41 protein-coding genes are annotated in these 46,808 nt (G+C 71.6%); 29 read left to right on the top strand and 12 right to left on the bottom strand.

Features of this window, described 5'->3' with window-relative positions:
* The 3 genes from AB0K82_RS37030 to AB0K82_RS37020 form a co-directional block, all read right to left on the bottom strand.
* On the bottom strand, positions 1–256 hold a 256-nt coding region (locus tag AB0K82_RS37030; RefSeq protein WP_364406062.1), incomplete at its 3' end, for a zf-HC2 domain-containing protein.
* A 64-nt stretch (positions 257–320) separates the two neighbouring features.
* The gene (locus AB0K82_RS37025; RefSeq protein WP_345357853.1) at positions 321–809 is read right to left on the bottom strand and encodes a sigma-70 family RNA polymerase sigma factor; all 489 of its coding nucleotides are present in this window, start codon (positions 807–809) and stop codon (positions 321–323) included.
* Between the two features lie 335 nt (positions 810–1,144).
* Positions 1,145–1,816, bottom strand: a complete 672-nt coding sequence (locus AB0K82_RS37020) for a FadR/GntR family transcriptional regulator (RefSeq protein WP_364406060.1) — start codon at positions 1,814–1,816, stop codon at positions 1,145–1,147.
* 237 nt (positions 1,817–2,053) lie between these two features.
* On the opposite strand from AB0K82_RS37020, the gene AB0K82_RS37015 reads away from it, so the two are divergent.
* The 6 genes from AB0K82_RS37015 (at position 2,054) to AB0K82_RS36990 (ending at position 11,398) form a co-directional block, all read left to right on the top strand.
* Entirely contained in the window at positions 2,054–3,064 is a 1,011-nt protein-coding gene (locus AB0K82_RS37015) for a chitinase (RefSeq protein ID WP_364406057.1), read from the top strand.
* 238 nt (positions 3,065–3,302) lie between these two features.
* Positions 3,303–5,339, top strand: coding sequence for a PQQ-dependent sugar dehydrogenase (locus AB0K82_RS37010; RefSeq protein ID WP_364406054.1), 2,037 nt, complete (start codon positions 3,303–3,305; stop codon positions 5,337–5,339).
* A 179-nt stretch (positions 5,340–5,518) separates the two neighbouring features.
* Positions 5,519–7,279, top strand: a complete 1,761-nt coding sequence (locus AB0K82_RS37005) for an alpha-L-fucosidase (protein ID WP_364406052.1) — start codon at positions 5,519–5,521, stop codon at positions 7,277–7,279.
* Positions 7,272–8,486, top strand: a complete 1,215-nt coding sequence (locus AB0K82_RS37000) for a glycoside hydrolase family 88 protein (protein ID WP_364406049.1) — start codon at positions 7,272–7,274, stop codon at positions 8,484–8,486. Before AB0K82_RS37005 ends, AB0K82_RS37000 begins: the two co-directional genes overlap by 8 nt.
* A gap of 39 nt (positions 8,487–8,525) precedes the next feature.
* Complete coding sequence (locus AB0K82_RS36995) at positions 8,526–10,073, top strand: glycosyl hydrolase family 28 protein (RefSeq protein ID WP_364406047.1); 1,548 nt, start codon at positions 8,526–8,528, stop codon at positions 10,071–10,073.
* Positions 10,073–11,398, top strand: a complete 1,326-nt coding sequence (locus AB0K82_RS36990; protein WP_364406044.1) for a glycoside hydrolase family 27 protein — start codon at positions 10,073–10,075, stop codon at positions 11,396–11,398. The genes AB0K82_RS36995 and AB0K82_RS36990 overlap by 1 nt, the downstream gene beginning before the upstream one ends.
* A gap of 88 nt (positions 11,399–11,486) precedes the next feature.
* Here AB0K82_RS36990 and AB0K82_RS36985 read toward each other — a convergent pair whose 3' ends face one another.
* Positions 11,487–11,822 carry a helix-turn-helix domain-containing protein gene (locus tag AB0K82_RS36985; protein ID WP_364406041.1) on the bottom strand — a complete coding sequence of 112 codons (336 nt, stop codon included), beginning with the start codon at positions 11,820–11,822 and terminating at the stop codon, positions 11,487–11,489.
* Here AB0K82_RS36985 and AB0K82_RS36980 point away from each other — a divergent pair.
* From AB0K82_RS36980 to pqqE, 7 genes are all read left to right on the top strand, one after another.
* Positions 11,754–12,578 (top strand): alpha/beta hydrolase, encoded by an 825-nt coding sequence (locus tag AB0K82_RS36980; protein ID WP_364406038.1) that lies wholly within the window; start codon positions 11,754–11,756, stop codon positions 12,576–12,578. The genes AB0K82_RS36985 and AB0K82_RS36980 overlap by 69 nt on opposite strands.
* Before the next feature lie 78 nt (positions 12,579–12,656).
* A complete protein-coding gene (locus AB0K82_RS36975; protein WP_364406036.1) occupies positions 12,657–12,854 on the top strand; it encodes a hypothetical protein in 198 nt (65 codons plus the stop codon).
* Positions 12,855–13,045: 191 nt separating this feature from the next.
* Positions 13,046–13,168 carry a hypothetical protein gene (locus AB0K82_RS36970; protein ID WP_345357656.1) on the top strand — a complete coding sequence of 41 codons (123 nt, stop codon included), beginning with the start codon at positions 13,046–13,048 and terminating at the stop codon, positions 13,166–13,168.
* A 5-nt stretch (positions 13,169–13,173) separates the two neighbouring features.
* Positions 13,174–14,043 (top strand): MBL fold metallo-hydrolase, encoded by an 870-nt coding sequence (locus AB0K82_RS36965; RefSeq protein ID WP_364406033.1) that lies wholly within the window; start codon positions 13,174–13,176, stop codon positions 14,041–14,043.
* Positions 14,040–14,828 (top strand): pyrroloquinoline-quinone synthase PqqC, encoded by a 789-nt coding sequence (gene pqqC, locus AB0K82_RS36960; protein WP_364406030.1) that lies wholly within the window; start codon positions 14,040–14,042, stop codon positions 14,826–14,828. Before AB0K82_RS36965 ends, pqqC begins: the two co-directional genes overlap by 4 nt.
* Positions 14,825–15,085 carry a pyrroloquinoline quinone biosynthesis peptide chaperone PqqD gene (pqqD, locus tag AB0K82_RS36955; protein ID WP_345357647.1) on the top strand — a complete coding sequence of 87 codons (261 nt, stop codon included), beginning with the start codon at positions 14,825–14,827 and terminating at the stop codon, positions 15,083–15,085. The genes pqqC and pqqD overlap by 4 nt, the downstream gene beginning before the upstream one ends.
* Entirely contained in the window at positions 15,082–16,158 is a 1,077-nt protein-coding gene (pqqE, locus tag AB0K82_RS36950) for a pyrroloquinoline quinone biosynthesis protein PqqE (RefSeq protein ID WP_364406027.1), read from the top strand. Before pqqD ends, pqqE begins: the two co-directional genes overlap by 4 nt.
* Positions 16,159–16,265: 107 nt before the next feature.
* On the opposite strand, the gene AB0K82_RS36945 is transcribed toward pqqE, so the two are convergent.
* On the bottom strand, positions 16,266–17,777 hold the full coding sequence (locus AB0K82_RS36945; protein ID WP_364406024.1) for a UDP-N-acetylmuramoyl-L-alanyl-D-glutamate--2,6-diaminopimelate ligase: 1,512 nt from the start codon (positions 17,775–17,777) through the stop codon (positions 16,266–16,268).
* A 593-nt stretch (positions 17,778–18,370) separates the two neighbouring features.
* Here AB0K82_RS36945 and AB0K82_RS36940 point away from each other — a divergent pair.
* From AB0K82_RS36940 to AB0K82_RS36910, 7 genes are read left to right on the top strand one after another with little or no spacing between them, the layout of a single operon-like run.
* Positions 18,371–19,513: a hypothetical protein gene (locus AB0K82_RS36940; protein ID WP_364406022.1), complete on the top strand. Its 1,143-nt coding sequence runs from the start codon at positions 18,371–18,373 to the stop codon at positions 19,511–19,513.
* 59 nt (positions 19,514–19,572) lie between these two features.
* Positions 19,573–21,957, top strand: coding sequence for a tetratricopeptide repeat protein (locus tag AB0K82_RS36935; RefSeq protein ID WP_364406020.1), 2,385 nt, complete (start codon positions 19,573–19,575; stop codon positions 21,955–21,957).
* A 2-nt stretch (positions 21,958–21,959) separates the two neighbouring features.
* A complete protein-coding gene (locus AB0K82_RS36930) occupies positions 21,960–22,946 on the top strand; it encodes a protein phosphatase 2C domain-containing protein (RefSeq protein ID WP_364406017.1) in 987 nt (328 codons plus the stop codon).
* Positions 22,939–24,234, top strand: coding sequence for a VWA domain-containing protein (locus tag AB0K82_RS36925; RefSeq protein ID WP_364406014.1), 1,296 nt, complete (start codon positions 22,939–22,941; stop codon positions 24,232–24,234). The genes AB0K82_RS36930 and AB0K82_RS36925 overlap by 8 nt, the downstream gene beginning before the upstream one ends.
* A 2-nt stretch (positions 24,235–24,236) precedes the next feature.
* Entirely contained in the window at positions 24,237–24,998 is a 762-nt protein-coding gene (locus AB0K82_RS36920; protein WP_364406011.1) for an FHA domain-containing protein, read from the top strand.
* Positions 24,995–26,413 carry a hypothetical protein gene (locus AB0K82_RS36915; RefSeq protein ID WP_364406008.1) on the top strand — a complete coding sequence of 473 codons (1,419 nt, stop codon included), beginning with the start codon at positions 24,995–24,997 and terminating at the stop codon, positions 26,411–26,413. Before AB0K82_RS36920 ends, AB0K82_RS36915 begins: the two co-directional genes overlap by 4 nt.
* 12 nt (positions 26,414–26,425) lie before the next feature.
* Positions 26,426–27,241 carry a glutamate ABC transporter substrate-binding protein gene (locus AB0K82_RS36910; protein WP_364406005.1) on the top strand — a complete coding sequence of 272 codons (816 nt, stop codon included), beginning with the start codon at positions 26,426–26,428 and terminating at the stop codon, positions 27,239–27,241.
* Positions 27,242–27,370: 129 nt separating this feature from the next.
* On the opposite strand, the gene AB0K82_RS36905 is transcribed toward AB0K82_RS36910, so the two are convergent.
* Positions 27,371–27,826, bottom strand: a complete 456-nt coding sequence (locus AB0K82_RS36905; protein ID WP_364406002.1) for a hypothetical protein — start codon at positions 27,824–27,826, stop codon at positions 27,371–27,373.
* 275 nt (positions 27,827–28,101) lie between these two features.
* Here AB0K82_RS36905 and AB0K82_RS36900 point away from each other — a divergent pair, with 275 nt between their 5' ends.
* Positions 28,102–29,103: an NADP-dependent oxidoreductase gene (locus AB0K82_RS36900; RefSeq protein WP_364406000.1), complete on the top strand. Its 1,002-nt coding sequence runs from the start codon at positions 28,102–28,104 to the stop codon at positions 29,101–29,103.
* Positions 29,104–29,189: 86 nt separating this feature from the next.
* On the opposite strand, the gene AB0K82_RS36895 is transcribed toward AB0K82_RS36900, so the two are convergent.
* Complete coding sequence (locus AB0K82_RS36895) at positions 29,190–30,608, bottom strand: MFS transporter (protein WP_364405997.1); 1,419 nt, start codon at positions 30,606–30,608, stop codon at positions 29,190–29,192.
* 139 nt (positions 30,609–30,747) lie between these two features.
* Between AB0K82_RS36895 and AB0K82_RS36890 the strand changes: the two genes are divergently transcribed.
* The 6 genes from AB0K82_RS36890 (at position 30,748) to AB0K82_RS36865 (ending at position 36,353) form a co-directional block, all read left to right on the top strand.
* Positions 30,748–31,317 carry a TetR/AcrR family transcriptional regulator gene (locus AB0K82_RS36890; RefSeq protein ID WP_364405994.1) on the top strand — a complete coding sequence of 190 codons (570 nt, stop codon included), beginning with the start codon at positions 30,748–30,750 and terminating at the stop codon, positions 31,315–31,317.
* 178 nt (positions 31,318–31,495) lie between these two features.
* Positions 31,496–32,725, top strand: a complete 1,230-nt coding sequence (locus tag AB0K82_RS36885; protein WP_364405991.1) for a Bcr/CflA family multidrug efflux MFS transporter — start codon at positions 31,496–31,498, stop codon at positions 32,723–32,725.
* A 103-nt stretch (positions 32,726–32,828) separates the two neighbouring features.
* Complete coding sequence (locus tag AB0K82_RS36880; protein ID WP_364405989.1) at positions 32,829–33,734, top strand: ABC transporter ATP-binding protein; 906 nt, start codon at positions 32,829–32,831, stop codon at positions 33,732–33,734.
* Between the two features lie 22 nt (positions 33,735–33,756).
* Entirely contained in the window at positions 33,757–34,491 is a 735-nt protein-coding gene (locus AB0K82_RS36875; protein WP_364405986.1) for an ABC transporter permease, read from the top strand.
* 3 nt (positions 34,492–34,494) lie between these two features.
* Positions 34,495–35,742: a sensor histidine kinase gene (locus AB0K82_RS36870; RefSeq protein ID WP_364405983.1), complete on the top strand. Its 1,248-nt coding sequence runs from the start codon at positions 34,495–34,497 to the stop codon at positions 35,740–35,742.
* Entirely contained in the window at positions 35,739–36,353 is a 615-nt protein-coding gene (locus AB0K82_RS36865; RefSeq protein ID WP_364405980.1) for a response regulator transcription factor, read from the top strand. Before AB0K82_RS36870 ends, AB0K82_RS36865 begins: the two co-directional genes overlap by 4 nt.
* Before the next feature lie 27 nt (positions 36,354–36,380).
* Here AB0K82_RS36865 and AB0K82_RS36860 read toward each other — a convergent pair whose 3' ends face one another.
* From AB0K82_RS36860 to AB0K82_RS36850, 3 genes are all read right to left on the bottom strand, one after another.
* Entirely contained in the window at positions 36,381–38,075 is a 1,695-nt protein-coding gene (locus tag AB0K82_RS36860) for a cation acetate symporter (protein ID WP_364405977.1), read from the bottom strand.
* Entirely contained in the window at positions 38,072–38,752 is a 681-nt protein-coding gene (locus tag AB0K82_RS36855; RefSeq protein ID WP_364405974.1) for a DUF485 domain-containing protein, read from the bottom strand. Before AB0K82_RS36855 ends, AB0K82_RS36860 begins: the two co-directional genes overlap by 4 nt.
* A 149-nt stretch (positions 38,753–38,901) precedes the next feature.
* Positions 38,902–40,113 (bottom strand): MFS transporter, encoded by a 1,212-nt coding sequence (locus AB0K82_RS36850; protein WP_364405971.1) that lies wholly within the window; start codon positions 40,111–40,113, stop codon positions 38,902–38,904.
* Positions 40,114–40,634: 521 nt separating this feature from the next.
* Here AB0K82_RS36850 and AB0K82_RS36845 point away from each other — a divergent pair.
* A complete protein-coding gene (locus AB0K82_RS36845) occupies positions 40,635–42,947 on the top strand; it encodes a molybdopterin-dependent oxidoreductase (protein ID WP_364405968.1) in 2,313 nt (770 codons plus the stop codon).
* Positions 42,948–43,080: 133 nt separating this feature from the next.
* Complete coding sequence (locus tag AB0K82_RS36840) at positions 43,081–43,632, top strand: EF-hand domain-containing protein (protein WP_364405965.1); 552 nt, start codon at positions 43,081–43,083, stop codon at positions 43,630–43,632.
* 92 nt (positions 43,633–43,724) lie between these two features.
* Here the strand turns inward: AB0K82_RS36840 and hrpB are convergent, their stop codons facing one another.
* Together hrpB and AB0K82_RS36830 are read right to left on the bottom strand one after the other, a co-directional pair.
* Complete coding sequence (gene hrpB, locus AB0K82_RS36835; RefSeq protein ID WP_364405962.1) at positions 43,725–46,124, bottom strand: ATP-dependent helicase HrpB; 2,400 nt, start codon at positions 46,122–46,124, stop codon at positions 43,725–43,727.
* Positions 46,125–46,158: 34 nt separating this feature from the next.
* Positions 46,159–46,808 (bottom strand): helix-turn-helix domain-containing protein (locus AB0K82_RS36830; protein WP_364405959.1); only part of this gene is annotated, 650 nt, incomplete at its 5' end.

The raw sequence follows: 46,808 nt of genomic DNA, 5'->3' as shown, positions 1-46,808 counted from the left end.
GGCTCGCGACGTCGGCGGAGCCCGCGGCGTCCCCCGCCCCGGCCGCGCGCGGCCCCGCCGGGCCGGAATCGGCCGTGTCCGGCGCCGGCCGGAGGCCGGCCAGCAGGTCCCGGAGGCCGGACAGGTCGGCCGCCTCGGCCGAACACGCGGGGCAGTCGGCAAGATGGGTCTCGAAGGCTCGCCGGTCGTCCTCTTCGAGCAGTCCCAGGGCGTACGCGCCGACGTCGGTGTGGTGAGGAGTCCCCGGCTCGGTCATGAGTCCTCCTTCGTCGGAGGGGCGACTCGTGGGGCTGCGCCGCCGATTCCCTCGCTCCGCTCGGTCATGGCGTCACCCCCATCTCCTCGAGGACGACGCGCAGCGCCCGCAGGGCGTAGTAGACCCGTGACTTGACCGTTCCGACGGGGATGCCGAGCACCTCCGCGGCCTCGTTGACCGTGCGGTCGCGCAGGACCGTCTCGGTGAGCACCTCGCGGTGCGCGGGGCTGAGCGCCTTCAACGCCTCGGACACGACCACGCCGCGCAGCAGATCCTCCATGCCGTCCGGAGTCTGAAGCTTCTCGAGAGGGCCCTCGCCCGCCTCCTGGGGCCGTGCTCCTCGGCGGCGCCTCTCGTCGATGACGATACGGCGGGCGACCGTCGCCAGCCAAGGCATCAGGCTGGCCGCCTCCGCGTCGAGCTGGTCGAGGCTGCGCCACGCGCGGATCATCGTCTCCTGCACGATGTCCTCCGCCCACTGGCGGTCCCCGCCGGTGTGCCGGATCACGAAGGCGAGCAGCGGGTCGTGGTACTCCTGATACAGCCGGGCGATGATCAACTCGTCGTCGGCGTCGGTCACCGGGCGCAGCGCGCGCAACCAGGTCCGTGCCTTCGTCCTGCCGCGCGCTCCGGGAAATGCCATGGCGGGGGTTCTCCGGGACGGTCGGGAGCGCGGTGGTCAACGATAGACCTCGCGGCGGCCGGATCGCGGGTGCCGCGCCGCGTACGCCGACTCGTCCATGGCCGTGCGGACCCACGAAGCGTGGCCGTGCCGATGCGGTCCCATCGTGATCCCTCCCGCGTGCCGGCGGTGGTGGAGCCGTCAGGCAGTACGGGTCCCGCCCGGGGCGGGGTTCAACGCCGGTACGGACGAGGCGCGGCGGCGGGTCAGAGGGCCTTGCGCAGCCATTGCTCGACGCCGGCGACGTGCACGGTGGCCAGGGCGTGGGCGACTTCGGCCTGCCGGGCCGCCAGGGCGTCGAGGATGGCGTGGTGCTCGTCCAGAGTGCGCCGGAGCGCGCCCTCCTGGGTGAGCCCGCGCCACACGCGCGCTCGGATGGTCGGGCCGCAGAGAGTGTCGACGAGGGAGAACAGGACGGAGTTCCCGGCGGCTTCGGCGATCCGCCGGTGGAACTCCAGGTCGTTCTCGACGAGGTCCTCCACGGCCGACTCGTCGGTGACCTTCGCCAGGTGGTCGCGCAGCGCGTCGACGGTCTCGAGGCTGATCTGCCGGGCCGCCAGCGCGGTGGCGGCGGGCTCGAGGATCCGGCGTACCTCGAAGAACTCCAGGACGGTCCTGTCGTGGTGCAGGTCGACGATGAAGCTGAGTCCGTCGAGCAGCGCCTTCGGCTCGAGGCTGGTGACGTACGTGCCGTCGCCCTGCCGGACGTCGAGGATCCTGACCAGTGACAGGGCCCGGACGGCCTCCCGCAGTGAGTTGCGGGACAGGCCCAGTTGGGCCGCCAGGTCCGCCTCCTTGGGAAGCCGGTCACCGGGCCGCAGCTCACCCGACACGATCATGCCCTTGATCTTCTCGATCGCGTCATCCGTGATCGGCATCGTCGCCCCTCCCCTACCGGCTCTCCACGGTGAACGCCACCGGGCCCTTGCGCGTTCCCAGCCTGCCATGTGGCCCACACCGGCCACACACGCGGCAGGGCTTGACGTAGCGCGCCGGGCGGTGGTGACATCGACACTCATAGGTTAGGAAGGTTTCCTAACCAAGACCGCACTCGGAGATCGCCGGCCGGGAGCGCGTCGGGGGCCGCGTTCCGCGTCGGCGGAAGGAGACCGACCGTGTCCATCGCCCCGCGCACCCTGCTCGCCGCGGCCGCCGCCGTGACGGCCGCCCAGGTGGCCCTCGCCGCGCCCGGCCACGCCACCCCCGCCGCCCGCGACGCGGGCCCGAGCGCCGCCGCCTCCCCCGGCGTGGCCGTCGCCCCGTATGAGTACCTCGGCTGGGGGAACCCGCAGGCACCCGCCTCGGTGCTGTCCACGACAGGCGTCAAGTGGCTCACCCTCGCCTTCGTCCTGTCGGACGGCGGCTGCAACCCGAAGTGGGACGGCAGCCGCTCGCTCACCGGCTCCGACAAGACGGCCATCAACTCCATCCGCTCCGCGGGCGGCGACGTCGTCGTCTCGTTCGGCGGCTGGAGCGGGAACAAGCTCGGCGAGCACTGCTCCAGCGCCTCCGCCCTCGCCGGGGCTTACCAGAAGGTGATCGACGCCTATGGACTGAAGGCCATCGACATCGACATCGAGTCGACCGAGTTCTCCAACGGAACGGTGCAGCAGCGGGTCATCGACGCGCTGAAGATCGTCAAGTCGAAGAACTCCGGGATCAAGACGTACATCACGTTCGGCACGACCCCGAGCGGCCCGGACTCCACCGGCAAGTCGCTGATCAACCGGGGCGCCAAGGCCGGCCTCGCCAATGACGGCTGGGTCATCATGCCGTTCGACTTCGGCGGCCACAGCGGCTCCATGGGCAGCGTCACGACGGCCGCCGCGGACGGACTGAAGAACACCGTCAAGAGCGCGTACGGGTACAGCGACTCGGTGGCCTACGCCCACATCGGCATCTCGTCGATGAACGGCAAGACCGATGAGTCCGACGAGACCGTGACCACCGGCGACTTCCAGACGATCCTGGCGTACGCGAAGGCCCACCACATCGCCCGACTCACCTTCTGGGCCGTCAATCGCGACCGCACGTGCGGCTCCGGCGAAAGCGCCGGCGACTCGTGCAGCGGTGTGTCCCAATCGGCCTACGCCTACTCCAAGATCTTCGCCCAGTACACCGGCTGACGCCGTCGCCGGGAATGCCTCCACGTGAGGAGCACCCGGCAACCACTGGACAGATACATCCGATGTATTTGCCTGGATCTCCCTTCTGAACGCACCCTCCACCCGGCCGCCTGACGGACATCGAACAGGCACGAAGTCGGGTCTACCAGAATCCAACAAGGCGTTGACAGCGGCACCACCGCTGCTACATTTCCAGCAAAGATCCCATCTTTCCGTTCCCAAGGACGGCGGCAGGATCATGAAGAAAACCTTTGCCCTGCTCGGCTCGGGCGCGCTCGTCGCCGGGCTGTTGATCGGTACATTCCCGGCGCACGCGGCCTCGCCCGTGCTGCTGAGCCAGAATCGGCCCGTGACGGCGTCCTCGGAAGGCGGATCGGGTTACGTCGCGAAGTACGCCGTCGACGGCGACACCTCCACGCGGTGGGCGAGTGTACGCGCCTCCGACCCGCAGTGGATCTACGTCGACCTCGGCGCGACCGCGCAGATCAGCGAGGTCAAGCTGGTCTGGGACCTGTCGTGCGCCACGGCGTACCGCGTCCAGATCTCCGGTGACCACTCCACCTGGACGGACGTCTACTCGACGGCCTCCGGCGACGGCGGCACGGACGATCTGACCGGCCTGACGGGGAGCGGCCGCTACGTCCGCGTGTACGGCACGAAACGCTGCCGGAACACCAGCGGCTACGGCTACTCTCTGCGGGAACTGCAGGTCTACGGCTCGACCGGTGGCGACACGCAGGCGCCCACCACCCCGGGCGACGTCCATTCGACCGGAGTGACCAGCGACAGCGTCACTCTCGCCTGGGCCGCCTCGACCGACGACGTCGGCGTGGCCGCCTACGACATCTACAACGACGGCAACAAGATCTCCGAGGCCGCCGGCACCGCGACGAGCAAGACGATCACCGGGCTCACGCCGAAGACGCAGTATCGGCTGACGGTGTTCGCTCGGGACGCCGCGGGCAACGTGTCGCCCAGCAGTAACTCGGTCACGGTGACCACCGCCGCGTCCTCCGACACCGAACCGCCGACCGCGCCCGCCAATCTGCGGTCCACCGGCGTGACGAGCGGTAGCGTCTCCCTGGCCTGGGACGCGTCCACCGACAACGTGGGCGTCACCGGCTACGACGTCTACAGCGGCGGAACGGCGATCGTCACCGGCGTCAAGACCACCTCCACGACCATCAGCGGCCTGGCCGCGAACACCTCCTACACGTTCACGGTGCGGGCGAAGGACGCGGGCAACAACGTCTCCGGCGCGAGCAACGCGGTGACGGTGAAGACGGGGGCCGCGTCGGGTGGCGGCGTGCCCTCGAGCATCACCACCGTCTCGTCGGGCTGGACGATTCCCTGGGGGATGTCCTGGCTGCCCGACGGCTCCGCGCTGATCACCGAACGCGACTCCTTCAAGGTCTTCAAGCTCACCCAGAGCGGCGCGAGGACCCAGGTCGGCACCGTGCCGAACGTCGTGACCACCGACGGCGAGGGCGGCCTGCTGGGCGTCGCGGTCTCGCCGAACTGGGGCAGCGACCACTACGTCTACCTCATGCACACGGCGTCGGAGGGCAACCGGATCGTCCGGATGACCTACGACGGCAGCTCGCTGAGCGGCTACAAGGTCCTCGTCCAGGGCATCAAGAAGAACCGCTACCACAACGGCGGGCGGCTGAAGTTCGGCCCGGACGGCTACCTGTACGCCACCACCGGCGAGGCCCAGACGCCCGACCTCGCGCAGGACAAGAGCTCCCTCAACGGCAAGATCCTGCGGATGACCACGGACGGCAAGCCGGCACCCGGCAACCCGTTCGGCACGCTCGTCTACAGCTACGGGCACCGCAATCCGCAGGGCATCACCTGGGACCCGCAGGGCCGCCTGTGGGAGGCCGAGTTCGGCAACAGCAAGTACGACGAGGTCAATCTCATCGAGCCGGGCAAGAACTACGGCTGGCCGACCTGCGAGGGTAAGTGCAGCACCTCAGGGATGACCGACCCGAAGGTGCAGTGGTCGGTGTCGCAGGCCTCGCCCAGCGACATCACGTACGCCGACGGCGCCCTGTACGTCGCGGCGCTGCGCGGCCAGCGGCTGTGGCGCATTCCCGTCGACGGCACGACCACCGGCACGCCGGCGGCCTACTACGTCAACACGTACGGCCGGCTGCGCACGGTGGAGACCATCCCCGGCAAGAACGCGCTGTGGCTGTCCACCACCAACTGCGACAACAACGGCGGCCAGGCCGACGGCTCGGACAAGGTGTTCCGGATCGACCTGAAGTGACCCTCCTCTGAGGTACCCCCGTTCGTGACCGCGTCCCCGGAGCGCCAGGGGCCCGGGGCGCGGTCACCCTCATCCCCCACTCCGGCGCCCCCGTCCCACCCTGATTCCCGCTCCGGCGGTCCCCGCCGCCGGTCCCCGTCCCGGCAGCCCCATGCCACCGTCCAGGAAGAACCCCGCCCATGCGACGACGATCACTGCGCCTTCCGGCCGCCGGCCTGGCGGCGCTCGCCCTCACCCTCACGACGACGGCCGGCCCCGCACGGGCCGACCTGACCAACCCGCGCCAGGACTGGCTCCGGGACTCCACCGCCGGGCTGTTCCTGCACTGGGGCCTGCGCACGAGCCCCGCCCACACGAGCTGCAGTTCCTGGGAGTCCGACGTCACGAACGGCGGCTGGAGCGCGGACTACTGGGTGAGCGAGGCCCAGAAGCTGCATGCGAAGTACCTCGTGCTCGCGTCATTCCACAGCCGGCTCGGGTACGCGCGGGCCTGGCCGTCGAAGATCCCCGGAAGCTGTACCACCAAGCGCGACTTCCTCGGCGAGCTGATCAGCGCCGCCAAGGCCAAGGGCCTCAAGGTCATCCTCTACATGACCAACGACCCCCAGTGGCACGACGAGGGCGGCCACGAGTGGCTCGACTCCTCCGCCTACTCCAAGTACAAGGGCAAGACCGTCGACCTCACGACCAACGACGGCTTCGGGCAGTTCTCCTACGACAACTTCGTCGAGGTCATGCAGAACTACCCCGACCTGGCCGGCTTCTGGATCGACAACGACAGCCAGTACTGGATCGACCACGGCCTCTACGAGAAGATCCGCCGGGACCGGCCGGACATGCTGCTGTCCAACAACAACGAAGACACGCCGATCATGGACACGGTCAGCAACGAGCAGAAGACCGGCATGACCCCGGCGTACGACTACCCGGCCGCCACCTGGTCCCCCGCGCCGCGCCTCACCGAGGCCTGCTACAAGCTGCCCTCGAGCGGCGCCTGGTGGTACGACGGCAGCAACTCCTCGGTCGACAAGGCGCTGAACGTCGGGCGGCTCGTCGCCAACGCCGGCTCCTCCATCAAGTCGCTGATGGCCGAGACGGCGCAGGTCAACGGCAGGTTTCCGTCGAACCAGGCCTCCTACAACGACTTCCTCAACACCTACCTCGGCCCGATCTGGAGTTCGATCGACGGGACCGAGGGCGGCGGCTACATGTACGGCGGCCTGCAGCCCGGTTCGTGGAACGACGGGGCGTACGGCGTCACCACCATCAGCAGGACCGACCGGAACCTGCACTACATCCACGTGCTGACCAAGCCGTCGACGAGCACGCTGAAGGTCCGCGACAACGGCTACAAGGTCACCGGGGTCACGAACCTGCGCACCGGGGCCGCCTTGAACTTCAGCCAGTCCGGCGGGTCCCTGACCATCACCGGCATCAGCGGCTGGGACCCCTACGACACCGTCTTCAAGGTCCAGACCTCGGGCCGGACCGGCATCCACTCCGGCGTGACCGCGACCGCGAGCGCGTCCAGGAGCGGCTACCCGGCGAGCAACCTCGTCGATGGCGACTACCTGAAGTGGTGGGACAACAACGGCACCCTGCCGGTGACCGTCACCCTCGACCTCGGCTCCGCCGAAAAGGTCGCCTACCTCGGCGTCAACCAGCGCGAGTGGTCGGTGAGCTACAAGCGGTCGAGCACCGAGGACTCCGCCCGGATCAAGGCGTACAAGGTCCTGTCCAGCACCGACGGCAAGACCTGGTCCACGGTGAAGTCCGGGACGATGCCCAGCGCCCGCGGCGTGCGGTTCATCGACCTCGGCATCCCCTCCGCGCGGTACGTCCGCCTCGAGGTCGACAGCACGTGGGCCGCGTCCTCGGCCACCAAGTTCTACAAGAAGCTCCTCATCGACGAGATGTGGCTGGGGTCCGATTATGCGTAGGCCGAGAAAGCGCGTTCCCGTCTCGAGGCGGCGTTCGCCCGCCGTCGCGCTCACGGCGGTTCTCTGCGCGGCGCTGACCGCGCTCACCACGTCGGCGTCGGCCGCCCGTCCCGGGCACGCCGCCAAGGCCGCCACCGACTGGTCGGTGGCGGTGGCCGACTCCACCATCGCGCGGAACACACCCGGCGAGATCGGCGGCTGGTCGTACCCGGTCGGCCTGTACCTGTACGGCCAGTACCTCGTCTACCAGCGCACTCATAACGCGAAATACCTGTCGTACATCAAGAGCTGGGCGGACCGCTTCGTCGACTCGAAGGGGAACATCGACCAGGGCTTCGGCAACCTCGACAGCATGCAGGCGGGCCGGATCCTCGTCCTGCTGCACCACGAGACCGGCCAGGCGCGCTACCAGACCGCCGCCGCGAAGATCCGCAACCGGCTGAAGACCTACCCGCGGACCTCCGACGGCGCGTTCTGGCATGGGACGTCCAGCAGCCGGGCCCACCAGCTGTGGGCCGACGGCGCGTACATGGTCGACCCGTTCCTCGTCGAGTACGGCAAGGAGTTCGGCGACACCGCGTACACCGACGACGAGGCGACCAAGCAACTCGTGGTGTACGGCACCCATCTGCAGGTGTCGGGCGGCCTGCTGCGGCACGCCTACGACGAGTCCAAGCAGGCGAGCTGGGCGAACTCGAAGACCGGCCTGGCGCCGGAGCACTGGTGCCGGGCGATCGGCTGGTACGCCATGGCGACGGTCAACGTGCTGGACGCCGTCCCGGCGACCAACGCGCGGAGGCCGCGGTTGCTCACCATCCTGCGCGACCTCGCGGCCGGCCTCGAGCGCTACCAGGACCCGGCCACGGGTCGCTGGTTCCAGGTGGTCGACAAGGGCTCGCAGCCCGGCAACTGGACCGAGACGTCCTGCTCCAGCATGTTCGCGTTCGCGCTGTCGCGGGCGGTGGAGCAGGGCTACGTCGACGCGCGCTACAAGGCGGTCGCCGACCGCGCCTACCAGGGTGTGCTGAAGAAGATCTCGCTGGGGAGCGACGGCCGGACGAACCTGACCGACATCTCGGTCGGCACGAACGTCGGCTCGTACTCCTACTACGTCGGCCGGACCCGGGCGACCAACGACCTCCACGGCCTCGGCGCCTTTCTGATCATGAACGAGCAGTTCGTCCGCACCGAAGGCGCCGCCCGCTGACCCTGGCTCCCCCTATCCCGCCTCCTCTCGGAAAGAGCCATGAAGATCCCACTGAAACACCTCGTCCAGGCACTCGCGGCCCTCATCGGGCTGGTCGCCGTCTTCGGGCTCGTGCAGCCGCCCGTGCTCGCGGCCGCCGCACGCCCGTCGCGCGCCACCGCCCGCGCGGCGGCCGCCGGCACCTTCAACGTCAAGGACTACGGCGCGAAGGGCGACGGCGACGCCAACGACACCTCCGCGATCAACAAGGCCATCACCGCGGCCAATGACGCCGGCGGCGGAACGGTGCGCTTCCCGTCGGGGACGTACAAGTCCTCGAACACCATCCACATGAAGAGCAACGTCACGCTGCAACTGGACTCCGGCTCGACCATCAAGGGCGCGAGCGGGACCGGCTACGACAAGCCCGAGTCGAACTCCAACGACAAGTACCAGGACTACGGGCACAGCCACTTCCACGACGCGATGATCTACGGCGACAAGCTCACCAACATCGGGTTCACCGGCTCCGGCACCATCGATGGCGGCGGCCACCTGATCACCGGCAACCCGGACAGCGGCCAGGCCGACAAGATCATCTCGCTGACCCGCTGCACGAACCTCACGCTGAGCGGCATCACGCTGCGTCGCGGCGGCCACTTCGCGGCGCTCATCAACGGCTGCGACCACGTCACGTCCGACCACCTGACGATCGACACGGCCAGTGACCGCGACGGCTGGAACATCATCAGCACGACCAACGTCACGATCACGAACGCGAACATCTCCGCCAACGACGACGCTCTGCCGTTCAAGAGCGACTACGCCCTCGGAGCCAAGCTGCCCAGCGGCCACGTCACCGTCACCGATTCGAAGCTGTCGGCCAAGTGCTGCAACGCGCTGATGTTCGGCTCGGAGACCTGCGGCGACTTCACCGACTACACGTTCTCGCACATCACCATCACCGGCGCGCAGAAGTCCGGCCTCGGCATGGTGTCGATGGACGGCGCGAACATCTCCGACGTCCACTACAGCGACATCACGATGTCCGGCGTGCGCTCGCCGATCATGCTGAAGGTCGGCACCCGGAAACGCTGTGGCAACAGCCCAGGAGTCGGTCACATCTCGGGAATCACGGTCGACAACGTCACCGGCACCGGCGCGAGCCCGTCGTTCAGCCCCACCATCTGGGGGCAGTCCGGCGGCAACCAGATCAGCGACGTGACGTTCACCAACGTCGACCTGACGGTGCCCGGCGGGAACGGCACGATGGGCACCGGGGTGCCCAGCGACAGCGGTGACTACAACCCGAAGAGCATCGGCACCCGCCCCGCGTACGGCTGGTACATCCACAACGCGAACAACATCAAGTTCGTGAACAGCTCGGTGCGGTTCAGTGAGGACGACGGCCGGCCCGCGGTCATCGCCAACACCGGAAGCGCGATCAGCTTCGACCACTTCACCGCGCAGCGCGGCGGTGACAGCCCCTCCGACCTGCTCTTCCAGAGCATCAACGGCTACTGCGTGACGAACGGCGCCAACACCTCCGGTGGGTCGCTGCGCGTCGCCACCAGCGGCGGCTCGACCCGATCGTGCGGGAGCCGATGATGAGATCTCGTCTCGCCGCCCTCGCCGTGGCGGCGACCACGCTGGCCGGGCCGGGGGCCACGTCCGCGGCCCACGCCTCGGACAACGGCCTGTCGGTCCGGCCGGCGATGGGCTGGAGCAGTTGGAGCTTCGTCCGCCGCTGGCCGACCGAGGCGAAGATCAAGGCGCAGGCCGACGCGCTCGCGAGCAGCGGCCTGAAGGACCACGGCTTCGTCTACGTCAACCTCGACGACTTCTGGCAGAAGTGCGACTCGAACGGCTTCACGGTCGACTCGTACGGCCGCTGGGCCGTCGACACCTCCAAGTTCCCGTCCGGCATCAAGGCGCTCGCGGATTATGCGCACGGCAAGGGGCTGAAGTTCGGCTTCTACGTCACGCCCGGCATCGCCAAGAACGCCGTCACCAAGAACACCCCGATCGAGGGCACGTCATACCACGCGAAGGACATCGCGGACACGTCCAAGACGGAGAAGAACTACAACTGCAAGAACATGTACTACATCGACTACTCCAAGGCCGGCGCCCAGGAGTTCGTGAACTCCTGGGCGAAGCAGTTCGCCTCGTGGGGCGTCGACTACCTCAAGATCGACGGAGTGGGCAGCGCCGACGTCCCCGACGTCCAGGCGTGGGACAAGGCGCTGCGCGCCACCGGCCGTCCGATCAACTTCGCGCTGTCCAACAACCTGCCGATCGCGAACGGGGCGACCTGGGAGAGGCTGGCCAACAGCTGGCGCACCCAGGGCGACATCGAGTGCTACTGCGGCTCCGGCTCGAACGGCAGCGGCTATCCGCTGACCGACTGGTCGCACGTGTCGAGCCGGTTCGGGTCGGCCGCGTCCTGGCAGTCGTACGCCGGTCCCGGCGGGTGGAACGACCTGGACTCGCTGGAGATCGGCAACGGTGACCAGGCCGGCCTGACCGCCGACCAGCGCCGGTCGATGTTCACGCTCTGGGCGATGGCGGCCTCGCCGCTGCTGCTCGGCACCGACCTGACCCACCTGGACGGCACCGACAAGGCGATGCTGACCAACGACCGGCTGATCGGCGTCGATCAGGACGGCGTGGCCGCGAGCCGCGTCGTGAGCAGCGGCTCGCAGCAGGTCTGGCGCAAGAAAGAGGCGAACGGCGACTACGTCGTCGCGCTGTTCAACACCGGAACCTCCGGAAACGCCACCGTGAGCGTCAAGTGGTCGCAGGTCGGGTTCTCCGGCGGTGCCGACGTCACCGACCTGTGGTCCGGGAAGAAGACCGGTACCGTGGCGAACTCCTACACCGCGACGCTCCGGCCCGGAGAGACGCGCCTGATCCGCGCCCACCCGCTCTGACCCCCTCTCACGCGGTGGGCCGCCGCGGATGGGCGGCCCACCGCGTCCCGTGTCCCCTGACGCGGGGCCGTTCCCATACGGCTGAGGGCTACCCGCCGGCGTCGCCGGGCCGGGGACGGTCGGTGCTGTCGGCGCGGTCGATCTCGGCCATGTGCTCCTCGGCCCAGTCCCGGACCGCCGCGAGCACGGCCTCGAGCGACAGCCCGAGGTCGGTGAGCCGGTAGTGGACGCGCGGTGGCACGGTCGGCTCAACCCGGCGGGCGACCAGGCCGTCGCGGGTCAGGCTCCGCAGCGTCGTGGACAGCATCTTCTGCGAGACCCCGGGCATCCGCCGCTGAAGCTCGGCGAAAGCCGGGTGCCGGTCAACGGCATCGAGGTGAACGTGGCGACCGCCGGGGACGGGCCCGCCGTCCTGCTGCTGCACGGCTTCCCGCACACCTGGCGGCTGTGGACCGAGGTGATCGCCGGTCTCTCCGGGCGGTACCGCGTCATCGCCCCGGACCTACGAGGGTTCGGCGCCACCACGAGGGCGCCGGACGGCTACGACGTCGGCACCCTCGCCACCGACGCCGAACGCCTCCTCGACGCTCTGGGCGAACCGACGGCGGCGGTCGTCGGCATCGACGCGGGCACCCCGCCGGCGTTCCTGTTCGCCATGCGGCGGCCCGGCCGCGTCAGGCGGCTCGTCCTCATGGAGTCACTGCTGGGCCGGTTGCCCGGTGCCGAGGACTTCCTCGCCGGCGGACCGCCGTGGTGGTTCGGCTTCCACTCGGTTCCGGGGCTCGCCGAGACGGTCCTGACCGGCCACGAGGCCGAGTACGTCGACTGGTTCCTCACCGTCGGCACCCGGGGCCGCGGCGTGCCACGCCCGATCCGCGACGCGTTCGTCGGCGCCTACACCGGAACCGACGCGCTGCGCTGCGCCTTCTCCTACTATCGCGCCCTGCCCGCCGGCGCACGGCAGATCCAGGACGCCGTCGAGTCCCACCGGCTCACGGTGCCCACCATGGCCATCGGCGCGCACCCCGTCGGGAACGCCCTCGAACGCCAGTTGCGACCGGTCAGCGACGACCTCACCGCCCACGTCATCGACGACTGCGGCCACATCATCCCGTTGGACCGCCCCGATGTCCTCCTCCCGCTGCTGACGTCGTTCCTCGCGGCCGACCGGCACGTGTGACCGCGTCGAGGGCCGCTTGTCATCGTCCACACGATCGACGACCCACGGCGCGGAAACCGCGGCGAACACCTTGACTCCATGGCTTACCCGGCTTACAAGGGCAGGGGTGTCGATCTCGAAAACGACGACGAGGAGGACTCCGGTCGCATCGGGGATTACCCGGTCCACATCGATGATGACGGTGCGACCTGGGGCGACCCGATCAGGACCGGAATGCCGTGCGACGTGAAGGCCGTGCGGTTCATCGACCTGCCGACGACCGGCGTGCGGCGGTAGGTCAAGCTGGAGGTGGACGGCACCCGGGCCGCCGAGAGCGTGCCCGCCTTCCACGAGAACCTCCACGAGAGACCGCGATCGACGAGGTCCGCGCGGGCGGGGCTTCCCCACCGGCCGCGGCGGCACCCGATGAACGACGTCCGGCGGGCACCCTCCGCCGGAGGCACCGATCGATCGAAGGGATGGTGACGATGGCAGACATCCACGGCAAGGGGAAGCGGCGGGGTGGCGAGCAGACCACCTGGAGGAAGCCGGACTACGACATCGTCGAGACGTCGATGGAGGCGTCCGCGTACTTCCTCTCCACCCGGTAAGACCCTTGCTGCTGCAGATCCTCGGCACGGCCGCCGGCGGCGGCGTGCCCCAGTGGAACTGCGCATGCCCGGGGTGTGCCGGTGCCCGCTCCCACCCGGAGCGACGGCGCCGGCACGCCTCGGCGGCGGTCCGCGCCGGCGACCGATGGTTCGTCATCAACGCCACGCCGGACATCGCCGACCAGGTCGAGTTCTGCGGCACGCCGGTCCCCGGCTCGCGTGACACACCCCTGGCCGGGGTGATCCTCACCGACGCGGAGCTCGACCACACCCTCGGCCTCGCGCGGCTGCGCGAGGCCGCGTCCGTCGACGTCATCGCGACACCGGCGGTCACCGGCGCGCTGTGCGACCGGGTCCGCCTGGACGACGTCCTGACCCCGTACACCCGTCTGACCTGGCACGAACTGCCCGAGGACCGGCCGCTGCGGCTCGGTGGCACCGTCACCGTGCAGGCCGTACGCGTGTCCGGCAAGCGGCCGCGCTACGCCGCCGACGCCGACGCCGACGGCGCGTGGTCGGTGGCGCTGCTCCTCGCCGACGGCGACCGGACCGCGGTCTACGCGCCCTGCGTGGCCGACTGGTCGCCCGCCCTGGACGAGGTCCTCGCGCTCGCGGACTGCGTGATCATCGACGGTACGTTCTGGGACGACGACGAGCCCCGCCGCATGGGGATCTCGGAGCGGACCGCCACCCAGATGGGGCACCTGCCGATCACGTGGACGGCCGGCCCGCTGTCCCGGCTGCGGGCCCGGCGGCGCCTCTACACCCACCTGAACAACACCAACCCACTGGTCGACCCGACCGCCCCGGCCCACGCGTCACTTGCGGCCCTGGGCATCGAGGTCGCGCCCGACAGGACGGTGATCGAGCTGTGAACGTCACCGACACGGACCACGGCAGGCTCGGCGCGACGAGCGGAGTGGGCGCCGAAGGACGAGGCGCCCGCGGAGCGAGTGAGGAGGGCGAGCGCGCGATGGACGCGGCCCCCTGGACGGCGGCCGGGTTCGAGGAGCGGCTGCGGGACGTCGTCCTCCGCCGCTACCACCACCGCCATCCCTTCAACCTGCGGATGCACGAGGGCGCGCTGACGCCCGACGAGCTGCAACGCTGGATCCTCAACCGCTTCCACTACCAACGGCACATCCCGATCAAGGACGCCCTCATCCTGGCCAAGCTGGAGACGCCCGAGCTGCGGCGGATGTGGATCCACCGCATCCACGACCACGACGGCACCGCCCCCGGTGAGGGCGGCATCGAGCGGTGGCTGCGGCTCGGCGAGGCGGCCGGCCTCGACCGGGACCGGCTGCTGTCGGGCGAGGACGTCCTGCCGGGCGTACGCCTCGCCGTGGACGGCTACGTCAACTTCTGCCGTCTGCGCTCCCCGCTGGAGGCCGTGGCGTCCTCGCTGACCGAGCTGTTCGCGCCGGACCTCATGCGCGTGCGCATCGAGGCGTTCGAGCGCCACTATCCCTGGGTCGACGCGGACGGGCTGCGGTACTTCCGCGGCCGGATCAGCCAGGGGCGCGACGACAGTCAGGAGGCGATCGGCCTCGTACGGGACTGGGCGCGAAGCCGCGCCGACCAGGAGCGCGCGCTCGCCGCCCTGTCGTTCAAGTGCGACGTCCTGTGGAGCCTCCTCGACGCGGTGGAGCACGGGTGAGCGCCGAGTGGCGGCCGGCGCTGGCCGCCTCGATCGTGCTGCGCCGGGACCGGGTGCGGGACCGGGACCTGCTCGTGATGCCCGAGCGCGTCGTCGTCCTGAACGCGGAGGCGGGCCGCATCCTGCGGCTGTGCGACGGAAGCCGTACGGCGGACCAGATCGTCGGCGAGCTGGCGGAGGACTTCCCCGGCGCCCCCGTCGCCGACGACGTCGGCGCGTTCCTCGACCGGGTCCGCGATGAGGGGTGGCTGCGTTGAGCGCCCAGGGGATCGAGCCGCCGTGGGCGCTGCTGGCCGAGGTCACGCACGCCTGCCCGTTGCACTGCCCGTACTGCTCGAACCCGCTCGAGCTGGTGCGGCGCTCCGCCGAGCTGGACACCGCCGAGTGGGTCCGGCTGATGGGCGAGGCGGGCGACCTCGGCGTCGTGCACGCCCACATCTCCGGCGGCGAGCCCCTCCTGCGCCCCGACCTCGCCGAGATCGTCGCGGCCGCCGAGCGCGCCGGGATCTACACCCAGCTCGTCACCAGCGGCGTCGGCCTCGACGCGGACCGGCTCGGCGCGCTCGTCGACGCCGGACTGCGCAGCGTCCAGCTCTCGGTCCAGGACGCGACCGCGGCGGCCTCCGACCACATCGCGGGCCGGCGGTCCTTCGCGGACAAGGAGCGCGCGGCCGAGGTCGTGCGCGCCGCCGGCCTGCCCCTGGGCCTCAACGTCGTCCTGCACCGGCACAACCTCGCGGGCCTGGACGGGATCATCCGGCTGGGCGTGGAGTGGGGCGCCGAGCGCATCGAGCTGGCCAACACCCAGTTCTACGGCTGGGCGCTGCGCAACCGGGCCGCCCTACTGCCGGGCCGGGAGTCGCTGGCCGCCGCCGAGGAGACCGTACGCCGCTGGCGGGAACGCACCCCGATCGAGCTGATCTGGGTGGTGCCGGACTACTACGAAGGCGTGGCCAAACCGTGCATGGGCGGCTGGGGCAACCGCTCGATCACGATCGCCCCGGACGGGCGCGTGCTGCCGTGCCCGGTCGCCTACGCCCTGCCCGCCCTGTCCCCGCCGAACGCCCGCGACCACTCCCTCGCCTGGATCTGGACGCACTCCCCCGCCTTCAACGCCTACCGCGGCACGGGGTGGATGCGCGAGCCGTGCCGCACCTGCCCGCAGCGGGAGGTCGACTTCGGCGGCTGCCGCTGCCAGACCTTCGCGCTGACCGGCGACCCGGCCCGTACGGACCCGGCCTGCCGGCTGTCCCCCGACCATCACCTGATCCAGGAGCTCACCGCGACCCCGGCCGACGCGGACTTCGTCTACCGCCGCCCCGGCGCCTGACCTCACGCGCCGCACCGAACCACCGGCATAGCCGCCTGCTCCCTCAGCCTCCCCGCGGAAGGATTCGCCGCAATTCACATCATTTCCCCTAGGTAATGGAGGCCCGTTCAGCCGATTGCCGGGGCGGTGGTCCGGCCCAATTCCTCGAGGGCGCCCTCCGCCTCGGCCTGTTCGTCCCAGGGCGCCGGGCCGTCGGCGAGCAGCATGGTGCGTTCGGGGCCCTTGCCCGCCAGGACGACCACGTCACCAGGCCGGGCCCTTTCCATTGCCCGCCGGATCGCGGCCCGCCGGTCCAGGATGACCTCGTAGTCGATGCCACGTCGCCGCGGCCCGACGCCCGATTCGATCTGCCGGGTAAGGTTCGCCGGGTCTTTGTCGACGGGATCGTCGGTCGTGAGGATGAAGAAGTCCGCGTACTTCGCCGCCGCACGTCCCATCCCCACCGGGTCATGGTCGGCGTGGCCGGTCGTGCCGAAGACGGCGATCAGCCGGCCGGAGGTCGTGGTGCGGAGCTCCCTCAGCACGCTGCGCAGGCGCAGCGATGAGTGCGCGAAGTCGAGATAGACGGTGAACGGCTGTCCGCGGTCGATGGGCTGGAGACGCCCGCGCACGCCGCCGAAAGCGGACAGGGCATCGGCCACGACGTCGATCGGCGCCCCGAGGGCCAGGCCGGACGCGGCCGCGCACAGCGCGTTGCGGACGTTGAAAAGGGCCGGTAGGCGCAGGTGGACCGGGGCTGATCCGTTGACGCTGCGCAGGACGAAGCGGGTGTGGTTCCGGCCCACGGACACATCGGTGGCCCGTACGTCGGCGGGATGGTCGATCGCGTACGTAAGGCGCCCTTCGGTCGTGCAGCGCGCGCTGAGGAGTTCGAACGAGGAATCGTCGCGGTTGAGGATGGTGGTCTTCGGGACGCCTTTGTCAGCCGACCCCGCGGTCAGATCCATGAGCCGTGCCTTGGCGTTGAAGTAGTCCTGTGCGGTCCGGTGGTAGTCCAGGTGGTCCCGGTCGATATTGGTGTACGCGGCGACGTCGAACTCGCAGGAGGCGACCCTGCCTTGTTCCAGGGCATGCGAACTGGTCTCGAGGACCGCGGCGCGCATGCGACGCTCGACCATCCGTGCCAGCCACTCCTGGTTGTCGGGGGCGGCCATGGTGGTCTGGCCGGACCTGTTCTCGTCGGCGTGAGATCCGGCTCCGTGAGCGACCGTACTGAGGTATCCGGCAGGGATTCCGGCGGCGGTGAGGACGTGGGCGGTCATATGCGTGGTCGTCGTCTTGCCGGCGGTACCGGTGATGCCGACCATCAGCAGATGACGGGCGGGTCTTGCGTGCAGGGCGGCGGACAGCTCGGCCAGGCCGGTGCGCGTGTCCGGGAGGATCAGGGCGGGCGCCCCCGCGGGAATCGGTACGGGCCGCTCCATGGCGACCGCGATGCCCTCCGCGGCGAGGCGGGGCACGTGGTCGTGACCGTCCGACCGCAGGCCGCGGACCGCGACGAACAGGTCCCCCGCCCGCACCTGCCGGGAGTCGTGGACGACACGGAGCACATCGTAGTCACCGCTCGAGGGTCGCAACTCGGCGGCGAGGACATCGGCCGCGAGGTCACGTAGGCGCATGGGAGTCCATCTCTGTGTCAGGGGCGCTCTTGACCACGTTCATCCGACCTATCCGCTAAGCGATTGCTTTTCACTGCGATTCACAATGGCGCGCCGAACATAGCCCCCTTGAGGCTAATACTCAGGAAATATCCAGTTAGCTGACAATAACCTCGTATTTATGCAGGCCAAGCACATGATCACTTCGCTGCCGCACGGTCACAGATCGTCATCTTCAACGAATCGCGCCCTCATTCACCGTGACGGAGTACCGCACGGACCCCGGCCGGATCACATGCTTCGATGTAGCGGGAAGTCGGTACCGCCCGTCGATTACCGGCCGACCGCCTTCCCGGCGCAGGCGCGCACGAGGCCGCGGGGCTGAAGCCCGGGCACACGGCGCTCAGCGAGCCGCTGCGACGACCGCGCCCAGGTCGCCCGCGACCATCACCGACACGCGCCTGCCTGACAGCGCTTGTGACGGCCCCTGGGTTTGGTGAAAACTAGGCAGCCGACAAAGGGTGATTACAGGACAAACTTGCCCGCACGCCGCTCTTTCTGGGGATGAGCGGATGCGGTGAGAAGTGGGGCGGGGGCCGGTGAACCGGGACGAGGTGGATCGTGTCCTCGGCCGTCTGCGCGACGAACGGGACCGCATCACCTCCGGACTGCTCGAGCTCGAGGCACAACAGGGGTACAAGCTCCTCAAAGGGGCGCCGCTGACCGGACGCACCGCCGACCGCTGGGCCGGGATCGGCGACCGGATGGCGTCGATGTGGCGGCTGTTCGAGGCGTACGGCGGCGTGCTGGGCCGGGCCGAGGAGATCCGGGCCCGGCGGAAGCGGCCCGATGACGCCGAGCTGGCCGAGCTGGAACACCTGCTGCGCGGCCCGTCGATCGAGCTGGCCACCTCGATCCCGCTCGAGAAGCGGACGCTGCTCGGCCCCTCCACCGAGCGCCTGTCCCTCGACGACGTCGTGACCAGGATGACCGCGCTGTACGAGAAGGCGGCGCGCGACATCGCCGAGGTGGACACCGCCTGGTCGGCGCTGCTCACCCGGCTCGACCGGGCGGCCGAGGCGGCGCGCGCCGTCGAGCGGATGCTGGAGTCCCTCGGCCCCGACCCGGAGTACGACCGGCTGAAGGGCGAGCTGGACGGACTCCGCGAGACGGTGCGGACGGACCCGCTGTCGATCCGCCCGGCCGCCTTCGACGGCGTCGACGCGGCCCTCGCTTCGCTGCGCTCCCGGCTGGAGGAGGCGGTCCGCGTCCGGGCCGAGTACGACCAGCGGCTGCGGCGCATCGAGGAGACGATCGGCCTGGTCCGCGCCGCCGAGGACGAGGCCGTGCTCGTACGCGACCGGATCCTCGCGAAGATCGCCTCGCCGGTGCTGCCGGACCTGCCGGACTCGTCGGCGGCGCTGGCCGACCGGCTGGCCGCGATGGGCGCCGTACCCGGCCGGTGGACCGAACTGGCCGCTCGGGTCGCGCAGCTGGAGGAGGCCGCCGCGGCGGCTCTCGAACAGGCGCGGACGACCGTGGCGACGATCGCCGGGATCCTGGAGCGGCGGGACGAGCTCCGGGGCCGGCTCGACGCGTACCGCGCCAAGGCCGGGCGGCTCGGCGGAGCGGAGGACCCCGAGCTGACAGAGCTCTATCAGCGTGCCTACGACCTGCTGTGGACCTCCCCCTGCGACCTGCGGCGATCCACCGCGGCGCTGGCGGAGTACCAGCGTGCGATCGGAGACAGAAAGTGAACTGCACTCAGCCCGGCTGCGCCGGAACCGTGGAGGACGGGTACTGCGTCGTATGCGGTATGGCACCCACCGCCGCGGCGCCGGTGAACGACCGGTGTACCCAGCCCGGTTGCACCGGGACCGTCCAGGACGGCTACTGCGACGTCTGCGGCATGGCCGCCACCCCGCCCCCGGCCGCCGCCGTTCCACCGCCCGCGGCCGCGCCCGACGACCGCTGCGCGCGGCCGGGCTGCGGCGGCACGATCGTGGACGGGTACTGCGACCTCTGCGGGCTGGCGCCGGCCGCCGGATCCGGGGCGGCCCAGGCTCCGGCGGGCGGGTCCGCGGCGGCCGCGGGCTCGGCCCGGACGTCCGCGTCCGCGCGGTCGGCGCCGGTCAGCCGCGGGACGGGCGTCACCGGAATCACGGGGAGCACGTCGAGCCGCAGCGTCCGCACCGGCTCGTCGCGGTCCTCGTCGCGCCGGCGCGGGATGCTCGGCGCGGGCCTGGTCGAGGTGCCGCGCGTGCCGTACCGCGACCCCGCCTCGGCCGTGCTGGCCAACCCCGTCGTCGCGGAGAACAAGCGCTTCTGCAGCGTCTGCGGTGAGCCGGTCGGGCGTTCGCGCGGCGACCGGCCCGGCCGCGCGGAGGGGTTCTGCCCGAAGGACGGCACCCCCTTCTCGTTCTCGCCGAAGCTCAAGGCGGGCGACCTGGTCGGCGGGCAGTACGAGGTGCTGGGCTGTCTCGCGCACGGCGGTCTGGGCTGGATCTACCTGGCCCGCGACCGGAACGTCAGCGACCGGTGGGTCGTGCTCAAGGGCCTGCTCGACACCGGGGACGCCGACGCGCTGGCCGCGGCGGCGGCCGAGCGGGCGTTCCTCGCGGAGGTCGAGCATCCCAACATCGTCAAGATCTACAACTTCGTGCAGCACGACGGCTCCGGGTACATCGTCATGGAGTACGTCGGCGGCCGGCCGCTCAAGGACATCCTGAAGGACCGGCGCGAGCAGGAGGGCCCGGACGCCGCGCTGCCGCTCCCCCAGGTCATCGCGTACGGCATCGAGGTGCTGCGCGCCTTCGACTACCTGCACGGCCTCGGCGTCCTCTACTGCGATTTCAAGCCGGACAACGCCATCCAGTCCGAGGAGCAGCTCAAGCTGATCGACCTCGGCGGGGTCCGGCGCGTGGACGACGTGGACGGCGCGATCTACGGAACGGTCGGCTACCAGGCGCCCGAGATCGCCGACCTCGGCCCGTCGGTGAGCTCCGACCTGTACACGGTGGGCCGGACGCTGGCCGTGCTGAGCTTCCCGTTCAAGGGTTACACCACCAAGTGGGAGACGAACCTGCCGCCGCGCGAGGAGGTGCCCGTCCTCGCGCGCCACGAGTCCTACGACCGGCTGCTGCGCCGCGCCACCCACGCCGACCCGGACTTCCGGTTCCAGGACGCCTCCGACATGGCCGACCAGCTCACGGGCGTGCTGCGCGAGGTGCTGTCCGCCGAGGACGGCACGCCGCGCCCGGCGGCCTCGACGCTGTTCGGGCCGGAGCGGTTCACGGCGGGGGACGTGTTCGACCCGCTCGTGCCGGCGGACGCCGCCGCGACGTTGCCGGCGCCGCTGGTGGACTCCGCCGACCCGGCCGCCGGTTTCCTCGCCGGTCTCACCGCGCTGGAGCCGGAGCGGCTCGCCGACGCCCTGACGAACGCGCCCACCCGTACGCCCGAGGTCGACCTGACGCTGGCCCGGGTGCGGATCGAGCTGGGTGACACGGCGGGGGCGCACGCGGTGCTGGACGCCCTGCCGCAGGAGGACTGGCGCGTCGGCTGGTATCGCGCGGTCGCGGTGCTGGCGGCCGGTCGGGTCCCGGAGGCGGCCGGCCTGTTCGACGAGCTGTACACGCTGATGCCGGGTGAGGCGGCGCCCAAGCTGGGCCTGGCGTACTGCCGCGAGCTGCTCGGCGATCACGCCGGCGCGGCGGACCTGCACGAGGCCGTGTGGCGCACCGACCGGGCGTTCGTCACGGCGTGCTACGGGCTGGCCCGGGCGCGGCTCGCCCTGGGGAACCGCGTCGGGGCGTCGCAGGCGCTGGACTCGGTGCCCAAGATCTCCAGTCACCGCATCGCGGCGCAGATCTCCGCGGTGCACACGGCCGTGCGCGACCGGAACCCGGCCGAGATCACCGAGCCGGACCTGGTCGGCGCCGGCGCCCGGCTGGCCGCCCTCGGCCTCGACCCCGGCCGCCACGGGCTGCTCGCCCTCGGCGTGCTGGAGGCCGCGCTCGAACGGGTCCGCCTCGCCGGCGACGGCACCGGCTCGGTGCTCGGCACGCCGCTGACCGAGTCCGGGCTGCGCCGCAAGCTGGAGGAGACCTACCGGTCGCTCGCCCGGCTGGCCACGACCCGCGCCGAGCGGCACCGGCTGGTCGACCAGGCCAACGCCGTACGCCCGATGACGGTGATCTGACCGTGGGCGCCAAGGAGAGCTGCCCGTGGTGCGGCAGCGAGGTCTTCGCCGGTGAGGCGTTCTGCGAGGCGTGCGGCCGGTCCCTGACCGCCGCCCCCGCCGCCGGGGACGACGGGTCCCCGGCGGGCGGACCTGCGCCGGCCGGAGCCTGCGCGGAGTGCGGTTCGACGGCGTTCAGCGAGGACGGGTACTGCGAACGGTGCGGCCTGCTGCGGCCCGGCGACCGGGACCACGTCGAGGCGGAGGCGGGCGGCGCCGCCGGGGTGACGGACCGGGGCCTGCGGCACAGCCGCAACGAGGACGCGATGGGCCTGGCCGTGGTCGGCGCGGGCGTCGCGGCGGTCGTCTGCGACGGCGTGTCGAGTTCTCCCCTGCCTCAGGTGGCCTCCCAGACCGGCGCCGACGCGGGCCTGGCGGTCCTCACCGAGCGCCTCACGGCGGGCGACGACCCCGAGAAGGCCACCCGGGCGGCGCTGACGCGGGCGGTGGAGGCGGTCACGGCGCTCGCCGAGTCGCCGAACGACGCGCCGGCCTGCACGTACGTCTCGGCGTACGCCGGACCGGCCGGGGTCACCGTCGGCTGGGTCGGGGACAGCCGCGCGTACTGGCTCGGTGGGGAGGCGTCACGGCAGCTCACCGCCGACGACTCCTGGGCCGCCGAGATGGTCGCGCACGGCGCGCTGACCGAGGCCGAGGCGCAGGCCCACCCGAACGCCCACGCCATCGTCGCCTGGCTCGGCGCCGACGCGGGCGAGGTCGAGCAGCACGTGACGTCCTTCGTCCCGGAGGGGCCCGGCACGCTGCTGCTGTGCAGCGACGGGCTGTGGAACTACTACCCGGAGGCGGCGGGCCTGGCCGCCGTCCTGCCGGACGCCGACCCGCTGACCGCGGCGCGGCATCTCGTACGCCTCGCGCTGGACGCCGGAGGGCGCGACAACATCACCGTCGTGGTGATCCCTTTGACACAGGAGAGCACGCGCAATGAGTGAACAGCCGGACTTCAGCATCCGGATCGACCAGAACAAGTACCTGCCGCAGGGCGGACAGGAGGTCCACGCGGTCGTCACGGTCGAGTCGACCGGGGCGCCGGTCGCCGCCGGCGTGGGCACCGGGACGTCCGCCGCCGAGGTCATCATCATTGACACCTCCGGGTCGATGGACTATCCGCGGAACAAGATGATCTCGGCGATCAAGGCGGCGCAGGCCGCGGTGGACACCCTGCGCGACGGAGTGAACTTCGCCATCGTCTCCGGGTCGAGCCGCGCCACGATGGTCTACCCGCGGGCCGAGGAGCTGATCCCGGCGAACGCGCAGACCCGCGCGGAGGCCAAGGCCGCGCTGAGCCGGCTCAAGGCGACGGGCGGGACCGCGATGGGCGCCTGGCTGACCCTCGCCGGGCGGCTGTTCGCCGGGCACCCGGACGGTATCCGGCACGCGATCCTGCTCACGGACGGCAAGAACCAGCACGAGTCACCGGAGCAGCTCGACGCGGCGGTGGCGCAGGCCGTCGGCCGGTTCGTCTGCGACTGCCGCGGCGTGGGCACCGACTGGGAGGTCGCCGAGCTGCGGAAGGTCGCGTCCGCGCTGCTCGGCAGCCTGGACATGGTGGCGAGCCCGGAGGCCCTGGAAGCCGACTTCCGGGCGATGACCGAGGCCGCGATGGGCAAGGCCGTCGCGGACGTCGCGCTGCGGGTGTGGACGCCGCAGTACGCCAAGCTGCGATTCGTCAAGCAGGTCCTGCCGAGCGTGGAGGACCTCACCGGACGGCGGGCCGACGTCGACGAGCGGTCCGGGGACTACCCGCTCGGCGCGTGGGGCAGTGAGAGCCGCGACTACCACATCTGCGTCGAGGTCCCGGCCGGCGAGGTCGGCCGGGAGATGCGGGCGGCGTGGGTCAAGCTGATGCTCGGCGACCAGGTGGTGGCCAGCGGCAACGTGCTGGCCGAGTGGACCGACGACGAGGCCCAGTCCACCCGGATCAACCCGAAGGTCGCGCACTACACCGGCCAGGCCGAGCTCGCCGAGAACATCCAGGCCGGCCTGCAGGCCCGCAAGGACGGCGACCTCGACACCGCGACGGCGCGGCTGGGCCGGGCCGTCGCGCTGGCCCACCAGTCGGGCAACGAGGCGATCGCCTCGCTCCTGGGCAAGGTCGTGGACGTCGACGACCCGGCGACCGGCCGCGTACGGATCAGGAAGGACGTCGACAAGGCCGACGAGATGTCCCTCGACACCCGCTCCACCAAGACCGTGCGCACGCGCCGGAGCGAGGGCTGAGCATGGCGACCTGTCCGGCCGGGCACACCTCGACGGCCACCGACTACTGCGACGTGTGCGGCGCCCGCATCGGCGACGCGGCGGCGGTCCCGGCTCCCGCGCCCGCCGCCGCGGTGACCTCTACCTTCGGGACACCGGCCCCGGGGGCCCCGGCGGCCGGTGACCCCTGCCCCGACTGCGGCGCGCCGCGTACCGGGCGCTTCTGCGAGGCCTGCGGGTACGACTACGCGGTCGGCGGCGGCCGGCCCACCCCGCCTCCCCCGCCGGCGCCGCCCGTGCCGCCCCCGGCGGGCGGGGACCCGGACGAGGAGGACCCCGTCACACGTGACTGGGCGCCCCCGAAGGCGCCCCAGCCCGAGCCGCCGGCCACCGACTGGGCGGCCGTCGTCATCGCGGACCGGGAGTACTACGACCGCGTGGTGACCGAGGACGAGGACTTCACGTTCCCGCCGTACTGCCCGTCCCGGCGCATCCCCCTCTCCGGCGAGCAGGTGCTGATCGGGCGGCGGAGCGCGTCGCGGGGGGTCACGCCGGAGATCGACCTCAGCGAGCCCCCCGCCGACCCGGGCGTCTCGCACACCCACGCGGTCCTGCTCGCCAAGCCCGACGGCACCTGGACGCTGGTCGACCCGGGCTCCACGAACGGCACGACCATCAACGAGAGCGACACGCCCATCCCCGTCAACGTGGAGGTTCCGCTGCGCGACGGCGACCGCGTGCACGTGGGCGTCTGGACCACCATCACGCTGCGGAGGCTGCGGTGACGATCACGACGACCCCTCCGTCCTCCCCTGCCCGGCGGGGACGGGTGACCGGGCGCCTGCGGATCCGGACGATGCCGGGCCGCATCCGCGCGCTGGCCGCCCTCGCGGCCCTTGCGGTGCTCGTCGTGCTCCTCGTCACCACGCTGACGGTACGGGACGCCCGGGACGGGCTGCGGGTGATCGGCCACGACGCCGGCCCGCAGGTGGTCGCCACCGGCGACCTGTACTTCGCGCTCAGCGACATGGACGCCCAGCTCGCCGACGCGCTGCTGATCGGCGGCGACCCGGGGCTGGCCGGCCGGCGCGGCGCGGCGCTGCGGTTGTACGAGCAGCGCCGGTCCGAGGCGAACGGCGCGCTGCTGCAGGGCTCGCGGCTGGCGGGCAGCGACCCGACCGAGCAGCGCGACGCGCAGGCGATGCTGGACGCGCTGGGCCGGTACGAGCGCCTGGCGGGCCAGGCGCTGCTCACCGACGAGAACTCGAGGCACGCCGCCGGGCCGCCGCCGTCCGCCGTCACCGCGCTGTACCGGCAGGCGACCGACCTGATGAAGCTGGACGTGCTGCCGAAGGCGTACAACCTGACGCTCGACAACGGCACGAAGGTGCGCCGCACGTACGAGGCGAAACGGTCGGCGGTGCTGCGGGGCCGGATCTGGGTCGTGCTCACCGGCCTCCTCCTCATCGTCGTCCTCGCCGGCGTGCAGGTCTACTTCGCCGCGCGCTTCCGCCGCCTGGTCAACCCGTTCCTCGCCCTGGCGACGGTGGGCACCCTCGTGCTCGTCGTGGTGAGCGTGGCGCTGCTGTCCAGCGAGGCCGGACGCCTGCGGACCGCCAAGGAGGACGGCTTCGACTCGGTGCTGGCGCTGTCGCGGGCCCGGGCGATCAGCAACAGCGCCCACGCGGACGAGAGCCGCTACCTGCTCGACCCGGGACGCGCCGACACGTACGAGCAGGTCTACCTGGACAAGTCCGAGGCGATCCTCTACGTCCCCGCGGGCAACCTCGACACCTACTACTCCCTGCTCGACGAGAAGATCGGCGGCAGTGACTTCCTGGGGTTCTACGGCACCGAGGCGCACCACATCACGCTGTCCGGGCAGCAGGCGGCGCTGCGGAAGGTGCTGTCCGGATACCAGAAGGTCCAGAACGACGACCGGACGATCCGGCTGGTCGCGACCTCCGGTGACCGCCGCAGGGCGCTCACCGTCAAGCTCGGCGGCGGGACCGACGACTTCGAGGCCTACGACAAGGCGCTGGTCGCCCTCAAGGACCTGCACGGTCGCGCGTTCGACCAGGCGATCGCCTCCGGTGACCATGGGCTGCGCGGGTGGAACGTCATCCTGCCCGGCGCGGCCGTCGTCCTCATCATCCTCATCCTCGCCGGGGTCCGGCCGCGGCTGTCCGAGTACCGGTAAGGGAGCACGCAGATGCGACTACGTCGAATCGGCCTCGCGGTGGCGCTGTTGCTGGCGTCGGCCGGGTGCGGGGTGGCCGGCGGGGAGACCGCGTCGGTCAGCGGCAAGGACCACCTGGTCGTCGGCGTCGCCAAGGACCAGCCCGGTCTGGGCTTTCGCGACTCGAGCGGCACCTACAAGGGCTTCGACGTCGACGTCGCGCGCGACCTCGCGCGGCGGCTCGGCGCCAAGCACCTGACGTTCAAGCCGCTGACCAGCGGCCAGCGGGAGGCGGCGCTGCGGAGCGGCGACGTCGACATGGTCGTGTCGAGCTACTCCATCACGCAGGAGCGCAAGACCCAGGTCGTCTTCGCCGGTCCGTACTACGTCGCCCACCAGGACACCCTGGTGCGCTCCGGCGAGACGACCGTACGGAACGTGCGCGACCTGCGCGGGAAGCGGCTGTGTCAGGTCACCGGATCGGTCTCCTGGCGGCGTGTCACCGAGGAGCGCAAGATCGCCGCCCGGCTCGTGCCGGCCTCCTCGTACGGTCAGTGCCTGGACGACCTCGTCTCCGGGACGGTCGACGCCATCTCCACCGACGACCTGATCCTCGCGGGCTTCGCCGCGCAGCGCGGGAACCAGGTCCGGTTCGTCAACGCCCCGTTCTCGGACGAGCGGTACGGCGTCGGGCTGCGCCCCGGCGACATCCGGGGCTGCGAGGACATCAACAAGTCGATCACCGAGATGTACCAGGACGGCACGGCCGCGACCCTGCTCAAGCGGTGGTTCGGATCGACGGGACTGAACGTCACGACGACGGTCCCGCAGTTCGAGGGCTGCGGCTGAGCCGGTCGGCCACGCGCTCGGCCCGCGCCCCTGTCGGCGCGGGCCGAGGACTCGTCCTGAAGGGTCGCGCCGTGGCGGGCCGGGTGCCCGGTTCGAGGACCGTGGCAGCGGGTCGCGGGTCGGCGCGGATCAGGACCGCGGCACCGAGACGGCGCCCTCGAGGTGGAGTTCACGGGCGGAACGCGACGGTACGGCGGCCCGGCGGGTCGCGACGGAGCCGACGGCGGGCCGATGGGTCCGCGGGCGGCCCTGGAGCACGGAGTCCCGGCCGACCTGGCACTGCCGGCCGGGCCTCCGGGCGGTGCGGGTCGGGGCCGTGACGTCCGCCGGTTCGAGGACGGCGGCGGGCGAGGAGACCGCGGTCGTCTCCGGTCCCGGTCCGGCGTCCGCGACGGGCGAAGAGATGGGGGCCGTCTCCTGCGCCGAGGCGGCGTCGGCGACGGGCGGGGACGCGAGGGCCGCCACCGGCTCAGCGGCGGCGGACGGCTCCTGGGCGGACTCGGACTGCGGCAGCAGACGGTCCTCGTACATGATGGTCACCAGTACGGCGAGGGCCACCGCGGGCAGGGCGAGCAACGCAGCCATCGATCCTCACCCTTCCCGCGCCGGGACGCGTCGGTGCGGCGTTCGTCCGCCCGCCCATCGGGTGTCGCTCATGGTTCGAGCCTCCTGTCTCGACGACCGGTCAGTGCCTCGGTGCGCCCTGCCTACCCGCGAAAATGTCCACCTAACGCCCGTTTTTAGCCGATCCGAAATCGGCATCGTCTCGTTGCGGCCGCCCCACTCCGGCGGCCACCGCTTACCCGTGAGTAACGTAAGTGCAGGGAGCCCTTCCTTCACCCACAGAGGAGACGAACGCCATGAAGACGCGCGAGGTGCACCTCGTATCCCGACCCAGCGGCTGGCCGGAGCCGACGGACTTCGCGCTGGTGGAACGGGAACTGCCGGCTCCCGGCGAAGGGGAGGTCCTCGTCCGCAACGCGTTCATGTCCGTCGACCCGTACATGCGCGGACGGATGAACGACGTGAAGTCCTACGTCCCCCCGTTCGGCCTGAACGAGGCCATGACCGGCGGCGCGATCGGTGAGGTCGTCGAGTCCCGCTCCCCCGGCCTGAAGCAGGGCGACCTCGTCCTGCACGACCTCGGCTGGCGGGAGCACGCGGTGGCGCCCGCCAAGCGGTTCCGCGCGGTGCGGCCGGTCGAGGGCGTGTCTCCGTCGGCCTACCTCGGCGTCCTCGGCATGCCGGGGCTGACGGCGTACGTGGGACTGCTCGACATCGCCGGCCTCAAGGAGGGCGACACCGTCTTCGTGTCGGGCGCGGCCGGGGCCGTCGGCTCGCTCGTCGGCCAGATCGCCCGGTTGCGCGGCGCCGCCCGCGTCATCGGCAGCGCCGGGTCGGAGGAGAAGGTCGCGTACCTGACCGACCGGCTCGGTTTCGACGCGGCCTTCGACTACAAGTCCGGTCCGGTGCGCGAGCTGCTGGCCGAGGCCGCCCCCGACGGCATCGACGTCTACTTCGACAACGTCGGAGGCGACCACCTCGAAGCGGCGATCGAGGCGTTCAACGATTACGGGCGGGCCGCCATCTGCGGCGCGATCTCGATGTACAACGCCACCGCCCCGCAGCCCGCACCACGTAACCTGCCGCTCATCATCGGCAAGCGCGTCACCCTCCAGGGCTTCATCGTCAGCGACCACTCCGCCCGGTTCGGGGATTTCGTCCGCGAGGTCGGCGGCTGGCTCGCGGAGGGGAGGATCGAGTTCGACGAGACGGTGTTCGAGGGCGTCGACCATGCCGTCGAGGCGTTCCTGGCCATGCTGCGCGGCCGGAACACCGGCAAGATGATCGTCCGGCTGTAGCCGGCCGACCCGCCGGGCCGCGGTCGCCCGGGACCCGGCGGGTGTCGTTCAGTCGGACGTCACGGCGGCCCGTTCAGGCTGCGCGTTCAGGCGGCGCGCGGCCGGATGAACACGGCGGTGACCGCGAGGGCGACCAGCACGAAGATCGTGCCGACGGTGAACGCGACGTTCACGCCGTGGGTCAGGCCGCCGTGCCGGAGCGCCGGTCCGTACACCGAGACCAGCACCGCCATCCCCAGCGCGCCGCCGACCTGCTGCGCGGTCTGCAGCGTGCCGGACGCGGCGCCGGAGTCCTCGCGCCGCACCCCCGCCAGGACGGTCGCCGTGATCGGGAGGAACACCACGCCGGCGCCCAGCCCGAAGAAGAGCATCGGCCCGAGCACGCCCGACGCGTACCCGCTGTGCGACGACAGTCGCGTGAACCACACCATCCCCACCGCGATGAGCGGCAGGCCGGCGAGCAGGAGCCGCCGCGGGCCGACCCGTGGGACCAGCCGCGGGGTGATCCGCGCCAGAACGAACAGCAGCCCCGACATCGGCAGGAAGGCGACGCCCGCCTTCAGCGGGCTGAAGCCCAGGATGTTCTGCAGGAACTGGACGATGAAGAAGAACATCCCGAACATCGCCGCGGCCATCAGGAGCATGACCAGGTAGGAACCGGCACGCGCCCCGTCGGCGAACAGCCGCAGCGGGATGACCGGCCGTTCCGCCCGCGTCTCCACGGCGACGAAGGCGCCGAGGAGCAGGACGCCGCCGGCGAACGCCGCTAGGGTCACGCCGTCGCCCCAGCCGGCGTCGGCCGCGCGGATGAAGCCGTACACCAGCGCGACCATGCCGGTGACGACCGTGACCGCGCCCGCGACGTCGAGGCGGCCGCGATGGCGCTCGGTCTCCCGGAGGACCCGCGGGGCGAGGAACAGGACGACGGCGCCGACCGGAACGTTGATGAACAGCACCCAGCGCCACGAGGCCCAGTCGGTGAGCAGGCCGCCCAGGACGAGGCCGATCGAGGCGCCGGCCGACGAGGTGGCCGAGAAGACCCCGAGCGCCCGGTTGCGCTCCGGCCCCTCCTGGAAGTTGGTGGCGATGAGCGAGAGCGCGCTCGGCGCGGCGAGGGCCGCGCCGACGCCCTGCGCGACACGGGCGGAGAGCAGCCACGCGGCCGAGCCGGAGAACCCGCCGAGCAGCGAGGCGAGGGTGAAGACCGCGATGCCGGCGATGAACACGCGCCGCCGCCCGAGGATGTCGCCGGTCCGGCCCCCGAGCAGGAGCAGGCCGCCGAACGCGAGCGAGTAGGCGTTGGTCACCCACGACAGGCCGGTCGCGGAGAAGTGGAGGCTGTGCTGGATCTTCGGAAGGGCGACGAACATGACGCTCGCGTCGAGCACCACCATCAGCTGGCAGGCCACGATGACGGCGAGCGACAGCCCCGGGTGACGTGTTCGTCGTCGCCGCGGCTCGGAGTCGAGCGACGGCTCGCCCATCTGGACGGTCTGCTGGGACATGGGTCGTAGACTCCTCGTGCAGGAAGGGTTACGGCCGTCCCCCGAAGTGGCTGTCGGGGATCGGCCGATCTAACCGGAGGGTGCCTCCGAAACAATACGGAGGTAGCCTCCGGTTGGCAACCGTGCTTTTGGAGGGGCGATGTCGACGACCACCGGGCAGCGTCCGATGCGTGCCGACGCACGCCGCAACTACGAGCGGCTGCTGGCCGAGGCGAAGTCCTCGTTCCTCGAACACGGCGCGGACGCGTCGCTGGAGGAGATCGCCCGGCGCGCGGGCGTCGGGATCGGCACGCTGTACCGCCACTTCCCCACCCGTCTGGCGCTCCAGGAGGCCGTCTACCGCGAGGAGATGGACCAGCTCGCCGCCAAGGCGTACGAGCTCGCCGAGACCGCTCCTCCCGAGGAGGGGCTGGCGGCCTGGATCCTGACCATCTCCGAGTACTCCCGGAAGAAGCGCGGGCTCACGCAGACTCTGAAGGCCGTCATCGACCTGCGGTCGGAGACGTTCGTGCGCTGTCACGAGGACATCGAGCAGGCCGCCGAGACGGTCCTGACCCGGGCACAGGAGGCCGGCACCGCCCGGCCCGACCTCCGGCCCTGCGACGTGCTCCGCCTGGCCCACGCCCTCTCCGTGGCGAGCGAACGAGCGCCGGAGGACACCGAACTGCTGCTGTCGTTCATGATGGACGGACTGCGTCCTCGGCACTGACGACGTCCCGTCCCGTCCCACCGCCGACGAGGTCGGCCGCCGGGCACGTCGCCGCGGCGTGGTCGACCGCGGTGATTCATCGCATATTCGACCGGCAGCGGGAATTCGCCCGGCGTTGGAGCCGGTTTCCTCCATCGGATCCGCGCCCGTCCGCGGCGCGTCGACGGAGAGAGGTGACATGGCCGCGACGGCGAACGAGACGATCGAGGTGACACCGGCCCGTGCCGGTCGGCTCCGGTTGGCCCTCATCCTCGGGGCGCTCAGCGCCATCGGTCCGCTGTCGATCGACATGTACCTGCCGGCCCTGCCGAAGCTGACCCGCGACCTGTCGGCCGGGGCGTCGCTCGTTCAGCTGACCCTGACGGCCTGCCTGGTGGGCCTGGCCGTCGGGCAGGTCGTCGCCGGACCGGTCAGCGACACCTGGGGACGGCGCCGGCCGCTCCTCGTCGGCGTCGTCCTGTACACGGTCGCCTCGCTCCTGTGCGCCGTCGCCCCGAGCGTGCCGACGCTGATCGCGCTGCGCCTCGTCCAGGGCGCGGCGGGCGCCGCGGCCATCGTGATCGCCCGCGCCATCGTCCGCGACCTGTACGACGGGCCGGAGGCCGCCCGCTTCTTCTCCCTGCTGATGCTGGTCAACGGCGTCGCGCCGATCGCGGCGCCCGTCATCGGCGGGCAGCTGCTGCGCCTCACGTCGTGGCGCGGGGTGTTCGTGCTCATCGCGATCCTCGGCGCGCTCATGGTCGCCGCCGCTGGGGCCGGACTGCGCGAGACCCTCCCGCCGGGCGCACGCCACACCGGCGGGCTCGGCTCGGCGCTCCGGACGTTCGCGGGGCTCTGCGCGGACCGCGTCTTCGTCGGCTACGCCCTGTCGGGCGGCCTGGCCTTCGCCGCGATGTTCGCCTACATCTCCGGGTCGCCGTTCGTCGTTCAGGACATCTACGGCCTGTCGCCCCAGGCGTACAGCCTGATCTTCGCGGTGAACGCCCTCGGCATCGTGGCGGCCGGCCAGGTCAGCGGGCGGCTGGTCGGCCGCGTCCCGCTGCGGACGCTGCTCGCCGCCGGGCTGGGCGTGTCCCTGGCGGGCGGCGTGGCCCTCGTCGTGGCGATCGGTGGCGGCCTCGGACTGCCGGGCGTGCTGCCCGCGCTGTTCCTGGTCGTGTCCGCCATCGGGCTCATCACGCCGAACGCGACCGCCCTCGCCCTGACCGGCCGCCCGCCCGCCATGGCGGGCAGCGCCTCCGCCCTGCTCGGCCTCGCGCAGTTCGTCATCGGCGGGGTCGCGGCGCCGCTCGTCGGCGTCGCCGGCTCGCACACCGCCGTGCCCATGGGCGTGGTCATCGCCGCCCTGACCGCCGCCGCGCTCATGGCCTATCTGGTCCTCACCCGGGGGCATCGACCGATCGGTTGATGTCCGGGATCCACCGGAGCCGTACCCGACCGGTCGATCCGCCGGCACCCCGCCACGGGCCATCCTCGAAATCCGCCACCACGGAGACGAGGAACGAGAGGCCATGCCGGTCATCGACGTCAGGAACCTGCACAAGCGGTACGGAGCGAAGGTCGCGGTCGAGGACGTGTCCTTCGCCGTTGAGGAAGGTGAGATCTTCGGCGTCCTCGGCCCCAACGGCGCGGGCAAGACCACCACGGTCGAGTGCGTCGCGGGGCTGCGCGCCCCCGACCGTGGCACGGTGTCGGTGCTCGGTCTCGACCCGCGCCGGGACCGCGTCGAGCTGACCCGCCGGCTCGGCATGCAGCTCCAGGAGAGCCGGCTGCCGGACAAGATGAAGGTCCGCGAGGCCGTGGAGCTGTACGCCTCCTTCCACGACCGGCCCGCCGACCCCGGACGGCTCATCGACGAACTCGGCCTCGCCGACCAGCGGGACACGCGCTTCGGCCGGTTGTCCGGCGGCCAGCAGCAGCGGGTCTCGATCGCGCTCGCGCTCGTCGGGAACCCGCAGGTCGCGATCCTGGACGAGCTGACGACCGGCCTGGACCCGCAGGCGCGGCGCGACACCTGGCAGCTCATCGAGGACGTACGGGACCGGGGCGTCACGATCGTCCTCGTCACCCACTTCATGGAGGAGGCCGAGCGCCTCTGCGACCGCCTCGCCGTCATCGACGGCGGCCGGGTGATCGCCGTCGACACCCCCGCCGGCCTGGTGTCACGGGTCGCCCCCGAGCAGCGCGTACGGTTCCGGCCCTCCTCGCCCCTCGACGACCGCCTGCTGCAGGACCTGCCCGAGGTACGGACCGTCACCAAGACGGGCGGTCAGGTCGTGGTGACCGGAACCGACGGTCTCGTGCAGGCGGTCACCTCGGTCCTCGCCCGCAACCACATCATCGCCGCCGACCTGCGCGTCGAGCAGAGCAGTCTCGACGACGCGTTCATCGCACTGACCGGCCGCCCCCTCGACTGACCGACTCACCCGGGAGACATCCATGTTCGCCAAGCTCACCTACCTGGAGCTGAAGCTCCTCGCCCGCGAGATCATCGTGCCGGTGGTGGTCCTGCTGCTGCCGCTCGCGCTGCTGATCGGATTCGGCTCACAGCCCGGCGCGAACAAGGCCCAGCACAACCTCGGCGGCCAGACGGCCCCGGAGTACATGGCCGCGCTGGGCGTGGGGATCGCGGTGACGATCCTCGGCCTGTCCATCCTGCCCGCCACGCTCGCCGGGTACCGGGAGAAGGGGGTGCTGCGCCGCATGGCGACGACCCCGGTCCGCCCCGCGTACCTGCTGATCGTCCAGCTCCTGATCCACGTCGCCCTGGCGATCGCCGCCGTCGCGATGCTGATCGTGGCCGCCCGGATCCTGTTCGGCACTCCCGTCCCCGAGCGGTTCCCCGCGTTCCTCACGGCGTTCGTCCTGGGGATGGGCGCGCTCTTCGCGATCGGGCTCGTCATCGCCGCCGTCGCGCCGAGCGCCAAGGCGGGCAACGGGATCGGCATGCTGCTGTTCTTCCCGAGCCTCTTCCTGGGAGGCGTGTACATCCCACGCGAGCAGATGCCCGGCGCCCTCCGCGCCGTCGGCGACTACACTCCGCTGGGCGCGACGCTCAAGACGATGCGGGACGCCTGGATGGGCAGTGAGCCTCGCCTCGCCCAACTCGCCATAATGGCCGCGTACGGGGTCGCCGCGGGACTCGCGGCAGCCAAGACCTTCCGCTGGGAGTAGACGATGGGAGTGCCCTCGGACGGCCTCGCCCGACCCTCGGACGGCCTCGCCCGACCCTCGGGCGGCCCCGACCGACGCGAGGCGATCCTGATCCGGGTCATCCCGTACGGGGCACTCGCCGTCTCCACGATCCTCGTGCTGCTCGCCGACGCGAAGACGCCCGCTCAGGTCTGGACGACGTTGGGCCTGGCGGTGACGGCCGCCGGGTGGATGCTGATCGTCGCTCTGCCCGGCACGTCCACTCCGGGGCCACGGCTGGGCGGCGTCTACTACGCCGGCCTGCTCGTGCTGTTCGCGCTGCTGATCCTGCGCAGCCCGCTGTTCGGCCTCTTCGGCTGGACGGGCTATGTGCAGGTGGTCTACCTGCGGGGGCGCTGGAAACAGGTCGGCGTGGTGGCGACGGCGCTGATCGTCTCCGTCACCTACGTCGGCGGCTTCCAGTCACTCGGCGCCGCGACCGTCCCGGTCTACCTGATCCTCGCCGCGGCCACGGGCGCCGTCGGCATGCTGTTCACGTTCCTCGAGTTGAGACAGCGGGCGACCCTCGACCGGCTGGCCGAGGCCAACGCCGCGCTGGAGGCCGCGCTGGAGGAGAACGCCGGGCTGCACGCCCAGTTGCTGACCCAGGCGCGCGAGGCCGGCGTGCTGGACGAGCGTCAGCGCATGGCCCGCGAGATCCACGACACCCTCGCCCAGGGGTTCACCGGGATCGTCGCCCAGTTGGAGGCGGCCCGGCAGAACCCCGGCGAGTGGCGGCGCCACGCCGACCAGGCGCAGGCCCTCGCCCGCGACAACCTCGCCGAGGCGCGCCGGTCGGTGGAGGCGCTGCGGCCGCCGCATCTGGACGAGGCACGACTGCCGGAGGCCATCAGCGGCCTGAGCGAACGCTGGTCCCGCGCGTCCGGGATCTCCGTCGGCGTCGAGACGACCGGCGAGCCCCGGCCGATGCTGCCCGACGTGGAGGTCGCGCTGTTCCGCGTCGCTCAGGAGGCGCTGACCAACGTCGCCAAGCACGCGGGCGCGTCCCGGGTCGGCCTGACCCTGTCCTACCTCGACGACGTCGTGCTGCTGGACGTCCGTGACGACGGTGTCGGCTTCGACCCGGCCGCCGACGGGCGCGGTTTCGGGCTGTCCTCGATGCGGCAACGGCTGCTCCGGGTGGCCGGCCGGCTGGAGATCGAGAGCAGTCCCGGTGAGGGCACCGCGATCAACGCGACCGTCCCCGCCCTGACCGTGGGAGCGAACCCGTGATCCGCGTACTCATCGTCGACGACCATCCGATCGTCCGGGACGGCCTGCGCGGGGTGTTCGCCGGTGACCCGGACTTCGAGGTGGCCGGCGAGGCCGCCAACGGAGCCGAGGCGCTCGCGCTGGCCGACGCCGCCGACGTCGTCCTCATGGACCTGCGGATGCCGGAGATGAGCGGCGTCGAGGCGATCACCCGGCTCCGCGAGACCCACCCCGGCGTGCGCGTCCTCGTCCTCACCACCTTCGACACCGACAGCGACGTGCTGCCCGCCATCGAGGCCGGGGCCACCGGCTACCTGCTGAAGGACGCCCCGCGCGAGGAGCTGATCCGTGCGGTCCGCGCGGCGCACCGCGGCGAGTCGGTGCTGTCCCCGTCCGTCGCCGGCCGCCTGATGGGCCGGGTGCGCGGCCCCTCCCCCGGCACGCTGAGCAAGCGCGAACGCGAGGTGCTCGCCCTCGTCGCCGACGGCACCACCAACCGGGAGGTCGCGCGGCGGCTGTTCGTCAGCGAGGCGACCATCAAGACCCACCTGCTGCACATCTACGACAAGCTCGGGGTCCGGGACCGTGCCGCCGCCGTCGCCAAGGCGTACGAACGCGGGCTCCTCCCCTGACGGGAGGGGACGGCGGCGGCCCCGGTCTCAGTGCGCGCCGGTCCCGGTCAGCGACCGTACGGACAGCTCGGTGAACCGCTCCGCGTCGGCCCGGTCCCGGCCGAGGAACGTGCCCACGACCGCGCACAGGAACCCGAACGGGATCGACACCAGGCCGGGGTTGTCGAGCGGGAACCAGTGGAAGTCGGTGCCCTTGGGGAACAGCGACAGGCTCCGCCCGGTGACGGGGTCGACCTTCCCGGACACCACCGGCGAGAAGACGACCAGCACGATCGAGCCGACCAGCCCGCCGTAGATCCCGGCCACCATCCCCGCGGCGTTGAACCGGCGCCAGAACAGGGCGAAGACGATCGCGGGGAGGTTCGCCGACGCGGCCATGGCGAAGGCGAGCGCGACCAGGAACGCGACGTTGAGGTTCTTGACGAAGACCGCCAGCACGATGGCGACCGAGCCGATGAGGAAGGCCGCGAACCGCGCCACGGTCACCTCCTGCCGCTCGCGCGGCCGGCCCAGCATCAGCACGTTGCCGAAGTAGTCGTGCGCCAGGGACGTGGCCGACGCCATGACCAGGCCGGCCACCACCGCCAGGATCGTCGCGAACGCCACCGAGGCGACGAACGCCAGCATGACGTCGCCGCCGATCCGGCCCGCGACGTGCCGGCCGAGCTCGCGGGCCAGCAGCGGCGCGGCCGTGTTGCCCGCCGGGTCGTTCGCGAGGATCTCCCGCCGCCCGACCAGCGCGGTCGCGCCGAAGCCCAGCGCGATCGTCATCAGGTAGAACGCGCCGACCAGGCCGATCGCCCAGTTCACCGAGGTGCGCGCGGCCCGGGCGTCCGGGACGGTGTAGAAACGCGTGACGATGTGCGGCAGACCGGCCGTACCCAGGACGAGGGCGAACGCCAGGCTCACGAAGTCCAGCTTGTTGAACAGCGTCTGCGACGAGTGCCCGGCGACCTCCTTGCCGTACTTCAGACCGGGTTCGAGGAAGGCGTGCCCCTTGCCGCTCGCTCCGGCCGCCGCGCCCAGCAGGCGGCTGAGGTCGAATCCGAACCGACCGAGGACGAGGACCGTCATCAGGGTCGCGCCGAACATCAGCAGCGCCGTCTTGACGATCTGCACCCAGGTGGTGCCCTTCATCCCCCCGAAGGTGACGTAGCAGATCATCAGCGCGCCGACCACGACGATCGTCGCCACCTCGGCCGTGCCGGCGGACATGCCGAGGAAGGTCGCCCCCGGCCGCACGCCGAGAAGCAGGGCGATGAGCGCACCGGCCCCGACCATCTGCGCGATGAGGTAGAACACCGAGACCGTCACCGTGGACACCGCCGCCGCGATCCGCACGGAGGACTGCCGGCGTACGCGCTGGACGAGCACGTCGGCCATCGTGAAGCGGCCGGTGTTGCGCATCAGCTGCACGATCAGCAGCGCCGGCAGCCAGGCGACGAGGAAGCCGATGGAGTACAGGAAGCCGTCGTATCCGGACAGCGAGATGATCCCGGCGATGCCGAGGAAGGACGCCGCGGACATGTAGTCGCCCGCGAGAGCCAGGCCGTTCTGCGGGCCGGAGAACCTCCGCCCGCCGGCGTAGAAGTCCACCGCCCCGTCGGTGTGCATCCGCGCCCAGACGGTGATGGCCAGGGTGACGCAGACGAGCGCGATGAACAGGCCGAACGTGATGGTCCGCCCGTTGCCGGCCAGAGCGGCCGCGCCGGCGAGGGTCATCGGGTCCCTCCCGTCCACGGCCGGGTGGCCGGCCCGCGCCACGAGGGCGGCGTGCCCGGATCGGCGGGCGGCGTCATCCCGTCCGGGGGCGTCGGTCCCAGGAACGGCGCCATCCCGTCCGGCGGCGTCGCACCCAGCGATGACGCGACCCCGCCCGGAGACGTCGCGCCCCGCCATGACGCGGCCCCGTCCTGCGGTGTGGCGCCCGGCCATGACGGGGCCCCGTCCGGCGGCGTCGCGCCCAGGAACGGCCGCTCGCCGCCGGGCCCGGCGCCGTACGAGGGACCGGACGAGCCCGCCGCGCGGCGGCGGACCGCCTCTCCGACCCGCTCGTCGGCGTCGGCCGCGATCTGGGCGGCCAGGGGATCGAGGACCGCCCGGGCGTAGCGGCTGTAGCGCCAGGCGAGCACGAACGTCGAGGCGAACTGCAGGAGGCCGCACACCAGCGCGACGTTGACGTTGCCGATGACCCGGTACGCCATGACGTCACGGGCGAAGACCGACGCAAGGACGTAAAGGAAATACCACCCGAGGAACGTCGAAAGGACAAGGACCGCTAATCTCCGAAATTTCCCTTTCAACAGGGCGAACCTCTCATCTTGCCTTATCGCCACAAGCCGGGCGCGATCTCGCGGATCCGTTCCGTGACGTGGCGATGGCCGTGACCCGGTGACCATGCGGCACCCCTCTCTGCTCGGCCGTGACCGTACGTGGCACTCCCACTCCGTAATGAGATCAGACCCACGCGCGTCGCATTCACCACTTCGCAGGAATTCGCCCGGCGAAAACCGGGCTCCCCGGCGAGGACCGCCGGGGAGCCCGTCCCTCATCGACGGCGGTGGCGCGCCAGCGCGGTCAGCGCGAGCGCCAGGGCCGGGGCCATCGCCGCGGCGAAGCACCACCCGAGCGGCAGCCGGCCGACCAGCTGACCGACCGCCGCCGCACCGGCCGAGGAGCCGGCGTTGAACGCGGTGTTGACCCAGGTGCCCGCCCGGGTACGGCCGCCGGGCGCGGCGGACTCCTCCGCGAGCAGGTACGCGGTGGTCAGCGCGGGCGCGACGAACAGTCCCGCGACGCCGACGACCGCCGACAGGACGTACAGGTCCGTCGCCGTCCCGGCGGCCGCCAGCGGCACCGCGACGGCGACGGTCAGCACCGGGAGCCGCGTCCGTCCGGACATCCGCCAGGAGCGCGATCCGTAGGCCAGTCCGCCGACGGCGCTGCCGACGGAGAGCGCCGCCTCGGCCCACGCGGCGCCGGCGGCCTCATGACGATGGGCGGCGAAGGCGACCACGAGCAGGCCGAGGGCGCCCAGGCACACGCCGAGCCCCGCGGAGAGGACGACCGGCCGCCCGAGGCCGCCGAAAGAACCCACCCGCGTCCGGTGCGCGCCGGAGCCGTCCTCGGCCGGTGGCGTCTCCTCCCCCGCCCCGGTCCGGGAGCGGGCGACGGGAGACGAGACCAGGGCGAGGGTGCCGGCGAGGACGAGCCCGGCACTGGCGGCCAGGCCAACGGCCGGGGCGAGGAGCGCGGCGAGCAGGCCGGCCAGCAGCGGCCCCGTCACGAACAGCAGTTCCTCCGCGACGGTGTCCAGGCTGTACGCGCGCTGCAGCAGGCGCCGATCGGGCAGCAGGTCGCTCCACAGCGTGCGCATGACCGGGCCGAGCGGAGGCGGGAACGCGCCCGCCCCGAGCGCGAGGACGGCGACCGGAACGGCGGACACGTCGTGCCGCGCGGTGAGGAGGGCGAGCGCCGCCAGCAGCAGCGCGTACGCGACGCCCATCGGCGGCAGCGCGCGCCGGGGCCCGTACCGGTCGATCAGCCGGGCACGGACCGGGGACAGCACCGAGACGGTCAGGCCGAACAGCGCGACGGCGGCGCCGGCCGTGGCGTACGAACCGGTCGCGCCCGCCACCGCGAGCGTCAGGGACAGCGAGACCATGCCGTACGAGAGACGGCCCAGCAGCGCGGCGCCGAAGGTGCGGCGAGCGTGCGGAGCGCGCAGGACGGCGGCGTACGAGAGGGAGGGAGAAGACACGAGAGGGTTCCTCGGGGGAACCGGCGCGCGAGCGCCGGAAGCGTCAGGGGACACCGAAGGACCGCGCCACTACGCGGTGCGGTCAGAAGCGGTGCCTAGACACGGGGAAGGAACACGCCGATCACCTTAACCCCTCGGCCCGGCAGATGTCGCGCCGCGGCTTTCCGTCGCCGTGACACCGACCGGAGCCGTGATCACCGGCATCCACTGCGCTCTTGCGGCGGTATCCGCCAGTGATCATCCACTGCCGCCTTGGTTCAGCGACTCTGGACAAGGTACGGGCGGTACCGCGACGATTCGTGTCATGAACCAGGGCCCGCGACTGCGACCGGCTGAACCGGATGCGAGTCGATGCGGCCAGGGCTTCTGTGCGGCCATTGGCAGTCGCGCGCACCGGCGGGCTTGGGCAGCAGGCCACAGGGGAAGTCTCTGTACTGCGGACCGTCGACTGAAGTGGAGCCCCTGTGACGTAAGGGACCGCTGTCCGAGAGCCGGGGAAACTTCAGAGACGGAGTTGATGCATGGTGGAACGGCGCATGTCGGTTGCGACGCACTGGGGCAGTTTTATCGCGGTGGTTGAGTCCGGTCGGTTGGTGCGAATTGAGCCGAGGGGTGATGACCCCGTGCCGTCGCCTATCGGCCCCGGAATGGTGACAGCCGCCGACGATGGCGCTCGCGTGTTGCGCCCCGCGGTGCGCAAGGGCTGGCTGAACGGCCTGCCGCGCGCCCACGACACGGCCAGAGGCGCGGACGCCTTCGTGGAGGTGAGCTGGGACGACGCGATCACGCTGGTGAGCGATGAACTCCGTCGAGTGCGTTCACAACACGGAGACAGCGCGGTGTTCGGTGGATCCTACGGCTGGGCGAGTGCGGGCGGGTTCCACAACGCGCAGGGTCAACTCCACCGGTTCCTGGCGTTAGGCGGGGGATACACCGACTCTCGCAACACGTACAGCACCGCGGCTCTGGAGGTCATCCTCCCCCATGTGATCGGCGGGCATCCGTGGAGTTACCAGTCCCGGATGCCAATGTGGGACGAGATCGCCGAGAACTGTGAGCTTGTGGTGGCGTTTGGAGGGCTGGCCCTCAAGAATAGCCAAATCAACCCTGGTGGGCTGGCCAGGCACCAGACGCAGAATTTGCAGCGCCAGTGCCGTGAGGCCGGGGTGCGGTTCGTGAACGTCAGCCCCATCCGCAGCGACGTCGCCGGCTTCCTCGACGCCGAGTGGCTGCCCGTCATCCCCAACACCGACACCGCCGCGATGCTCGGCATCGCACACACGATGCTGGTCAACGGGTGGCACGATGAGGACTTCCTTCGCCGGTGCTGTGTGGGGTTTGACCGCTTCGCCTCCTACTTGGTCGGCGAGCTCGATGGTGTCCCCAAGGACGCTGCCTGGGCAGCGAGGATCACGGGCATTAGTCGCGACGCGATCACCGACCTCGCTCGCCGCCTCACCGCGCAACGTTCTCTCATCATGGTCAATTACGCGGTGCAACGGGCAGACCACGGCGAACAACCGATCTGGATGTCTGTCGTGCTGGCCGCCATGGCGGGCTCGATGGGTCGGTATGGCTGCGGCTGGGGCGCAGGTTACGCGACGATGGACGCGACCGGCGTTGCCAAAGGCCGCCCCTTCGTGGCGACGATTCCCGAGGTTCCCAACCCTGTTACGGATTTCATCCCTGTCGCAAGGATCGCCGACACCCTGCTGCATCCGGGTAAGACCATCGACTACGACGGCCGGCGCCTCACGTTGCCCGAGCTTCGCCTGATCTACTGGTGCGGAGGGAACCCGTTCCACCACCACCAAGATCTCCATCGATTGACCCGAGCCTGGCAGACCCCTGACACGGTGGTGGTTCACGAATCCTGGTGGAACACCACGGCCAAGTTCGCGGACATCGTCCTTCCCGTCGCCACCAGCTTGGAGCGTGACGACTTCGCCGCCGGATTCTCGGACCCCCACCTCGTCGCCATGCCGAAAGTCCGCGAGCCGGCGGGCGAGTCGCGCACCGACCACCACATCTTCACCGCCTTGGCCTCCCGGCTCGGGTACGAGCAGGACTTCACGGAGTCGCGCTCCGAGATCGAATGGGTCCGATACCTTTACGAGCAGACGAAGGCTGAACTCGACGACGATGCGGCCTTGCCGAGTTTCGATGACTTCTGGCGAAGCTCCACCGCTGAGCTGCCGACGTTGAGCGGACCGTTTCCCGGCAGCTTCGAGGCGCTCCGAGCAGATCCGCAGCGTTTCCCCCTGCCGACGCCGTCGGGCCGGATCGAGATCTTCTCCGAGGAGATCGACTCGTTCGGCTACGACGACTGCGCCGGGCATCCGACGTGGTTTGAACCAGTGGAGTGGCTTCGTGCCGATCTATCGGACCGATTCCCGCTGCATTTGATCTCGAATCAGCCCGCCTCACGCCTGCACAGCCAGTACGACAACGGTGGCCACAGCCTCAATTCAAAGATCCATGGCCGTGAGCCCGTGACGATCAATCCGTTGGACGCCGCGTCGCGCGGCATCGAGAACGGCATGATCGTACGCGTCTACAACGACCGAGGTAGCTGTCTCGCGGGCGTAGTCCTATCGGACGACGTCATGCCAGGCGTCGTACAACTGTCCACCGGAGCGTGGTGGGATCCGGTCCAGCCAGGCCTGAGCGGAACATTGGACCGCCACGGCAATCCGAACGTCCTCACGGCGGATCGACCGTGCTCGCGCCTGTCCCAAGGACCAAGTGCTCTTAGTGCGCTGGTCGACGTTGAGCTCTACGGCGGCCCTCTTCCCGAGGTGCTCGCCTATACACCGCCAAACCTCGAACATTGACACAAAAGCATCCTCTTCGGGCAAGTTTCCGTGTACGCCATCGTCAAGCGCGTAGTGGCTTGGCTCTGGCCGCCGAGAGGCTCTCTACCTGCCCGTTTGCGTTTAAGTGATGAAATAATTACTGTGTGCAGTCGTGACTGCACTTCAAAAACTCAAGTACAGCCAGTGGTTCAGGGGCGCCGACCTCGATGGCGACGGGTTCATCACCCAGCGGGACGTCCGAATGATGAGCGAGCGTTACATCGCCGCCCGCGGCACCGCGCCGGACTCCGCGACCGCCCGCCTGCTCACCGAGAGGATGGATGGGTTCTGGACGAACGTAATCGCCCCGATGGATCAGGACGGTGACGGGAAGGTCGATCTACAGGAGATGACCGAAGGTTTCAGGCAGGTCCTGACCGACCCCGCCCTGTACCCGGAACAGATCGCGCCGGTGACCAACTGTTTCCTCGACCTCGTCGATCTCAACGGAGACGGCAAGATCGACCAGGCAGAGTTCCAGCAGATGTTCGACTCGATCGCCGGCGTTCCCGGCGAGGACTGCGCCGCGGTCTTCGCCGCTTTGGACCGGGACGGCTCCGGAGCGCTGGACCGCGCCGAATTCCACCAGGCGGTCACGGAGTTCTTCTACGGCAACGACCCGGACGCTCCTGCCAACCACCTGTTCGGCAGGATCGCCGGCTAACGGCCCCAGATGCGGCCCGGGACCCGCACGCGGCACCCGTTCCGGGCTGACCGGATGACCGTCGGGTCGGCGGGTCGCCGGCTGCGGCCGCCTCAGCGGCGGCGGGGGTTCGCCTTCCGGGTGGGTTCGGCGGTGGCTGGGTCCTCGGGCCAGGGGTGACGGGGGTAGCGGCCGCGCAGCTCGGCGCGGACGTTCCGGTAGCCCTCGCGCCAGAAGGAGGCCAGGTCGGCGGTGACGGCGGCCGGCCGACCGGCGGGCGACAGCAGGTGCACGAGGAGCGGCACCCCGGCGACGCGCGGCGTCTCGGTCCAGCCGAACAGCTCCTGCAGCTTCGCGGCGAGGACCGGCCGCTCGCCGGAGTAGTCGACCCGGATCCGTGACCCGCTCGGCACCGTGACGCGCTCGGGGGCGACGTCGTCGAGCCGGGCGGCGCACTCCCACGGCAGCAGGCCGCGCAGCAGCGCGGCCACGTCCACGCGTTCGAGGTCGGCGCGCCGGCGGGCGCCGCCGGCCGCCAGGTCGAGGGAGTCGAGGAGGGCGTCGTCGTCCATGGCCGGCCACGGCGGGCCGAGGACGCGGTGGCAGAACGCCAGCCGGGCGCGCAGGTCCTCCGCCTCGCGGGTCCAGGTGAGCAGGCCGAGCCCCTCCCGGCGCAGGCCCTCGCGCAGCGCCGCGCGCACGAGGCCGGGGTCCGGGTCCGGAAGCGGCACGGCCGACAGTTCGATCGCGCCGAGGCGCTCGACGCGGCGGGCGACGACGTCGCCCCGCCAGGCGACCTCCTCCTCCACCGCCGCGCCGACGGCCAGCCGGGCCACCGCCTCGTCGATGGGCACGGCCTGCCGGATCCGCGCCGCCGGAGCGCCCGCGGGCCGGTCGGCGACCGCGATGGCCAGCCACTCGGAGCCGCCGAGCGCGGAGCCCTTGGCGGGTTCGGCGGCGGTTCCGGACGCCATCAGGTACCCGCCGCCCGCGCGGGCGCGGGCGACCCGCTCGGGGAAGGCGAGGGCGACCACGACGCCCGCCGTCGTCTCGTCGTCCGGCCCGGACTCGGCGGCGTCCGGGATCGCCCGCCGGAGCCGGCGCGCCTCGTCCCGCCACCGTGGGTCGCCGCGCAGGCCCCGCCACTGCCGCACGAGGTCCTCGTCCGCCCGCTGCTGGTCGGACAGCACCGCCACGACCTCGGCGGCCCGCGCGCCGACGTGCTCCGCGCCGTCGAGGAGGGCGCGGGCCAGGCGGGGGTGGACGCCGGCGCGGGCCATCCGCCGGCCGCGTCCGGTGACCCTGCCGTCGGCGTCCACGGCGCCGATCGCCCCCAGGGTCTCGCGGGCGGCGCGCATCGCGGCGGGCGGCGGGGCGTCCAGCAGCGCGAGGCCGGTGGTGTCCGGGTCGCCCCAGCAGGCCGCCTCCAGCGCGAACCCGGTCAGGTCGGCGAGCGCGATCTCCGGGCGCGGCCGCTCGGGGAGCCGCTGGTGCTCGGCCCGCGTCCAGCACCGGTACACCGTTCCCGGCGCCTCGCGCCCGGCACGCCCGGCGCGCTGGTCGGCGGCGGCCCGCGACGCCCGTACGGTGGTCAGCGCGCCGAGCCCGCGCGCGTGGTCGGTGCGGGGCTCCCGGGACAGCCCGGCGTCCACGACGACGCGGACGCCCGGCACGGTCAGGCTGGACTCGGCGACCGACGTGGCCAGGACGACGCGCCGGCCGCCGTCCGGGCCGCGCAGGACCTCCTCCTGCACGTCGGCGGAGGCCCGGCCGTGCAGCCGCAGCACGCGCAGGCCGCCGAGGGCGCGCGCGACCCGGTCGATCTCGGCGGCGCCGGGCAGGAAGCACAGCACGTCGCCGTCCCGCTCGGCCAGCGCCCGGCGGACCGTGGCCGCGACGTGATCGAGCAGCGCCGGGTCGACGGACAGGCCGTGCGGCGGGCGTACCGGACGGGGCGGTGGCACCCAGACGACCTCCACCGGATGCGCGGCGCCGTCCGCGGCGACCACCGGCGCGCCGCCCATGAGCTCCGCCCACGGCCCGGTGTCGGCGGTCGCCGACGCCGCGACGAGCCCGAGGTCGGGGCGCAGGGTCGCGCGGACGTCGAGGAGGAACGCGAACGCGGTGTCGGCGTCGAGGTGACGCTCGTGGCACTCGTCGAGGATGACGACGTCGGCGCGCACGTCGGGGTCGCGCTGCAGGCGGCGCAGCAGCACGCCGGTCGTGACGACCTCGACCGCGCTGCCGGGCCGGCGCTCGCCCCGGATGGCGTACCCGACCCGGTCGCCGACCGGCTCGCCGAGCATCCAGGCCATCCGGCGGGCGGCGGCGCGCGCGGCGAGCCGGCGGGGCTCGGCCACGATCACCCGGCGGCCGGTCTCCGCCAGGGCGAGCGGCACGAGCGTGGTCTTCCCGGTCCCCGGGGGCGCGGCCAGCACCGCCGTCCCGGCGGAGTCCAGGGCGGCGCGCAGCTCCGGCAGCGCGGCGGAGACGGGTAGATCGGACGAGCGCACCCCACCAGTGTGGCGGACCCGGCGGCGACGCTCGTCAGCCCGGGCTCTTGTCGCCTTCGTGCAGCGCGTGCCGGGCGAGCACGAGTTCGACCAGCTCGAGCGGCCGGGACGACGAACGGCCGGAGAGCCGTTCGAGGGTGCGCAGCCGGTTGAGCACCGTGTTGGGATGGCAGTACAGGCGCCTCGCCGCCGCCGTCGCCGACCCGCCGCACTCCAGCCAGGCGTCCAGCGTCTCCAGCAGCAGGCCGCGCTTGACCGGATCGAGCGCGGTCAGGCCGTCGAGGACCGAGCGCCGGAGGTGCTCGGCCAGTTCCGGCTGGGAGACCACGAGCGCCGCCGGCAGCCGCCGGTCCAGGCGGGCAACCTCCGCGCGCGGCGACCGGCAGGTGCGCAGCGCGAGTTCGGCGAGCCACCGGGCGTGGCCCAGGTCGGCGGGCGAGTCGACGACCGGGCTCAGGCCGACGTGGTGACAGGCGTACGCGCGCAGGACCTCGGTCAGGTCGTCCAGGCCGGCGTCGCCGAGGTCGACCACGGCGAGGTGGGCGTCGGCCCGCAGGCGCCACAGGAAACGGATCCCGTTCACCGTCTCGGGGGGGGCCGGGGCGGGGCGGCGGCGCGCGGCGGCCTGGCGGCGGGCCGGGCCCGCGCGCCGGCCGCGCCGTAGAGCACCCGGCAGGACTACAG

This window comes from Actinoallomurus sp. NPDC052274 (genome assembly GCF_040679475.1).
Lineage (GTDB): Bacteria > Actinomycetota > Actinomycetes > Streptosporangiales > Streptosporangiaceae > Actinoallomurus > Actinoallomurus liliacearum.
This window is presented reverse-complemented; position numbering and strand designations above follow the sequence as displayed.

Coding starts and splice junctions, on each gene's coding strand:
- AB0K82_RS37020 (WP_364406060.1), bottom strand. CDS start 1,816: ATGCCGATCACGGATGACGCGATCGAGAAGATCAAGGGCATGATCGTG.
- AB0K82_RS37010 (WP_364406054.1), top strand. CDS start 3,303: ATGAAGAAAACCTTTGCCCTGCTCGGCTCGGGCGCGCTCGTCGCCGGG.
- AB0K82_RS37005 (WP_364406052.1), top strand. CDS start 5,519: ATGCGACGACGATCACTGCGCCTTCCGGCCGCCGGCCTGGCGGCGCTC.
- AB0K82_RS37000 (WP_364406049.1), top strand. CDS start 7,272: ATGCGTAGGCCGAGAAAGCGCGTTCCCGTCTCGAGGCGGCGTTCGCCC.
- AB0K82_RS36995 (WP_364406047.1), top strand. CDS start 8,526: ATGAAGATCCCACTGAAACACCTCGTCCAGGCACTCGCGGCCCTCATC.
- AB0K82_RS36990 (WP_364406044.1), top strand. CDS start 10,073: ATGAGATCTCGTCTCGCCGCCCTCGCCGTGGCGGCGACCACGCTGGCC.
- AB0K82_RS36975 (WP_364406036.1), top strand. CDS start 12,657: ATGGCTTACCCGGCTTACAAGGGCAGGGGTGTCGATCTCGAAAACGAC.
- AB0K82_RS36970 (WP_345357656.1), top strand. CDS start 13,046: ATGGCAGACATCCACGGCAAGGGGAAGCGGCGGGGTGGCGAGCAGACC.
- AB0K82_RS36945 (WP_364406024.1), bottom strand. CDS start 17,777: ATGCGCCTACGTGACCTCGCGGCCGATGTCCTCGCCGCCGAGTTGCGA.
- AB0K82_RS36935 (WP_364406020.1), top strand. CDS start 19,573: ATGGCACCCACCGCCGCGGCGCCGGTGAACGACCGGTGTACCCAGCCC.
- AB0K82_RS36925 (WP_364406014.1), top strand. CDS start 22,939: ATGAGTGAACAGCCGGACTTCAGCATCCGGATCGACCAGAACAAGTAC.
- AB0K82_RS36920 (WP_364406011.1), top strand. CDS start 24,237: ATGGCGACCTGTCCGGCCGGGCACACCTCGACGGCCACCGACTACTGC.
- AB0K82_RS36910 (WP_364406005.1), top strand. CDS start 26,426: ATGCGACTACGTCGAATCGGCCTCGCGGTGGCGCTGTTGCTGGCGTCG.
- AB0K82_RS36905 (WP_364406002.1), bottom strand. CDS start 27,826: ATGGCTGCGTTGCTCGCCCTGCCCGCGGTGGCCCTCGCCGTACTGGTG.
- AB0K82_RS36900 (WP_364406000.1), top strand. CDS start 28,102: ATGAAGACGCGCGAGGTGCACCTCGTATCCCGACCCAGCGGCTGGCCG.
- AB0K82_RS36895 (WP_364405997.1), bottom strand. CDS start 30,608: ATGTCCCAGCAGACCGTCCAGATGGGCGAGCCGTCGCTCGACTCCGAG.
- AB0K82_RS36890 (WP_364405994.1), top strand. CDS start 30,748: ATGTCGACGACCACCGGGCAGCGTCCGATGCGTGCCGACGCACGCCGC.
- AB0K82_RS36885 (WP_364405991.1), top strand. CDS start 31,496: ATGGCCGCGACGGCGAACGAGACGATCGAGGTGACACCGGCCCGTGCC.
- AB0K82_RS36880 (WP_364405989.1), top strand. CDS start 32,829: ATGCCGGTCATCGACGTCAGGAACCTGCACAAGCGGTACGGAGCGAAG.
- AB0K82_RS36875 (WP_364405986.1), top strand. CDS start 33,757: ATGTTCGCCAAGCTCACCTACCTGGAGCTGAAGCTCCTCGCCCGCGAG.
- AB0K82_RS36870 (WP_364405983.1), top strand. CDS start 34,495: ATGGGAGTGCCCTCGGACGGCCTCGCCCGACCCTCGGACGGCCTCGCC.
- AB0K82_RS36860 (WP_364405977.1), bottom strand. CDS start 38,075: ATGACCCTCGCCGGCGCGGCCGCTCTGGCCGGCAACGGGCGGACCATC.
- AB0K82_RS36855 (WP_364405974.1), bottom strand. CDS start 38,752: ATGGTCACCGGGTCACGGCCATCGCCACGTCACGGAACGGATCCGCGA.
- AB0K82_RS36845 (WP_364405968.1), top strand. CDS start 40,635: ATGGTGGAACGGCGCATGTCGGTTGCGACGCACTGGGGCAGTTTTATC.